We start from the raw sequence: 57,671 nt of genomic DNA, 5'->3' as shown, positions 1-57,671 counted from the left end.
AACTCATCAGCGTTTATCGGCTTTCATTTGCAGTTCCCAAATCCTTAGGATTATCGCAAACAGCGAATGGCTTCTAAAAGACCTCTAGACTTATTCAATGTTTCCTCATATTCTTTTTCCGGATCGGAATCAGCCACCAAACCCGCACCTGCTTGCACGCTTACCATATTATTCCGAACTACCATTGTCCGAATTGCGATCGCACTATTCAATTGCCCTTCAAAATCATAGTACCCGTAAACACCAGAGTAAACACCGCGACGGCTCGGTTCCAACTCATAAATAATTTCCATGGCTCGAATTTTGGGTGCGCCACTCACTGTTCCCGCAGGAAAGCACGCTTTCAGTAAATCCCATGCTGTTTTTCCCGCTCCAAGTTTACCCACAACATTACTCACAATATGCATTACATGAGAGTAACGTTCAACGACCATCAGTTCATCAACTCTCACAGTTCCACTTTGACAAACTCGCCCCAAATCATTTCGTCCCAAATCGACAAGCATGACGTGTTCTGCAATTTCCTTGGGGTCTTGGAGTAAGTCAAGAGCATTTGCGGCGTCTTCTTGGGGAGTTTTCCCTCGCGGACGCGTTCCTGCAATGGGACGTACTGTTGCGATCGCCTGTCCTTCTGCATCCAGTTCTGCTTTGACCATGACTTCCGGGCTAGAGCCGATAATTTGCCAATCCTGAAAGTTAAAATACGTCATGTAAGGCGAAGGATTGATTTGCCTGAGCGATCGGTATAGAGAAAAGGGATCTCCCGTATATTCCGTTGTCAATCGTTGGGAAATAACAACCTGAAAGATATCTCCTGCTTTGATGTACTCTTTTGCTTTCTCAACACTGGCACAAAAGCTCGATCGCGTAAAGTTACTCTTGTAGTCCTCTATTCCCTTTCCTTTCCGCGCTTTGTTTGTTTCTGGTGGCGTCCATTCTAGAATAGTTTTTTGTGGGGATAGAGGTAAAGAAAGCTTGCTTACCATGTGAGTTACGCGATCGCATGCTTTTTGATAAGCCTGTTCTAATGGCTTCCCCTTCTGAGTCTCTACATCGCGCAAGTCAACATATGCGATCGCCCAAATTTTCCGCTTGACTTGGTCAAAAATTAACAAGCTGTCCACTTGCATCCACAATCCATCTGGAATATTTCGTTCATCTTGTGGATGAATTGGGACTCGCGGTTCTATCCAATGAATCAATTCATAGCCCCAAAAACCGAATAAACCCCCAATCCCTGGAGGTAATTGAGGTAATTTCACTGGTTTATAAGGTTCCAAGCAAGCTTGCAAAGTTGTAAAGGGGTCACCTTCATAGACTTGCTGAGACCCATTGCGGTGTGTTTGAGTGACGAAATCTCCTCTAGCTTCTAAAACCCATAACGGATCGCAACCCACAAAGCTATACCGTCCCAGTTTTTCTCCACCTTCAACAGATTCTAGTAAAAAGCTAAAAGGTTGACCCGCGCAGACTTTGTACCAAGCAGACACGGGTGTATCGAGGTCCGCGACCCATTCTTGGTAGACTGGAACAAAATTGCCCTCTTTAGCTAATTCAGAAAACTCGGAGAATTCTGGGAAAATCATCACGATGGGTTGGTGGTGAGTGGTGAGTGGTTAGTGGTTAGTAACTGGTGGCTGTAGTTAACGATTGATTGTTACTAATAACGACCAACGACCAACTACTAACGACCAACCACTAACCACTAACAATTAACTATGAATTGGGAGCATCATAGGTAGCCGTACCGCTAAATTTAACTTGAGCGGGGCTTGGATTTTCACCGATTCTACGGTCGTTATAACGAACTTTTTCACGACCTTGGTTGACTTTTTCTGGAAAGACACCATCAGCTGGGTGAATGTACTGAATTTCTCCGTTGGGGAAGATCCGATAAACTTTGTAATCTGTGATTTTCAACTTCCGGAGTACTTGACCGCCCAGATAGACGCCATACTCTTTGCGAGCCAAGTATAGCAAGTTTTCTCCTTGGCGCATGATAGCAGTACCACCAGTGGGTAGTTCAAAGGGCTGTTGCTTGGGGCTAGTCCAAGTAATAGCATACTTTTCCTCTGTTTCTGCTTTTTTAAGCAAGCCGCCAGTGTGACCACCAAAAACGGGAGTTTGTCCAGAAAGTGTTTCCGCCATAGAGTTCTCTCTCAACGTTTTTAGGGCATACTATCACCGCAGCTAGCCTTATATTGCGATTACGTCATAGACTGTAACAGTTTTTGGTAATTGCTAATGGCTAATGGCTAATGGCTCTTCAATTATTTACTCTTGACTTTTGAAGGTTTTTGCTCTTGGCTGTTCTCAATAATGGGTATGGTAAAGTGAAACTGACTGCCTTTGTTTTTGCCGCCGGATTCAGCCCAAATTTCTCCTCCCCAACCATTGACAATTTGACGACAAATTGCTAATCCAAGCCCGGTTCCACCTGTGGTACGCCGCAGTGCTCCTTCTTCTTGGTAAAAGCGGTCAAATACGATTTCTAAGCGATTCGGTTCAATTCCCCGCCCGGTATCCGCTACTGTGACCTCAACCATTTTTTGATTGTTGCGCTCCGCCTTGACTGTGATGGTTCCGTCTACAGGTGTAAATTTACACGCATTGTCTATGAGTTTTGCTAAAACTTCTACTAGCCAATCACCGTCAGCTTTCACTAGGGGTAGGTTTTGTGCAATCTGAGTTTTGATTGTGGGGATATTTTCTTTGTCAAAGCGACTTTGTATGCGGCTTAGGGATAAATCCACGCACTCCTGTAAGGTGAGTGATTCGGGATGCCATTCTACTCTTCCGCTTTCTAAATTTGAAAGCGTTAGGAAATCTTGTATCAGTTTTCGCATTCTTTCTGAGTCAGAAAGCGCTGTGTTGAGCATTACCTGTCGCAACTCTAAGGGCATATCTGGTTCAGTAGCAAGGCTTTCCAAACACACTTGTATTGTAGAGAGGGGAGTCCGGAGTTCGTGACCGGTAATTGCGATCAAATTACTGCGCGTGCGATCGAGGGCTTCTAATTGCTGGTTCAGTTCTTCTAAGTTCGCGTATGCTTCTGCTTGGATGAGCGCAACTCCTACTTGTGTGGCGATCGCTTCTACTAAATCAAAATCCCCAGTTTGCCAATCGTGTATATTTTCTTTACAATAATGCAGCTCAACAATACCTAACAACCGCCCCTGGTAGAATACCGGTTCCATCAGCCAAGACAGAATTCCGTGCTTTTTAACAAGTTTTGTCAGTGCTTTGGAACTACTGATGTAAGAATCCGTTCGAGTATCCATAACACAAACACCATCGTTTTGCAATACAACTTCTCGAAACAGGAGGTTGTTTTCTAAAGGCCAAGGTTTTCCTAGAAGAGATGGGACTCCAGGGCTTAAAAACTCGTGTTCTATTTTGGCTTGGACATCTGTTGCTTGAGCGCGGTAAATTAAACAGCGGCAAGCTTCTAAATTCTGTCCGAGTTCTTGAGCTGCGACTTTGAGAATTTCTTGAGGATTGAGCGATCGCCTGATAGCCGTACCAATAGAATTTACCAAACGCTCTTTTCGTGCTTGGGCTGAAATGGAACGATAAGCTTTGTGTAATTTATACTGACTTGCTTGTAAATAAGTCACCAAGCGTTGAACAAAGGGGTCAGTATCGATGTTACAAGCATATTCATTACTGTATGCTGATGTGACTTCGCTGTTGTTCTCGGACAACCCAAACCTTTGACGTGCTTGTTCAATTTTGTCAGACAGTTCCGGTCTGTATTCCAAAATTCTATTCAGTAGCAAGCCAGCTGCTTTGAGACTCACACCTCGTTCTGCTGTCCAAATTCCTTCAAACCTCCGCGCTGTATCCATGTCCAGAGAAGGATTTGTCTCTCGCAGTTTGTTGTTTTTGGTTATAGATCCAACGCTTTCCCGACAAACCAAACAAGTCGCGTAGTTTTGAGCTATGACTACTAAATGCCACTCTTGACTCAACGCATCTTCTGGTTCAAAGGCAATTTTTTCATAGTACTCGGAACTATTGGTGAAGTCCGTTTCTGGTGCTGATAGTACGTATATTTGATTGCTCCGCTGAGCTAGCCTCTGATACCGATGAGCTTCTTGGCGGTAAAATCGCTCTCTCTGAAAGCTTGCGATCACTAAAGGCTGCTCTAAAGTCGCAGCCAAAACTTGATCTTCCATCGCATGGGAGAGCGCTGTTAACGAAGCTTTAAAATATATCTGGGGCCGCAGGTAGGGTAGAGCCTGTAGCAATTCACTCAGCATGGAAGTCGGAATGCTCATCAATGTCTTTTGGTAGCCACAATCTCAGATAAAATCCTTGTCACAGCTGCATTGTACAAATTACAACGTACTCTTTAGTTAATAAAATGGTTGCAATATGTAAAGAATTGTGAAACTCCTCTCCACTAAAAAATGAGGAGTTGGCAGTGAGGCATGGGAAGTGAGTCTTCGAGGTCTAAAGAACACACACACCACAGCCATGGTACGTTTTCGTTATCCATCGGCTAATGTTGGGAAGTTTTAATAATAGCTGACTTGCATAATCTAATATAGTTCACCAAGATCGACTTTAGGTAGTCGCAAGAGGTTAAACGACGGTAATGTGTTATTGAGATACAGTGTGTAGCGATCGCCCCACGCGTATTTCAAATATTAAAGTATGTAATTGAGCCAACAATTTTGTTGCTTAAAAATATCTTTATTCTTTTTTAAAACTTTCCAAAAAAATCTATTTAATCTGTTAGAAATAGGTTAGAGAAAAGTTCAAATCTACGCTTATATGGATAAAATTGTTATGTTTGAGTCTATTTTAACGCATATTCCCATTTATCTGTTGGGTCTGTTAGTGGTTACTAGTTAGTAGTTACTGGGCTTTAAGGCTCTTAACATAAGTTAACATAGTTATGTTTTATTGTGCCGACTGACTTTTGAAGAAAGCAGCCCCAAACGCTCGCTACTCGGGCGCAAGGGAATTAAAGGGGGATTTCTCGCCCCCTTTACTTTGGAACTGTAAAATCCCAAATGTGCAGAGTGTATAGATGGCTCAATCCTGAATGAAAACCTGAAAATTTTCCTTCTGCCATCTGCTATCTGCCTTTCTTAGATAAAAATTTGATGTCGTGAGTTAGATCCAGACCCTATAACCAGCGGTATGCGATTATTATTTTGGCTCAGTGGCTCAAATCATTTTGGATTGGCGTCTTTTTTCCTGTTGACGCTGATGCGATTGAGAAAAACAAGTAGACCTGTACACACGGATATTAGCTGATGACACCGGATACCCTCATGACCCCGGAGAAAATTGTTCTGGACGGAAAAACCTTTGTTCCTGCTGACCAAGTACCTATTTCAGAGTGGCCCTGCGTAATCAGTGAAAAACCGCAGCCAACATTGACGGTTAAAGACGATGATTTATTTTTTATAACAGACACTCTCGGAAATGTCTCTGGTTGCGGGTTAAATGACGGTCCGAGTTTGGGCTTGTTTTGCAGTGATACGCGATTCCTCAGTCGTTTGGAGTTGCAAATTGAAGGGCATTCACCCATACTCCTAAGCAGTACGGCTGACAAAGGATTTTCACTATCGGTTTTATGTACCAACCCCAGAATAGACGAACGCCTGAGGCCAGATACATTGGGTATTCGTCGGGAATTTGTACTGAATGGTGCTCTCTTTGAAGAATTGGAAGTCTCAAATTATAGCACAACTTCCATTTCTTTTGAACTTAGCATCAGTTTTGAAGCAGATTTTGCCGATCTATTTGAAGTCCGTGGCTATAGCCGGGACAATCGGGGTAAACTTTTGCGGCAGGTAGAGGAAGCGCCAGAGGAAACGTCCTCCCTTGAAGGAGTTCTGGCACAAACTCAAAATCCAACGCATAAGGAACAATCAATTTCACTTGCCTATCAAGGTCTTGATGGTTTGGTGATGGAATCCCGCATTCAATTTCAGTATCGGCAACCAGACTATTTTAAAGGATATACGGCTATTTGGAGATTGGAATTGGCTTCCCACGAAACCCAAAAGTTGGGTTATCGAGTGAATTTATTAACCAACAACCAATCGAGCTCTACAGTCAGTGCTGCTATCACCTTAGGACAAGCAAAAGCTTCTGAGTTGATGGAAGAGCAAAACTGGGTACACCAAATTACACAAATTCGCTCGGATAAAAGCTATTTTAATCGAATTATTGAGCGTGCCGAACAGGATATGTATTTATTGCGCCAATCTTTTGGTAAATACAAGACTGTTTCCGCAGGAGTTCCTTGGTTTTCGGCACTATTTGGCAGAGACTCCATCATTACGGCTTCTCAAACTTTGATGCTAAATCCTCAGATTGCCAAGGAAACTCTATACATACTGGCGAATTACCAAGGCAAAGTAGAGAACGATCGCCGAGACGAAGAACCGGGTAAGATGTTGCACGAGTTGCGGTTTGGGGAACTTGCACGCTGTCAGGAAATACCTCATACACCTTACTACGGTACGGTAGATGCCACTCCCTTGTGGCTGATGCTATATGCTGAGTATTATGCCTGGACTCATGATGGAGAGACTTTAGAACATCTCTGGTCTAATGCACTAGCGGCAATGGAATGGATTGACCGCAGTATGAAAAACACGGGTTACCTCAGCTACTACCGTAAATCTAAAAAGGGGCTTGCCAACCAAGGGTGGAAAGATTCTGGAGATTGTATTGTTAACCGCAAAGGAGAGTTGGCTAACGGACCAATTGCCCTGTGTGAAGTACAAGCTTACGTTTATGCTGCCAAATTACGCTTGGCAGAAATCGCTAGAATGAAGAAGCGCATTGATTTGTCAGATCGATGGACGGAAGAAGCCAGAAATTTGAAGCTTCGCTTCAACAGAGACTTTTGGATGGAAGACCAAGATTTTTGCGCCTTGGCTTTGGATGGCGATGGCGATCGCGTAGATAGCATTACATCCAATCCCGGTCACTGTCTGCATTTAGGAATATTTACCCCAGAAAAAGCTTACAGCGTTGCCGAACGATTGCGCGGACCGGATATGTTCAACGGTTGGGGTATTCGTACCCTAAGCAGTTTATCACCTGCTTACAATCCCATGGGATATCACATTGGTTCAGTTTGGCCTCACGATAATTCCCTCATTGCTATGGGTTTGCGTTCCCTCGGTTTGATCGACCAAGCCTTGGAACTTTTTGAGGGCTTATTCGACATGACTAATCAGCAGCCCTACGGTCGTCCTCCAGAATTATTCTGCGGCTACGAACGCAATGGCGATAATGCCCCCGTGCAGTATCCTGTTGCTTGTACGCCTCAGGCTTGGGCTACAGGCAGCATTTTCCAACTGCTGCAAATGATAGTTAACCTAGTGCCAGATGCTCCCAACAATTGCTTGCGAATTATCGACCCTGCCTTACCGGAGTCGATAAATCGTCTGTCCCTACATAATTTGCGCGTTGGTGGTACAATTCTCGATCTAGAATTTGAGCGTTCCGGAAGCACAACAGCTTGCCGCGTTGCTAAAAAACGCGGTAACCTTCGGGTAGTGATAGAAGCTTAAGGAATTATGAATGATAAATTATGAATTATGAAACTCTTAAAAATTCATAATTCTTTATGAATGATGAATTATGAAACTCTTAAAAATTTATAATTCATCATTCATACTTCATAATTCATAATTTATTCTTCTTTCTCGATTTTTTGTCCTGGAGAAGCTTCGTAAAGTGCATCGAGCTTTTGACGGGCGTCTTCAACGTTGATCGATCGCATAACTAACAATGGTTCTCTAATTAAGTTACCAGACGCATCCAGTAACTCTGGATGGGGTGTAAATGATTTGTGAGTGTTGCGATCGCCTAACGATACAGATTTTGGTGGATACACTCGCTCTCTATCAAAACTAAATAAAATCAAATTGCGAATTAAATTTGCAACTGCTATAAAAGCCAATAAAGTAAAGGCAAAAATGTAAAGTAGGTGCAACATTGTTTTTCCTCCAGAAGTAGCTAATTTTAATGAAAAGTTTTTAAATGCAGTTAGTGAATGCCAAAGGATACCAAATGCTTAACGCACTGTTGGTGCGCCTGTATTTATAAAATGAAAATTTTTAACTCAGAAAAAAGAATGGTAGCATAATATACACTTGCCCTTAGGAAATGTTAAAGAATCTTGACTTATATGCTGTCTCTCTGTTGTTCATTATCTCGCATTTGACGGAAGCGCATCGCTACATTCCAGCATTGCGATACTAATTGATGCCAAGGGACTAGCGTTGCCATATCAATTCCTACCTTGCTGTCTGTTGCTGTAAATAGCATCTTAGCCGTGTTTACTTCCGCTTGTGCTTGCTTGACTCTCATTAGTAAGTCTGATTGTTCGTTTGGACTCATAAATGAAAGCTGCTCTGTTTCTAAAAAGTTGCGCGATCTCGCAAACCAATACTGAAAATCTTCTAATAATGGTTGCAAAACCGTTTTCAGCAACTCTGATTCCGATAGATTAGAGTCTTGCATAAAGGAGAAGCATATTCTTAACTTTCATACTAATATTAACCCTATTTAAGATTCTTAACATTTTTTAAATCTCTTTCATAAGTCAGAAATTTTCCAGCATCTGTAACATTAGCTACATTTTATCCATTATATAAATTCCTAAATGCGGTTGTACAGATTCCGCAGAGGGATCTTAAAAAAACCATCAATACTCCAAGCGAGATTGCCAGCAATTGCCGCATATACGTATGTTCAATAATACACAGTATAGATTCTTTAAAGGTTTGAAAACTTTGAAAATATTATACTAATTCTCAGAAAACTTAGAGTAACGGGTTAGTTAGCTCCCCCGCTTTTTAAGGAACTTGGGGAGCTAACAGCCATATTTAGCGGGAGCATCCTAATGAGGGAAAAAACGCCGACGATTGGAAACGCAGCTGCACAAACAAAGCCAGCCTACGCAGGCTTCAATCAAGTTCTTGCCTTATGGTAAGTCCAGGGAAAGTAGGTGGTGAGACCATTGCTGTAGGCGGGTTTCCCGCCCCCAGGGAACTGGTAAACAAGGGAGGGCGTATAACCCTAGAATTTTATTCTGAGGGCAATGTGCATTCATTGGAATACTCACCATCTAACTGCCATTTCTCCCCGAAAATCAATCCAAAACGCTAAATATGGCAACAAGTAACCTTATAATTATTAGTTAACAATAAGTTAAGTTAAACTTATGTAAGCTCGCGCAAAACTCACTAGAACCACAAGCAGTAAACCGCTACTACACGGTAGGAGGGATGATATGAGTTGCGAAATTCCACACGAATGCATCTAGGAGCAATGCGAGCGTAAAATATTATGAAAATCTAAAATTAGTCGGGGTCATTACTGACAGTATTATGCTAAGTCTTTATTAGAAATAAATTAAGCAGTTGGGTTTGTAAAAATCAACCCACAGCTATTTAACTAGTTATATTCAGTTCGGAAGCTCACCAATCCAAGATAATGCACGGCATACTTATTAACTTGAGTAAGCTTAGTTGGGGCTGTGTTGATGTTGGGCAGCCCGGAACATTTACTTCACCATTATCAGAATTATGAGGGAAAAGCAACTGTATGGGGTTGGATTATATGCATGACTTAATAGTTGTTAAACAATGAATGGAAGAACTCAAAAATGGTTATATTGAAATACTAAGGTTCCCCCCTGACAACAAATAAAAGCTGACAAGATGAAAATAAAAGTGTATTATAATTAATAATATTTGTTATAAATTTAACTCATAAGTTAACAGTTCAATCGTTTCGCCAATTATTTTATAGCCGATGCCGCCAGAATCATCCAATCAACTAGAAACACCAGAAAAAATAGTATATTTGCCGCGTACTAGCGAGTCAGAGAGTCTAAAAAAAATTCGCCACACGGCTTCTCACGTTATGGCAATGGCTGTACAAAGGCTGTTTCCCAAGGCGCAAGTTACCATCGGTCCTTGGATTGAGAATGGCTTTTACTATGACTTTGACAATCCCGAACCCTTCTCAGAACAGGATTTAAAAGCCATTTACAAAGAAATGGTTAAGTTAATTAATAAAAAGTTACCAGTCATTCGGGAAGAAGTTAGCCGCGAAGAAGCCGAACGCCGTATTAAAGAAATTAACGAACCATATAAGTTAGAAATCTTAGCAGATATTAAAGAGGAACCAATTACAATCTACCATTTAGGAAATGAATGGTGGGATTTGTGTGCCGGACCTCACTTGGAAAGTACAAAGGAGCTTAACCCAAAAGCAATTGAATTGGAAAGCGTAGCCGGTGCTTATTGGCGTGGAGATGAAAATAAAGCACAGTTACAACGTATATACGCAACGGCTTGGGAAACACCAGAACAACTCGCCGAATACAAACGGCGTAAGGAAGAAGCTCTGCGACGAGATCACCGAAGACTGGGTAAAGAACTGGGCTTATTTATCTTTTCAGACTTGGTGGGACCGGGATTACCGTTATGGACTCCAAAAGGAACTCTGTTAAGGAGTCTTCTAGAAGATTTCCTCAAACAGGAACAGTTAAAACGCGGCTATTTGCCAGTCGTGACTCCTCACATTGCCAGAGTTGACTTATTTAAAACCTCCGGACACTGGCAGAAGTATAAAGAAGATATGTTTCCTTTGATGGCAGAGGATGAAGAAGCCGAACAACAAGAGCAAGGTTTCGTTCTCAAGCCAATGAATTGCCCGTTTCACATCCAAATCTATAAGAGCGATTTGCGTTCCTATAGAGAACTCCCCATGCGGTTAGCAGAGTTTGGGACAGTTTACCGTTACGAGCAATCTGGGGAATTGGGTGGTTTGACCAGGGTAAGGGGTTTCACGGTTGATGATTCTCACTTATTTGTCACACCAGAACAGTTAGATAGTGAGTTTCTCAATGTTGTGGATTTGATTTTATCTGTTTTCAACAAACTGCAACTCAAAAACTTTAAAGCGAGACTGAGTTTTCGCGATCCGGCTAGCGATAAGTATATTGGCTCGGATGATGTTTGGGAAAAAGCAGAAGGTGCTATTCAGCGTGCGGTCGAACAGCTAGGGATGGAGCATTTCTTGGGAATTGGAGAAGCAGCTTTTTACGGTCCCAAGCTTGACTTTATTTTTAGCGATGCGTTGGAGCGAGAGTGGCAGTTGGGAACGGTACAGGTAGATTACAATCTGCCAGAAAGGTTTGATTTGGAATATGTGGCAGAAGATGGAGTCCGCAAACGCCCAGTTATGATTCACCGTGCTCCTTTCGGTTCCTTAGAACGGTTGATTGGGATCTTAATTGAGGAGTATGCAGGCGATTTTCCTTTGTGGTTAGCCCCAGTACAAGCAAGATTGTTGCCAGTAGGAGAAGGACAGCTAGATTATGCAAAGGATGTGGCAGCCAAAATGAGAATGTTGGGTATTCGTGCAGAAGTGGATACCACTGGCGATCGCCTTGGCAAACTGATTCGCAATGCTGAGAAAGAAAAAATTCCCGTCATGGCAGTGGTGGGAGCCAAAGAGGTAGAAAGTAATACTCTCAGTATCCGTACTAGGGCTTCTGGAGAATTAGGTACTATGCCTGTCTCAGAGGTCTTAGACAAGATGAAGGATGCCATTGCGAAGTACGAAAACTTTTAACAGAATGTAGATTAAGGGTAGGTTCTTTGCCTACCCTTAAAAAATAATTCATATAAATTTACTAAAAAAAATGCTATGAGTACTACAAAGGAAAAAGTCCAATCTCTGCTGAGCAAACTACCAGACGATTGTTCTGTGGAGGATGTTCAGTATCACCTATACGTACTTGAAAAAGTACGTCAGGGTTTGTTGGCAGCTGACAGTAAGGACACTATCTCTCAAGAGGAAGCCGAGGCGCTTTTACGTAAATGGCTTATCGAGTAGTTTGGTCTCCCAAAGCGCTTGACGATGTAGACGCGATCGCGGCATACATATTTCGTGACTCCGCTTCCTATGCTGCCACAGTAGTTCAGAGAATACTTGATTCTTCTCGTAAGTTAAGCAAACTCCCGCTTTCTGGACCAATTGTTCCGGAATTTAATGACGGTAGCATTAGAGAACTGTTTGCTTACACCTATCGAATTATTTATCAGATTCAAGGTAACACTGTAACAATTGCGGCAGTTATTCATGGCAAAAGGCTCTTAGCACAAGCACATTTGGAAACGGATTAACAAAAAGTATGAAGTCATAAGGATAAAGGAGCGAAAAATTTCATTCTTTATCCTTTTTCTTCATCCATTTCTTGACATATCAATTTCAAACCTGACGACAGACGCGTCGGGTTTGCTCATTTTTACGTGTCTACCAATTTTTGTAATTGCGCCAGTACCGCTACTGCATGACCCTTAGCTTTGACTTTTGGCCAGGTATATGCAATGGTTTGGTTGGGTGCAATCAGAAAAGTTGAGCGTTCCACACCCATATACTCTTTACCCATAAATTTTTTCAATCGCCATGCACCATAAGCATCAGCAACTTGATGCTCTGGGTCACTTAATAATGTAATTGACAAATTATACTTGTTGATAAATTTACAGTGAGTTTTTTCGGAATCTACACTGACACCTAAAATTTTTGCATTCAATTTGCTAAAGTCTTGACTTAACTCGGTGAAGTCTTTAGCTTCTGTCGTACAACCGGGGGTGTCATCTTTTGGGTAGAAGTAAAGAACGATCCACTGACCGGACAAATCACCCAAACTCACTTGATGACCATCTTGGTCTGGTGCAGAAAAATCAGGCGCTTTTTGTCCTGCTTGAGGTATATCGTCTGCCATATTAAGTTAATAAGTATAATTTATTAGTAAGTAGCTTTCGAGGGCTTGTTGGTGCTGTCAAATGCTTTGACACCAACTCAGTATGGGGAGCGTTAGAGCAATAATATCATTTCTGGTGCAACACTTTGCTGATGAGTTGCTATTGATTTAAAGAGTCGAATGTTTTTTGTTAAATTTCTTCATTCATACCCTTACCACGTTCGACCCTGGCAATTTTGGATCGAGCTTTTCGTCACAAGTTTCTAGTACACGAAAGCAGAAGTACGATGGCAGAGGAGCCACTGCGGTGGACGGGTTTCACAGGCTACAGCAAGTGGCGTGGCAGAAGGCGCAAAAGCTTTAACTGTAAGCTTTTTCTCTGTCACTAATGGTTGCTTTATTTACGCCGAACTGTACTAGTATAATAAGTCATTCCGGTTAAGAATTCTCTTTGACTGGAAGTGTAATGACAAATTGAGTGCCTTCACCTAAAGTTGAGTTAACTTCGATCGTTCCACCATGTTTTTCTATCACAATTTGGCGAGCGATCGCTAACCCCAATCCAGTTCCTTTCCCCACACCTTTAGTGGTAAACAGATGGTCGAACATCTTCTGTTTTACCTCCTCTGTCATCCCTATACCATTATCTTGAATCTGAATTACAACGCGATCGTGAGTCAATTGTTCTTCATCATGAGTCATTGGCATAACATTAGAACTCCTTGTCAAATAGGTGCAAATTGCAATCGTAGGAATTTTACTGTTTGCAGGTAACCCATGACCATTGATAAATGACTCTTCTATTGCATCAATAGCATTTGCTAGAATATTCATGAAAACTTGATTGATCTGTCCGGGGAAACATTCAATTTCTGGGATATTGCCATAATCTGTAACAACTTCAATGGCGGGACGAGTATCATTTGCTTTCAGGCGATGTTTGAGAATCAAGATTGTACTATTAATACCGGAGTGAAGATGAAACGGAACCTTATAATCTCGATCCGCTCTGGAGAAAATTCGCAAACTGGTGCTAATATCGCGAATGCGTTGCACGCCCAATTTCATAGAGCCAATTAATTTGGGTAAATCCTCACGAATATACTCAAACTCAATCGCTGCTATCTTATTTTGAATCACCGTACTTGGATTGGGATATTCCTGCTGATACAGATCGATCAATCCAAAAGTATCTTCGATATAATCGAGTGCAGGTTGCAAATTTCCAGCAATGAAACCAACAGGATTATTGATTTCATGAGCCACACCTGCGACTAAACTGCCCAGTGCTGACATCTTTTCGTTTTGAACGATCTGGAGTTGCGCGTGTTGGAGTTCTTGTAAAGCGATTTCTAGCTCGAGAGATTTTTGTTGGCGCTCGGCTTCAACGCGTTTGCGATCGCTGATTTCCAAGATCAAGCCGTCCCAAACCAAACACCCATCAAGCTGTTGTTCCAATCGAGCTTCGCCACAAATCCACTTGACGGCTCCAGATGGCGTAATGATTCGTCCTTCCCAGTGCCAGGGTGTGAGAGTTTTAATAGACTCTAAAAGGGAGCGCTGGTAACTAAAGGTATCTTCTGGATGCACCAGTCCCATGAGACGCCGTAAATCGCTAAGGGCTTCCTCAGGTGTGATTTCGTACAAGTCATAACAGTCCGCGCTGATATAAGTCAGCGCCATATCACCATCAGGAGTCAGGCGGCTTTGATAAACCACACCAGGAACATTGTCTACAAGGTTGTGAAAGCGAGACTGACTGGCGTTTAACTGCTCGAGAGATTGTTCGAGCTGTTGGGCATACGTTAGAGTTTTCTGATACAGTCGAGCGTTTTCCAAAGAAATGGCGGCTTGAGCACAAATTAAGTTGAGCAGTTCAACACGAGCGAGGGTAAATGCTCCGGTTACCAAGTTGTTTTCCAGATACAAAATACCCAGCAACTTGCCTTGATGCAAAATGGGACTGCACAAGATGCTCTTAGGCTGTTGTTGCTGAATGTAGGAGTCTTGGATAAACTGAAGATCTACTGTCGCATCCACAACCACCACTGGTTGTAAACTGCGTTTGACAGCGTTGATAAGACTGACTGGTACATCCTGACTTTCTTCCAGAGGATGTGGGTTGAGCAGGATCGGGCAAAAATCAAATTTGGCGACAGCTTGAACTATCAAGCAACCTTCTTCCGAAAGGAGCAGCACGCATTTATCCGCTCCAGCATTTGTAATAACGACTTGCAACAGAGTTGAGAAGAGTTTATCTAATTCAATCTCCCTAGAAAGGGCTTGTCCGGCTTTGAGAATAGCAGCGAAATCGAGTGCATCCGCAATGGTGCTAGTGGAAGTCGTCGAACCGATACCACTCGAACTCACGACAGTTATGGTTGTATTCACCGACAAGGCAGAACGGGTTTGCTGAAGAATGGGCGCAAGTAGTTGGGGATAATGGGTTTCTAAATCTGCGATTTTAGCTTTAGCTCCCCAACGGGCGTAGCAATAATAAGCTTCTTGCAAATAGCAAGCGGCGACTTTTTCTTTGCCCCAGTCGAGGTAAAATTTAGCTGCTAGTTCGTTGGCAAGACCTTCTTCCTGAAGGTATTCATGCTCTTTTGCTCCAGTAATGGCGCGATCGTAGTATTCAATTGCCTCCACTCGCTGACCCAAAACCCGATAGCGCTCTGCTTCCACTAGCTCGTATTTATGTTGAAAATTCATTGGTGCATGAGCCGCCCATTCATGAAGTTTTTCCTGATTAGCAGTTATGCATTCCTCCATTTGCTGTTGTTCTGGGGCTGGGCGTTGCGGTAACAATGCCAGGTACGTTAAAGATTCATAGAAGTGAAATATAGGTGGGTGCATGGAACCAATGATGGCATCCAAATACCGTCTTGCCTGTTTTCCATGATTTACAGCTTGTTCAAAGTCAGAAAACAGATAGCACAAGACCATTTTATGAATCCAAAAAAAAGCAAATCCACTGCAATCGCCTCCTGCTTGATAAAATGACAATTGCTGCTCTTCGTCACAGGCTATACCCTTGAATATGACCGGGTTATCTGCACGTCCTGTGAGATTGAGCAGAATTTGTCGCAGCAACTGGCAATACATTTCACTTTGCTTGAGCGTTTGAGAGTATTTAGCAATTTCCAACTCCAGTTGGGTTAAGTTGTTCCCAGCAAAATAGGAGTAAAATCCGTAGGCGTAAATGGAGTAGCCAGCAAAAGTCAGATCTCCCACATCTAAACCGCTAGAATAAGCTATTTGTAAGGGGTGTAAGGTTTTCCGCAGATGCACCTTCCAATGCTGCGTGAACGCATTAACCAGGCATAATGTTTTCGCTTTAAGTTCTAAATTTTGCGTGCGCGATAGCAGAGTGAGGGCTAACTGACCAAATTCATAACCCAATTCAAAATTTTTAATTGCACCACACATTAATATGCCATAGCTGACATAACCAAAGGTTGAGGTTGGCTCATTACCATAAACAACTGATAGATAAACCTTTTTTAAGACTATAAGTGTATATAATAGTGGCTCGGACACGTAAGCTGCGGATGCTACTCTTGTTAAAATGCGAGCAACTGATAAAATATTTTTGTCAGTATTTTCTGGTAGATCTAGTAGTTCGGAAGGTAGCCGCTCGCCTATGGCATTGGAGACAGATTCAAAAGCAACTGCAACATTTTCTTCAGTTGCTGTAGGAATTTCTACTCCTAATTGGTGCAAGAGATCGCGTGCCACTGCGATCGCATCTGCATATTTTCCAAGAGCAATGAGAGCATCAATTTTTACCTCAATCACACTAACTCGATCTAAAGGAGTCTTTGCATAATTGAAAACATCATTGGCAAAAGTTTCCATTTGATCGAAATCGCCACTGAGATAAGCAGTTTCTACAGCAACTTGATGCAACGCCAGGGTTAACTCATATTGATTTTGCCAAGAATTTTCATCTAGCAAATCGATACCTGTACGAGCATACTTAAGTGCTGCTGTATAGGCGGTGGCAGCTTTTGCCTTGCAACTTGCCATCCAATTAAATCGTGCTAGGGTTTCTCGTTCTGTCAATTGGGTAATTAACTCAACTGCCATGTTAAGTTGACCCACAATTTCAAAAACCCGTTCCTCCCGCTTAGCAACTGGTATCTTGTTGAGAAGCAACTGTCCAATTTTTAGGTGAATGGGTTGTTTCTCATGGCTGGGAATCAAAGAATACGCTGCTTGTTGGACGCGATCGTGGAGAAATTTGTAGGAAAGTGTGAAGTGTTCTTTGCCAAAAGTCCTTTGTTCGTTGTTTTCTAATGACAACTCACCTACAACCCCTGAAAAATTTTGATAAAATTTATACACTTGATTTTGGGGAATCACCAAGCCTTCCTGTAGTGCCTTCCATAACACTGTTGCGACGTCGAGTTCCGTTTGTTCGGAAACAATTGCGAGAGTTGCTAAATCAAACTGATTGCCAATACAAGCTGCAAGTTTCAGAAGGTTTTGGGTAGTAGGTGGCAACTTCTGCAACTGCATTGCCATAAATTCTACTACGTCATCAGTCAGTGAGAGGGATCTCACTTTTGCAAGATCGCACTGCCAATATCCAAGTTGAGCATCGAACCCAATCCACCCATCTTCATACAATGCCTTGAGAAACTGCCTGCTGAAAAAAGGATTCCCTTTTGTCTTTTGATAAACCAACTTGCTTAAAGGTTGAGCAACAGATCCTCCACATAGCAAAGTATCGGCAACTAGCGCATTCAAACTCTGTAGATTCAAGGCAGCTAGCGTTATATTATTTACTGTAACGTTAGCTTTCTTAAGTTCTTCTAGGATTAACATTAATGGGTGAACTGGAGAAACTTCATTATTGCGATACGCGCCAATCAACAGCAGATAGCCGCCCTCATTCTGGCTCATCAACACCTGCATGAGATTTAACGAAGCTAAATCTGCCCATTGCAAATCGTCCAAAAATATGACCAAAGGATGTGTTTGTGTGGCGAACACCTGAATGAACTTTTGAAAAATCATATTGAAGCGGTTTTGTGCAGCGCTACCTGATAGTATTGGAACAGGAGGTTGTCGTCCGACAATCTGCTCTAACTCAGGAATCACCTCAATAACGATCTGAGCATTTTCTCCCAGTGCTGTTTTGATATTCCTTTGCCACTCCACCAGTCGGTCATCATCTTCACAGAGCAACTGTCTTATTAAATCCCGCAAAGCTTGCACAAAGGCGGATAGAGGAATATTGCGGTTGAATTGGTCGTATTTGCCTTTAATGAAGTAACCTTTTTGCCGAACAATTGGTTTATGCACTTCATTGACAACTGCTGTTTTGCCAATACCGGAAAAGCCAGCAACCAGCATCAGTTCCGATCTACCTTCACTGACGCGATTAAAAGCGCTCAGTAACTCTGCGATTTCAACGTCTCTACCGTAAAGACACTCTGGAATATTGAAGCGATCGCAGATGTCTCGTTCTCCCAAAGTAAACCCAGCGCAATTCCCCTTTTCTTGGCATCGTTCTCGACAGAGTTCTAGGTCATATTTTAGCCCCAAAGCACTCTGATAGCGATCCTCCGCATTTTTCGCCATTAACTTAGCGATGATTTCAGAAACAATAGGTGGAATATCACTATTAAAGTTATGAGCGACGGGTGGTTGCACTGCAATATGACAGTAAACCAACTCCATTGGTTCAGTTGTGGTAAAGGGGAGTTGTCCTGTTAAAAGTTCATAAAACGTCACACCTAAAGAATAAAAATCGCTGCGGTAGTCAATACCCCGATTCATCCGTCCGGTTTGCTCGGGGGAAATATAAGCAAGCGTCCCTTCTAGTACGTTAAGACTGATGAACGATTGCTTTTCTTTGGGCAGTAAGGATGCAATACTAAAGTCAATTAATTTAACTTGTTTGGTTTCGGGATTAATTAAAATATTGCTAGGTTTGATGTCTTTATGAATAATTCGTTGGTGATAAAGGGTATCTAAGGCATTGCACAAAGCGATCGCAATGTGTAAAAACTCCTTCAGAGAGGGTTGAGTTTTCCCATTTTCACTCCATTCGTGTAAGGAAATTCCACCAAAATCTTCCATCACCAAAGCATAGCCATTTTGATACACCTCCAGACTGTAGGTTTGGACAATAGAAGGTGAGTTGAGATTTTTGGCAATAGCGTACTGATTGCGAAACTGCAATAGTTCGTTAAAACTAGGATAGGGATTTTTCAGCAGTTTAATGACTACAGGTAAAAAATCGGTTTCTCGATAGCCTCTATAAACCAGGGTTCTTGAACCGTTGTAGATCTGTTCGCTCACTTGATAACCGGGAATGGTGATTTGGGGAGGGACCATACTGCTGAATTTTTGAGACTGCCATATTTAGTTTTCCCAAATGCGGCTGGTGGTTTAGCAACACGAATCAAAATTCATACAGCGATCGTATTTGAGTTTTGAATAAGGGGGACAAGGGGGACAAGGGAGACACGGAAGAAGTGTTTGTAACTTCTATAGGGACTGTTATATAGGAATTTCAATGAAAAACTCTGTCCCCTCCCCTTGTGTGGAAATACAGCTTAACTGACCCCCATGTTTTTCGACCACAATCGAATAGCTAATTGACAATCCCAAACCTGTAGCACTACCAACTGGCTTGGTCGTAAAAAATGGATTAAACATCTGACTTTGAACTGACTTGCTCATCCCGATACCGTTATCTGCAATGCGGATCTGTACCTTTTGTGGTTCGAGGAATTCCGTTTTAATAGAAATAACAGGTTCGCGATTTGTCTCGGATTCTTCTAAAGCATCAATGGCGTTATTAATGATATTCATGAAGACCTGATTCATTGCAGAAGCATAACAATTCACCAAAGGCAATTGACCGTACTCTTGAATCAGTTTAATTTCGGGATGCTTGCTATTATTTTTCAGGCGATGCTGCAAAATTAACAAAGTACTATCAATACCGGAGTGAATGTTGACTGGTTTGAGTTCTGCTTCATCCAAGCGAGAAAAGTTTCGCAATGAAAGCACAATCTGATGGATACGTTCCGCTCCTACCTTCATCGACTTCAGTAATTTTTGTAAATCATTCACTAAAAAATCGAGTTCTATATCTGCAATTTTCTCTTCTATCTCCGGCAAAGGATGTGGATAGTATTTCTGATATAAATTATTTAACTCAACCAAGGAGGAAACGTATGCACTCGCTGGTTCTAAGTTTCCATAAATAAAATTAATCGGATTATTAATTTCATGAGCAATTCCCGCTACTAACTGTCCCAAACCCGACATTTTTTCCGCTTGAATAAGTTGGGATTGAGTGGAGTAAAGTTTTTCTAATGTAGATTCAAGCTGAGCGTAAGAACGTGTAATTTCTTGCGTGCGTTCTTCTACTTTTTGCTCTAGGGTATGAGAATAGTCCTCTAATTGGCGATAAAGTTGGGCATTTTCTAGGGAGATAGCGGCTTGAGTCGTAAGGAGTTTGAGAACTTGCAGGCGATCGCGTGTAAATACCGCTGTAGTCAAGTGATTTTCTAAATAAAGAATACCAATTAATTTTCCTTGCTTGAGAATTGGAGTACACAAAAGGCTCTGAGGTTTTTCACGCTGAAAATAAGGGTCAGAGGTTAGAGGGATTGGAGGGATTGAATCATCATCGCTGACTAAAGTTTCACTAGTATGAAACACATAGTTAATCACACTCTTAGGAATCTCCGAACTAAATTCTACGGGGAGAGATGGCTGTAAACTGCAATGACTTTTTGTATGATTTTCTTGCGATCGAGCCGTAGCTTCTATAGTTAAACGACGCTCTTTAACTAGCATCAAAACACATTTATCAGCACCTGCATTGACCATCATAACTTGCATTAATGTGGAGAGTAATTGCTCCAGTTGAATTTCACTGGAGAGAGCTTGTGAGGCTTTGAAAACAGTTGTCAAGTCCAGATTATCTGAAAGAGTTGTCTTTTTGGAAAAGACAGTTTTAGAAGCCAAATTGATAATAGTGCTATCGCGATTCAGACTCATTTGTGGCTGTTGGAGTATAGTTGCGAGTAATTCAGGATAGCCTTTTTCTAAATCTTCGACTTTGGCAAGTGCGCCCCAGCGTGCGTAACAGTAGTAAGCATTTGTAAGGTAAAGTTGAGCAAATTGCTTTTTCCCCCAGTCTAAATAGAATTTAGCAGCTAGTTCATGACTCAACGCTTCGTCTTGGACGAAGCCGTTTTCTTGAGCAAGTTGGATGGTGCGATCGTACATTTCTAGAGCATCGACTTTGTTACCTAAAACCCGACACCGTTCGGCTTCAACCAAATACCATTTATGAAGATAATTCATGGGAGCGTTTTGCGCCGATTGATAGAGAGCAGCTTGATGGGTTTCTACCAAGGCCATCATTTCAGCTTGCTTGTGTTGTGACTGCTTGGGGAAGATTGCCAAGTACGTTAAAGCTGCATAAAAATGGAAAATGGGAATAAAAAGAAATCCCGATACTGCTATCAAATACTCCTCGGCTTGGGAGATATAATCTAAGGCACTGGTGTAATTGCCGAAAAAGCAGGCAAGCATCAGTTTACAAATATAGACTTCGGCAATGATAGTAAGTTCGCAATCCCGATGGTGCTTGGGCATCATGAGTATTTCATCGTAAGCAGTTCCAATTAAGCAATCCGGTTGGCTCACGGGTTCCTTCAAGTTATGTACTATCTGCTGCCTGATATCCAAAAAAGTCCGAATAGAATGTTGTTTCAACTTTGCCAAAACAGCTGTGTAAGTTGCAATTTCTGGTATCCAAGTGTCCAGTTCTACTCCACTAAAGAATTTGCCATCAAGGTAACGGACAATGTTGTAGCCAGCGTAGAGAAAATCACCAATTTCCATGCTCGCGGTATAGCCCTCTTTCAATGTCGGTATCATTGCTCCGATCGCTTCCCGATGATGCTGAATACAAAACCCAAACAAAGCCATAATCATGGGCTTGAATTTCTTTGCATTGAAGCGATCTAGTAAGGAAATCGCTAATTTACCAAAGCTATAGCCCATTTCTACATCTTCTAAACAGCCACATAACACGACAGCATGAGCCGCATATCCCATAGTTGATGCATGTGTATTCCCAAATTCGAGTGATAAACTGACCATCTTCGCACTCAATAATGGCAATAATCCCGGCATTCCTTGAATAATGGGTGAAAATAATATTGCGAGTAGTTGCATGGCTGCTTGATTTGCCGCATCACTCATCACGGGTAAATCAATCAGTTCCTCAATCCGTCTGTCTTGGAGTTGGCTGCTAAGGGTTTGTAGTGCTTTGTCGATAGTGGCTCGCTCGGCTTCGTCGGGCAGTTCAACACCCAATTGCCCTAGGACTTCTCGACCTATTGCAATAGCTTCCAACATTTTACTTCGAGCTACCTGAGCAACAATTTGAATCTCGTAAATTTTGATTTTGTCTAAAATTGTTTGGGCAGATAGCAACACCACTGCTGCTATCTGCTCCATGCTATCAAAATCAGCATTCAAATAAGCAACTTCGGCAGCCGCAACATAGAGGTTTAGCGTTAATTCATATTGATGCAACCAAGAGTTTGGCTGTAATAAATCAATTCCTATTTGCAAATAGCTTCTTGCTGCTGCATAGGCGGTAGAATTTCTTGCTTTAATTCCAGCTTTTAAGTTAAGTTGAGCTAATGCTTCTCTTTCCTGTGGTTGAGTTATTAACTCTTGCCCTTGGTTGAAATGCCCAACAAGATCGAAGATTTTTTCTTCTTGTTCTATTAATGATAAATTTTGCTGAAGTAACTGTCCAATTTTGAGATGAGTTGATTGTCTTCGATCGTCGGGAATTAGAGAATAGGCAGCTTGCTGTACGCGGTCGTGTAAAAATTTGTACGCAATTGTTCTTACTCCTTTGTTAAGTGTCTTTTGTTCGTTAGTTTCTAATAATCCGTGACTGTTGACTAATGACTCTTGTTGATAGAACTTATAGACTTCGCTAGTCGGTAAAATTAACCCTTCCTGCAGCGCTTTCCACAAATCTGTTGCTGTTTCAATTTCTGATTTTTCCGAAACAATTGCTAAAGTGGCTAAATCAAATTGATTGCCAATACATGCCGATAACTGTAAAATCTTTTGCGTTGATTGAGGTAGCTTTTGTATTTGCAAGGTCATAAATGCAACGACATCATCTGTCAGTGCTTGCACATTGACTTGTGTCAGGTCGCATTGCCACCCTCCCCTCTCATAGTCGAGAGACTCACGATTCACTGTTTCCTGCTCTAAATAGTGAGGAGTAAATTGAATGACTTTATCTTGATACAATGCTTTGAGAAATTGTGTGGCAAAAAACGGATTTCCTTTGGTTTTTTGAAAGACCAATACAGAGAGCGATTGTGCCAAATCTTCCGTACATTTTAGTGTATCAGCTACCAAACAATTGATTCTATCTTGACTCAATGGTTCTAACGTTATTGTATGGATATTTGCTTGTGTTTTTTCGATTTCTTTTAAAGCAACTAAGAATGGATGTCCGGGATTGACTTCGTTATCTCGGTACGCACCAATTATAAAAAGATAACCTGTATCAGCTATTAATAATTGCAATAACTTCAAAGAGGCCGAATCAGCCCATTGCAAGTCATCTAAAAATATCACTAAGGGATGCTCGGCTGCAGTAAAGACTTGGGTAAACTTTTGGAACAATAAATTAAATCTATTCTCAGCCGCAGTTCCTGATAGTTCTGCTACCGATGGTTGAATGCCAATAATTCTTTCTAATTCGGGAATCACTTCAGTAATAACCCGTCCATTTTCTCCAACAGCTTTTAATATCTTGGTTTTCCATTGCTGGATTTGAGCATTGCTTTCTGTTAACAATTGTTCCATTAAATCCCGAAACGCTTGTACAAAAGCGCTGAAGGGAATATTTCGCTGATATTGGTCGTATTTCCCTTTGATAAAATAACCGCGCTGTCTTACTATAGGTTTGTGAACTTCGTTAACAACCGCAGTTTTTCCAATACCAGAAAAGCCCGCTACCAGCATCATCTCTGCTCTCTTTGGTTCCTTCTCAAGGGGAGATTCACCAGGGCTTGCAACTCTTTCAAATGCTTGGAGTAGAGTTTCTACTTCCTTTTCTCGTCCGTAGAGTTTGTCGGGGATGATGAAGCGATCGCACGCATCCCATCTGGCAATTTCAAATTTCTGAATCTCACCCGTTTCTTTTAATTGCGCCAAACAATTTTCTAAATCAAATCTCAATCCTAATGCACTTTGATAGCGCTCTTCCGTATTTTTTGCCATCAATTTGCTGACAATCTCCCCAATGACAGATGGGATTTGAGGATGAATTTCATTAACTGGAGATGCTTTCTTGGCAATATGAGAATACACTAACTCCATTGCATCATTTGACTCAAAGGGTAATCTTCCTGTCAGCAGTTCGTAAAAAGTTACGCCCAAAGAATAAAAGTCAGTTCGGTAATCGATCCCCCGATTCATTCTTCCGGTTTGTTCTGGGGAAATATACGCTAGTGTCCCTTCTAAAACATTAGGGTCGATCGGCGTTTGCGTTTCTCTTGGAAGTAGCGATGCAATACTAAAGTCTATTAATTTGATTTGTTTGGTTTCCGGATGAATTAAAATATTGCTGGGTTTAATGTCTTTATGAATAATGCGCTCGTGATACAGTACATCTAAGATCTTGCTCGTGGCGATCGCGATCGCTAAAAACTCTTGAAGACATTGTAAGTTTTCCCCCATCCCCCGTTCCCTACTTCCCACTCCCCATTCCTTGAGTGAAATTCCGCCAAAATCTTCGACAATCAATGCATAGCCATTTTGGTACGGCTCCAAGCTATAAGTTTGAACGATTAGGGATGAATTGAAATTTTTGGCAATGGTATACTGATTGCGAAACTGCACCAGTTCGCTGAAGCTCGGATAAGGGTTTTTTAGCAGTTTAATGACTACAGGTAAGGAGTCAGTTTCTCGACAAGCACGATAAACCAGGGTTCTTGAACCGTTGTAGATCTGTTCGCTCACTTGGTAACCGGGAATAGTGATTTGGGGAGTGACCATACTGCTAAATCTTTGAGACTGCCATATTTAGTTTTCCCAGATCTATACAATTTTTTACCAACAAAGGAAGTTGATTGAGGAATTTTAAGTTTGTCAAGTTAGACACGTCTAAAGGCTGTATATCTCGAAGGGCTCTACATCCATTCTGTATTGCCATCACTAGGGCAATAATGATATCGTGTCTGATTTAAGGCTTATTGTTCCCATAAAAGCTACAACGGTATTTCAATCAAAAACTCTGTCCCCTTACCCAAAACAGAGTTACATCTCAATTTACCATGATGAACTTCTTCCACAATTTGACGGGCGATCGCCAATCCAAAACCAGTTCCTTTTCCAACAGCTTTCGTTGTAAATAAATGGTCAAAAATCCTTTCTTTGACTGCTTCTTTCATACCTATTCCATTATCAGCAATAATAATCTTGACAGCTTCATTTTCCAACGCTGTTTTGATTTTAATTTGGTTGGGTAAAGCTTGAATTTCTGCAAAACTGCGCCCGGTGTTTGACTCATCCAATGCATCAATAGCATTGGCCAAGATATTCATAAAGACTTGATTTAATTGTCCGGGAAAACACGAGATTTGAGGTAATTGACCGTAGTTAGTTATCACTTCAATGGTTGGACGTTGTTCGTTCGCTTTCAGGCGATGTTTGAGAAGTAAAATTGTACTATCAATACCCTCGTGGATCTGAAATGGCACTTGATGGTTTTTATCGGAACGGGAAAATGTGCGGAGACTGGTACTGATATTCCTCAGCCTGTCGCACGCCATTGTCATGGAATCAATCATTTTGGGCAAATCTTCCAAGGTATAATCTAAGTCAATTTCCCCAGCATGGTCAAGAATTTTTTGGCTTGGTAATGATAAGCATTCTTGATACAATTTCAAATGTTCGATGAGCTCGGCAATAGTGGGTTTAGCTTGATTGAGACTCGCAGCAATAAAACCGAGGGGATTATTCATTTCATGAGCGACACCAGCCACTAAGTTACCGAGTGCAGACATCTTTTCACTTTGGACGATTTGTATTTGTGCTTGTTGCAGGTTTTGTAAAGCAGCTTCGAGCTCCTCTGCCTTTTGTTGAAGTTGAACTTCGGCAACTTTTTGCTCGGTAATATCATCTGCTAGCGAAGCAACTCCAATTAACTCGCCATCTGCATTCACAAGCGGATTATTGTACCAAGCACAAATAATACTTTTGCCATCTTTGGTCACATTTTCGTTAATACTGTAATTGCCACCCTGCTGCGATAAAATCTCGATGCTAACTCGTTCCATTTGTGCTCGAATTCTTTCAGGAATGAGGAATTGGAATTGATGACCCAATGCCTCCTGTTTGGTGTAGCCGAAGATTCGTTCTGCCGCTGGGTTCCAGTCAGTCACCTGAATATTAGTATCCCACTCTATAACTGCGAGTGGCGTTTGCTCAACCAAGAGCTGGAGGCGTTGCTGAGATGCTCGCAGTTGTTCCTCCGCTTTTTGGCGTTGTATAGCTTGGAGATAGGCATCGCTAATATCCAACAACAATCCATCCCAGACGAGAGTCCCATCAAGAAGTTGTTGGATTCGAGCAGCACCGTGAATCCACTTAACCATTCCAGACGGTGTAACAATTCTGCCTTCCCAGTGCCAAGGAGTCAGAGTTTGAATTGAGTCTGTCATAGACTGCTCGTAAGTGGCGGCATCGTCTGGATGTACTCTGTCTAGGAGAATTTGTAAGTTAGCGATCGCTTGCTCGGCAGTGATTTCGTATAAGTCATAACAATCTGCACTAATATAGGGGAGAAATACAGACCCATCAGCAGTCATGCGTAATTGATAAACTACACCAGGAACATTGTTTACGAGGTTTTGGAAGCGAGAGTTAGTGGCACTTAACTCTTCGAGTGACTGCTCTAGTTGTTGGGAATACTCTAGCGAACGCTTGTAAAGTTGGGCATTTTCCAGAGCAATAGCTGCTTGAGCGCACAGCAGATTGAGCAGTTCGACGCGCTCTCTAGTAAAGGCTCCAGTAACGAGATTATTTTCTAGGTACAATACGCCAAGCAACTTACCTTGAAGCAAAATCGGACTGCACAGGATACTCTTGGGTTGGTGTTGCTGAATATAAGAGTCATGAATAAATTCCAGATGCTGTGTGGCATCAATAATTACCGCAGGTTGCAAGCTGCGTTTGACAGTATCGATCAAACCGAGCGGTACGTCTTGGCTGTCTTTGAGGGGCTGTGGCTTCTGCAGCAATAAAGAAAAATCGTCACCAGAAACGGCTTGAACCATTAAGTCTTCCTCCTGCGACAGGAGCAACACGCACTTATTGGCTCCGGAATTTTCAATAATGATACGTAACAACGCTGAGAGTAGTTTTTCTAGTTCAATTTCACTAGAAATAGTTTGAGAAGCTTTGAGAATGGTAGCTAAATCAAGTGAATTTGAGATACTGCTGCTAGAACTGCTTACAGAGACACGACTCAATGTGAAGAGAGTTTCTTTTACGGAGATAGGATAATCGCTTTGTTGAAGGATGGGGGCGAGGAGTTTGGGATAGCAGGTTTCTAGATCGGCTATTTTGGCTTTTGCTCCCCAATGGGCGTACCCATAGTAAGCTTCAATGACATATTCCTGGGCTATACGTTCTTTGTTCCATCTAAGATAAAATTTAGCCGCTAGTTCGTTGGCTAGTGCTGCTTCTTGGATGTAATTATTGGCTTTAGCTTCGGCGATCGCGCGATCGTATAAATCGCTAGCTTCCATACATCGACCGGAAATTTTTGCCATTTCAGCAGATAGCAATAGGTATCGATGCAAGAAGTTAGCTGGGCAATAATAAGCCCATTGTTTGGTAATTTGCTGATGCTCTTGCAACACTTTCCAATACTGCATTTTTTCTTCTGATGTCGCAGTCTCATAAAGGGCAGCCACGCTGAGTGGATAATAAAAATGGTATTGAATAATTGGGAAAAAACCAGCATTTGATACCAGTGTTTTCTGTGCTTCCTCTGCTGCTATAACAGCATCTGTATATTTACCATAAAGGTATGAAAGTTGTAGTTTGAGAAAGCAGTACCAATTAATTCCATGTTCAAAGTTTTTCTTTTGTCGCCAAATGTCTATGTATGGAATTTCCAAATCATGGCGTTCGCCTAATAAGTCAGTTTTTTGAGATGGATCTTGTAGTTTCAAGAGAAACTGTCGCTGTAACGTAAACGCATACAGCATATTTACATCGTTCACTTGCTGGACATAACTGAGATATTTTTCAGTTTCCACACAGACATCAGCTAAACGATCGCCTTTAATTAACATTGCCCAAATCAGAAATGAAACTGCCCAAACACCAAACACAACATCTCCGGATTCTTGACTGGTTTGGAATGATTGCTGAGACAGAGGTAAATTTGTATTTAAATGCTGATTGTAGGGATTAATTGTGTGTGCAAAAATATTATTTGTTTTATAAATAAATTTAGTACAATTAAAATGGCGATCCAGTTTTAAAGCTAATAGTCCGAACTCATAAGCTGTTTGATAATCTCCTTGATTTGCCAAAGCCATCCCATAGAGAGAGTAAGCAAAACCAGAACTTTCGGCATTACCATATTTCAATGATAAATCGATCGTCAGTAGAGAACTCAAAAGAGCAAGATGCTGATAACCTGCCATATATGCCACTGCCCAAAGATCAGCTAAAAGGCTCATACAAATTTTCTTAGCTGGATCTGTCATCTCAGGTAACTCGAATAAATCAGATGGAGTCACTCTTGCAAGTTGAGTTTTTAACTCTTCTAATTTAGTTTTGATTGCGGCTTGCTGCTCTTCAACAGTCGGTGGTAGTTGCAGTCCCATAATACTCAAACCTTTCAAGCCTGCTTCACAACCTGCTTGAATGTTCTCACCTTGAGTCATTTTTAAATACATTTGTATGGCATAAAGATCTGCTTGCTCAAATTGATTGCGAGCATGGGATAATGCTAAATCGAAGAAATATTCTGCTTGCTCTAAATGACCGATTAAATACTCGCACTCAGCCCGTTCTCGATAAAAGCCAAATGTTATATTATAATGTGTATGCCAGGTATTTTCTGGCAACAATTTCATGCCTAAGTCAAAGTATTTGAGAGCAGCTTTATAAGCCGTAGAAGCTTTAGCTTTTCTGCCAGCCATCAAATTGAGTTTTGCTAATTCAGCTTTTTCCGCTTGTTGGGCAATAATGCTAACTCCCTCATTGAGTTGATTGACAATATCAAAAATATGGATTTCAAGAAGCTCGGGTGACGTATTTTGTAGCAACAATTGTCCGATTTTGAGATGCACAGCTTTTTTCTGAGACTCTGGAATGAGTGAATAGGCAGCTTGTTGAATGCGATCGTGCAAAAACTTATAAGTAACTGAACTTTGCCCTTGGTTAAATGTCATTCGTTGTCGGGTATCTGCAAATGGGAAATGATATTTGACGAATGACGAATCTTGATAAAACTTATAAACCTTACTTTGTGGCAAAATTAAACCTGACTGCAAGGCATTCCACAAATCCCCTGCAGTCTCCACCTGAGATTGTTCGCTGACAATCGCCAATGTACCTAAATCAAACTGATTGCCAATACAGGCTGCTAACTTCAAAACTGTCTGAGTTTGAGGTGACAGCTTTTGAAGTTGCAATGCCATAAACTCAACAACATCATCGGTGAGGGCGAGCGATCGCACCTGAGAAACATCACACTGCCAACACCTCCCATCAATATCAAAGGTAATCAGTCGATCTTCATAGAGCGCTTTGAGAAATTGAGTCGTGAAAAAAGGATTTCCTCGAGCTTTTTGATAAACTAACTCACTCAACGGCAATGCACGCGCTAGCGGACAACTCAATGTGTCTGCAATTAAATGATTTACATCTGCGGACGTCAGGGGAGCCAGCGTGAGGGTGTTGACAGATGCCTTTGTCTTTTGGATTTCGTTCAAAGTCAGCATCAACGGATGAGTAGGAAAGACTTCATTATCCCGGTAAGCACCAATGATGAACAGATAGCCTGTTTCTGTTTCACTTATCAACAGTTTCATTAAATTCAGGGATGCTAAATCTGCCCACTGCAAATCATCCAAAAAGATGACTAGGGTATGTTCCACTGTCGCAAACACCTGAATAAACTTTTGGAACAGCAGATGGAAGCGATTTTGGGCGGCGGTTCCTGATAATTTCACCACCGCAGGCTGTTTGCCAATAATAGATTCGAGTTCGGGAATGACTTCAACGATCGCTTGTCCGTTGTCTCCCAACGCCTCTAAAATTTTAGTTTTCCATTGTTGCAGTTGAGCATCAGTTTCACTGAGCAATTGTCCGATTAAATTCCGGAATGCCTGTACAAAAGCACTAAAGGGAATATTCCGTTGAAATTGATCGTACTTGCCTTTAATAAAGTAGCCGTGCTGGCGGACGATGGGTTTGTGAACTTCGCTGACAACTGCTGTTTTGCCAATCCCAGAGAAGCCAGCAACAAGCATGAGTTCGCTACGCGGCAAATAATCTAACCCAACTCCTCCACTGACACGCTCAAAAGCTGCTAACAAATTAGCGACTTCCGTTTCCCGCCCGTAGAGCTTTTCGGGAATGAGGAAGCGATCGCTGATATCCCTTTGACCGAGTTGGAAGTTGGGAATTGCTCCTGTTTGGTTCAGTAGCATCAGGCATTGCTCTAAATCGTACTTGAGCCCGATGGCGCTTTGATAGCGATCTTCGGCATTCTTCGCCATCAATTTATTGACAATCTTCTCAAGGATTTGCTCGATCTTTATACTCCCGATCCGCATTTCTTCGGGATCTTGAGTTTCCCATAGCCCCCGATCGCTAGAGATTGTCTTACCTTGACCTACCCCCTGTCGCCTCTCCCCTATCAAAGGAGGTTGCTTGGCAATGTGACAGTATACCAATTCCATCGGCTCGTTCGACTCAAAAGGCAATTTCCCTGTCAGCAGCTCGAAGAAAGTCACGCCCAAAGAATAAAAGTCGCTGCGGTAGTCAATCCCTCGGTTCATACGCCCGCTTTGTTCTGGCGAGAGGTATGTTAAAGTTCCTTCTAAGGTATTGAGGCTTTGAATTTGCTGGATTTCTCTGGGTAGCAATGTTGAGATGGAAAAGTCAATCAGCTTAATTTGCTTTGTGTCAGGATGAATCAAGATGTTAGCAGGTTTAATATCTTTGTGAATGACTCGCTGTTGATGCAGCTGGTGTAAGGTGTGTGTGAGTTGAATCGCAATCAAGAGAAATCTATCTAATGGCAGTGGTTTTCCTTGCGTAAATTGTTGGAGGGAAATACCACCAAAGTCTTCCATGACCAAGGCATAGCTGTTGTAGTAAGGTTCTAGACTGTAGGGTCTGATGATGCTCGGTATTTCTAGGTTTTTGGCAATAATGTACTGATTGCGAAACAGCAAGAGTTCGCTAAAAGTGGGATAGGGATTTTTTAGCAGTTTTATCGCCACGACCATGGAATCAGATTCTCGATACCCGCGATAAACAAGGGTTCTAGAACCGTTGTAGATTTGTTCGCTCACTTCATATCCGGGAATCTTGATTTGGGGAGTGACCATACTGCGGAATTCTTAGACTGCAGCTTTAGTGTTCCCAGATATATAAGCTGTTTACCAACAAAACCGAAAATTTATACTAGAATTCCAATACAAATATTGCATGTAAAGACGCTCTAAGATGCGTCTTTACATTCTTGGTTTCTTACTTCAAGCTGACTTTTTCATTTTCGCCAACTTTGGCTTTCTCTCCTGTGGCGATCGCTTTCACCAAACCAATCGTGTGAGCAACAAAACCTGAGGGTGCATCCCAGTATTCAGCTTTTTCGACATTCACTTTTAGTAAAGCAATATCGGGTTCTTCTAATTCTTTAGGAAACCAAGCTTTTAATTGTGGTTTCCATAACTGCTGAATTTTGTTGCGATCGCGTACCAACCGAGCTGTACCTGACATGGAAACATAGGTTTGCGCTTTCGGGTCTGAAAAGCTGACATTAACCTGCTGGTGTTGTTCGATCTCTAGAATTTTGTGCGAACTGGCGTAAGTAAAAAACCAGAGATCGCCATCAAATTCCACTTCAGAGTTAGTTGACATGGGGCGACTGTGCAGCGTTCCATCTTCATCGATTGTAGTCAGCATTCCAATGTCCATATCCTTGACGAGTTCGCGCAGCTTCTTAATTGTTTGATTGCGGTCTTGTGAATCTGTCATTTTCCTACTCTCTACATCAGTAAACAGCAACCAGCGATGGGCGACCGGCGATCGGTAATAACTGGTTACTGCTAATAGTGTTAACGTCTCTACAAATTAAATGCTTGAGTCTTAAGATGGAGTTTTATCTTAGTTAATGACCGATCGACAGATCCAGAAATTAATTATGCATTGCTTATAACCCTTGTAAAGATCGTCTTGTCTGTTCCAATACTATAGAAACGGACTTTGAGCAAGCTACCAAGTTTTTATTAATGAATCGGGCGCAACTTGGATTATCAAGGATGGAGCAAGTCCGTTTGTTGTTCTTGCTGTATTCCTTGCTTTTTTAAACTTCTTTCGTTAAAGTCAATGAATATGTTAGTTAGAGTTGATGTAAGGATCATCTCTAACTAGGTATCTGCACTCTTCATGCTCCCCTGACTGGACAAGAAATAGGTTTGATTGAAGTTAATGAAAAAAGAGTAAAGCCAAGATAACTTTGCTCTTAATAACGTACATAGCGACCGGGAATCCATACCCGACCGTTGCGTCTTCTCTCCCAATGTCCGGGAATCCACCGTTGTCTTTGTCTTTCAACTCGCCGACTGATGACCACTGGGGCTGGGGCTCTATGAACGCGAGGATTTACAATAACCTCCAATGCAGATGCTTGTTGTGTTGGGATAGAAGCGATCGCGAATGGTAGAGCAAGCAACGTACCTGCAATAATAGGTTTCATCAATAAATCTCCTTTGTTGAATTCAATACGGTTCAGTTGATAAAATTTTTATCCAACTTAATATCAATGATAGAAATTGAAGCTTTTCATCAGTAGGGAAAAATGTAACTAATCCATGCGTTACATTAGTGGGAATTTTAGTATGACTAACGTCATCTCCGTATTGCTCCACAGTCAGGTATTACACGGTTAAATTGCATACTGAGTTCTTATGACAGTCATGAATCAACTATTTGTCATTCTTTAGCTGTTATTTTGGTATTGCATAAACACAACAGGAATTCTTATAAGCTTCTTTCCCAGCTGCGATATACCAAACTTACGTTTGAGGGAGGGCGGTAAATTCTCAAAAGCAACTTGGGTAAAGCCAAAGCGACTGTACAACTGAGCTAATTGCTGACCCAAGCATTCCAAATAAAGTGGTAAAGTTGCTTGATTAATCAAATGTTGTGTCAAAGCAGTTCCCAAACCTTGTCCTCTCCACCTAGGTAAAACGACTAAACTCCCAAGCTCTTGTACTCCAGAAAAGTTGCGGAGTTGTCCGCAAGCGACTATTTCCCCATTGTGTTCTATGACCCAAAATTGCTCCCATTTTATTTGAGTCGGATCGAGCGCTGCTCTTAGTACCAATAACCGGATAGACCAAATATCTTCAGATGTTGCTTTACGAAGAACATATTCTGCTGGTAAAGAAATCATAGTGCTTGATGGTTAGTGGTTGGTACAGGCGCAAGAGCGCGTCTATAAAATTTTTCGTGATAGGGAACAGGTCAGAAGCCTATCGTTGTTATTAGTTAGTGCTAATTCTAACTAATTACATCATCTAATTATTAAATAATGTAAATTTTGTCGGAAAATGTCATAAAAGGTCATAGCCTTGCCAATCTTACCTTAACCTTTGCGAAAAGCTTCTACTGCTAGATGAATCTAGGTATAGAGTTAAATCGGAAAAGAAAATTCCAAATACAGCAAATTAAAGATTGATAACTAAATTTGGAAGTCATCAAGATTAAATGTATCTAACAAGGAGATTAAAAACGTGAAATTTCATGAAGATTTATATTACAAGACTACTCCTCAAGTTAATGAAAAAATTGAAGAAATTTTTACTTGCAATGCAGGTTTCTCCTCAAATCCCAATTCCATCAATACTAAGAGCAAGAGACCTACTCTCGTTGCTAAATGGTATAGAGAGAATGGCACAATGGTTTGTCGCTGGGAAACTATCTAGAGATGGCAATTAGCTCGTAGTTACAATGCAGGGCGTTCGCCGTTCTTGCTTACTACAAGCCAGACGGAGCCACACGAACGAAAGTTAAAAATTTTAAAGTTTGTTACACAATTTTATTGTTTTTTACCAAAATTACACGGGAGACTTATCTCATGCGTCTGAATTATCGCGGTTCATCCTATACTTCTACTTCTCAAAATATTGAAACTGTAACTTCTAAGATTTCTGCTCATTTTCTCGGACAAACTTATCAAATTCGGCGTGCAGTTCAACCTTCTAGTTTTCAATCAAGTACAACTCTTCAGTTTCGTGGCTCTTTATATTTCAGAGCTTAATTCTAAAAACAGGCAATGGGAAATATAAATTGAAGAAATTTTAACACTATCCCATTGCTTACTTCCTCTTACCTACTTGCTACTTTTAAAATAGATGAAGAAATATCCTATATCTTGGTCACAATACAAACAACTAGAGTTAATATCCTCTGAAGAACCAGAAGTGGTCATTCGCAAACCAACTTTGAAAGAGAGGATACAGTCTATTTGGGAATATTTAGTGATATGTTTGCTCGAACCGCAGGAATTGCGTGTTTGGTCTACAAGAGATCGCTGGGGCAACATTTGGTGGAGTGCTTGCGATCCCATAACACATCAGTCTATCCACAATACATCAGAGGCGGAAATATTAGCTTGGATAGAGCACCTTCATAGCCGAAAGGAGAGATTTTAATAGGAGGTTTTGATGAACAAAAAATTCATTTTATTTACTTTGTCTTTACTGATTGCAATTGGATTGTTGACATATCCTACTAAGCTGTTTGGTCAAGTCATGGCAAACGAGCCAAGTAGCATTTCTACTCGAGAAACTCATTCTTCAGTACCTCTGCTCAAGAATATTGGCAACTACCATCATCCCATATCAACTCGCTCAAAACTTGCCCAACGCTATTTTGACCAGGGGCTTGTCCTTGCTTATGGATTCAATCACGCTTTAGCAGTACGTTCCTTTCAAGAAGCAACAAAGTTAGATCCTAATTGTGCGATATGTTATTGGGGACTTGCACTTGTACAAGGACCAAATATTAACGCACCGATGGCTGCAGAAGCCATTCCATCAGCCTCTCAAGCATTGCAAAAAGCAGTTGATTTGAGCAAAAATGCCAGTGAGAAGGAGCAGGCTTATATTAATGCCCTAACAAAGCGTTACTCTTCACAACCCATTGAAGACCGCAAGCCTTTGGATATTGCTTATACCAATGCAATGCGAGAGGTACAAAAACGCTATCCAGATGATTTGGATGCTGCAACTCTGTTTGCTGAAGCTTTAATGGACACAATGCCTTGGAATTATTGGACAAGGGATGGAAAACCCAACCCAGGAACCACCGAACTTCTTGCCACTTTGGAGTCTATTTTAAAACGCAATCCCAATCATCCTGGTGCTCTCCACTTACACATTCATGCTGTTGAAGCATCTTCCCATCCAGAAACTGGGGTCACGAGCGCAGATCGTCTTCGCAATTTAGTTCCAGCCGCTGGACATTTAGTACATATGCCAGGTCATATTTATATTCGTGTTGGACGCTACCATGATGCTGTCGTCGCCAACCAAAAAGCCATTGATGCTGACAAGCAATCTATGTCCTTAACTCCATGTCACACCAAAGGAATTTACGAACTGGGTTACGTACCCCATAACTATCACTTCCTTTTAGCAGGGGCTGTGATGGGAGGAGAAGGGACATTAGCAATTCAAACCGCCCGCGAGACATCGGCAATTGCAGATCGAAAAGTGATGCGTCAACCCGGATTTGGAACTTTACAGCATTATTATGCATTACCACTGTATACTTTAACAAAATTTGGGAAGTGGGATGAGATTCTCAAAGAGCCAGCACCAGACGCAGACCTGAAGTATCCCAATGGAGTTTGGCACTATGCAAGGGGAATGGCGTTAACTGCAAAAGGTGAACTGAAGCAAGCCACAGAAGAATTGGAAAAGTTAAGAGCTATTGCTGCTGACCCTGCATTAGAGAAGGTGACAGTTTGGGATATTAATTCCACTGTCAGTTTGATGAAAATTGCTTCTGAAGTTTTGGCTGGTGAACTCGCAGCAAAGCAAAAGGACTATACACAAGCGATCGCTCACTTGAAAACTGCTGTTTCATTAGAAGATAATCTCAGATACGATGAACCTGCAACTTGGTACTCTCCTGTTCGGCAATCATTGGGAGCCGTTTTGCTGGAAGCTAAACGCGTACAAGAAGCTGAAACTGTATACAGGGAAGATTTAGAACGTTATCCTGAAAATGGTTGGTCGCTTTTGGGGCTGACAAAAAGCTTAGACGCACAAGGCAAGACAAAAGAAGCTCGTTCCATGCAAAAGCGATTTGAGAGAGCTTGGAAGTACGCTGATATCAAGCTTGTTGCATCACGAGTTTGAGTTTTGATGGCAGTGGGTTCGCGCAGTCATACAGGATGGGCATCCAAGCCCATCCTAAAAAAGGGACAATTTATTTCTTGGAAATCGCGTACAAGACACGCTATAGTTGCTCAATCCTACTTTATAACTCAACAGAATAAAAATATCGAGCAACAATAAGTTGATACCAACCGAGCGCTATAGGAGATCGTAAAATATGAAATTTTGATGCATAAAACGTGGTTTGCCAACCGTTTAAATTAAGAATTATTATACTTTGAAAATTTCGACGTTTTTGTTAAAATTACATATGTTATACCAATTCTATGTGAAGTTGCACATTATTGCCCTCACATTGGAAATGTGGGGCTATACAAACAAAGCCTGCCTTCGCAGGCTAATTGTATGCATCTTCATAGAAAATTGGTATTAGTAAAAATCGTTGGTATTTACATTAAGTTCCTACAAAACTAAAAAGTTTATGACAGCAAACAATATTAGGCAACAAATTTTAGAGCGTATTAAAACATTACCCGGAGAACAGGTAAAAACTCTCCTGTTAACATGGCTAACTAGTTCATCCGGGAATTTAGAAGATTTTGAGCACTTACTGACAAATCAATCTACTCAAACAACAGAAGAATCAATTGAGTACGGTGAGATAGACACAGCATTAAATTTTCAACCTCTTACTGAAGCTCAAATGGTTCAGCAAAGCCAATCTGCTCTCGAAACCTACCGTCGCACAGGTTCAGGAGTGATGCACGATCGCGTGCGAGAATGGGCAAACAGTTTAGGAACTGATACTGAACTCCCATCTCCCACATAGTTTGGAGTGAAACTGCAATTAACGACTTAAATCGTCATTGCGATTTTATAAAACTTAATAATACTGATGCAGCAGCACGAGCAGTACAAACAATTGTCTCTTCAGGCGAAAGTTTGCAGTAAAATCCTCGTCGAGGCACAATTGTAGATGAAATAGCAGGATTGCGGAAACTTGTAGTTTCTTTTGGTAAGTACGGTTTTATAATTCACTACGTTATTCTTGAGGATGATATTGTAATTTTACGCGTCTATCACGGGCGAGAGAATCGACCTCGTTAGTATTAATTTTCTCAGAATATAAACATAACAATTTGACATACTCACCGACCTAAAGGTGCGGTGATTCTTGACACTTCATCGACTGATGCGACCGTTGTCGTCTGACTCTGTCTCTGTGTCCGTTTAAGGTCGTGCCGATGCCCCATGCCGACCATTTCTATATTTCTACAGGCATTCTCATCTCTGTCGTGTTCAGTACCGCAATTTAGACACAATACTGAACGCACAGAGAGATCAATTTTGCCCCAACGATACCCACAGCAAGAGCAAGTTTGACTAGTAGGTTCCCATCTGCTAATCACCCTGAATTCCCGGTTAAGCTTTTCAGATTTAGCCTCGCACAATACCCGGAATTCTCGCCATCCCTGCAAGCTGATTGCTCTTGCAAGTTTGCGGTTTTTAACCATTCCTGATACGTTTAAATCTTCCAAAACAATAGTTTGGTTCTCGCTAACTACTTTGGTTGATAACTTATGCAGGAAATCTTTGCGGGTATCAGCGATTTGATTGTGTCGTTTAGCAATCTTTAACCGAGTAACTTCACGGCGTTTAGACCATGATTGTTGTCTTGCTAGTTGGCGTTGTAGTTGGCGAATTTTACGGTCTTTCTTTAAGTAATTTGGGCTAGTTGCTACTTCGCCATTACTCATGACCGCAAAAGTTTTAAGACCTAAATCAATGCCAATGCTTTGGTTTTTAGCGTTGACTTGAATAGGAGCTATCTCTACAACGAAACTGAGGAAATAACGATTAGCACAATCTTTGATGACTGTTACGCTGCTTGGTGCAGATGGTGAGCAAGTTCGAGTCTTGGCGGTTTCCGTCGAGTCGAAACTTGCGAACCCGGAGGGTAGTTGTCTTGACCAAACTGGCTTAACATTGCCAATCTTTGCCAAGTACACTTCATCTCCTTTGATAGAAAATCCACCAATTCTAAACCGTGCTGATTGTCTCCCTGTTTTCTTTTTAAACTTGGGAGTACCTACTTTTTTGAGGCAGCGCGTTGCGGGGGTTCCAAGCGTTGTAGCGACTGCCGTACCTTTTCTTTTACCTTTGAGTGAATCAAAAAAGTTCTTGTAGGCAACACCTAAATCAGCAACAGACTGCTGTAATGGAATGTTAGAAACATTAGACAACCACGATCTTTCATCAGTCTTTTTAGCTTGCGTAATCACCAACTTTTGCAAGTCGTTGTTACTGGGCAACTTTTCAGACTGCTTACAGATAGCCAACGCATCATTCCAAACTACGCGCACACAGCCAAACAACTGAGCTAAACTCTGTTGCTGTTGGTCTGTTGGGTAGAAACGGAATTGATACCTGGCTTTCATAGACAGTGCTATAATTGGTCTACAAAATAATTATACATTGGTCTACAGAGAATGACAAGCCAGTTTCGCAGGGAAAGACACTCTGTTACAGACTTAAAAATTCACTTGGTCTGCGTTACTAAGTATCGTAGGTCTGTATTTACAAAAGAAAGCCTTGAATTAATTGATAAGACGTTTAGAGAAGTAGCTAAAAAGATGGACTTTCAAGTAATTGAATTTAGCGGCGAGGATAATCATGTTCACGCACTTATTGAATACCCTCCTAAATTATCTATCTCTCAAATAGTTAATGCTTTAAAAGGTGTTTCAAGTCGCCGCTATGGACAAGCTCGATACCCGAAACCTAATAAAGATGCCTTATGGAGTCCTAGTTATTTTGCTGTGTCTGTAGGGGGTGCGCCAATTGAAGTTCTAAAGCAGTACATCAGGAATCAAGAAAAGCCGTCCTAGAAGGACGGGGCTTGTATCCCATTCTTTTGGTCAAAGCTAACTTTTGCAAAAGGTCGATTGAGGACTACTTGTGTTCATTTAACATTTATCTAAATTAAGCTGTGTATCTTGCATTGCCACCAGCAGCAACGTCAAGAACTGCACCAGAAATATACTGAGCATCATCTTTTGTCAGGAAAGCGATCGCTGTGGCAACATCAGTGGGTTCAAGTGCTGGTATTGGCAAGGCATGATAAGCGAGTGCTACCTTATCTTGGTCTTGGGCTGTGTTGGCGGAAGTTGAGCGACGTTGTCCTTCACTCCGATAAAGCGGTGTGTTAACAGCACCTGGTGCAACGGCATTGACTGTAATATTATCTTGCCCCAGTTCCAGCGCTACAGATTTAACTAAACCAATAACGCCCCACTTTGTAGCCGAGTAGTTAGCCACTCCTGCAACACCCATGCGCCCGCCAATTGATGATACGGCAATAATTCTGCCACGCTTTTGCTTTTGCATATGTGGAATAACTGCCCACATGGAATTAGCAACGCCTGTTAAGTTAACATCAATAACATCGCTCCACTGTTGAGAAGTCATTTCATCAAAAGGACTCCAGATGGCAATGCCAGCATTAGCGACAAGAATATCAAGCCCACCGAGTTCTCTCAAAGTCGTTTCAGCAGCCTGCTTCATAGCTGCTAGATCCCGAACATCCGCCACAATTGGCAATGCTCTGCGACCTTCAGCTTGAACAAGCCGCACGGCTTTTTCTAATTCTGTACGATTTGCCAAACGATAGCTGTGAATATTCCTCACACCTTGTGGTTGCGCGATATCAAGCAATGCGATATCTGCACCTTGCCGTGCTAACTCAACGGCTGTTGCAAGACCAATTCCTCTTGCTGCACCTGTCACTAAAGCTACCTTACCTGAAAGTGGGAGGGAGGATGGTGCGGGTGATTTTGCGGTTCCTGGTTTTTGTGGTTGTGCTTCTGCTTTTTTAGGCGATAATCCCGCACCGACTCCCACTCCTGCAACCGCCAATGCTGCATTTTTAATTAAATTGCGACGGGTTTGATTAACTTTTTTGCTCTTCATGATTTTACCCTCAGATAAATTTACCGTTGAAATCCTTACCTGATACAAAATTTAAGATGAGAGCCACTTAGCAAAATTGTAAATTCTTGCTCTTGTTTTGGAATTAAGAAGCGAGAGGAATCAATGGGTGCGCTTGTAGTTTTGAGAAGTTTTTTGGTAAAACACCAACAATCTGCTTAAAAGCTTTGGTGAAATGTGCTTGGTCGTAGAAACCAACTTGTAGACCAATATCTGTTAAATTCGCATATGGAGAGATTGAAATTAATTGCTTAGCTCGCTCTACTCGATTTTGCAGCACGTACTGATGGGGAGAGCGTCTAAGCGATCGCTTAAACAAACGAGCAAAGTGATAGGGGCTGAGATTGACTTGGTCTGCTAAAGCAATAAGACTCAAATCCTCGCTTAGATGATCGTGGATATACTCAATAGCTTGTCTCAATTGCAATCCCGATAGCTTTCCTTTTGGTTCAAGAGGTTTTTTACTGCTAACCCCATGATGTGCCAATAAATGTAGTGCAAATGCCAATCCCAGAGATTCACCGTACAATCCTCCAGCATAATTTCTGGATTTCAACTCTGTTTTGAAACGCGACGCAAAGTGAGTTACAATCGGGTCATATTCGCAACGTCGTTCTTGAAAAGCGACATTTTCAGTTGCAACAGTATCTTGAAAAACTTGGCTGACAAATTCTGGTTCCAGAGATATTGCGACAAACTCAAATTTTTCTCTCCAACGGGGTGCATTCATATCTCCATGTGTTTGAAGGCAAAAGTCACCAGGTTTGAGAAGCTTCTGTCGCCAACGACTACTATCTTTCCATTCATAATGGATTGGTTTGCCAGTATGGACAATGAGACGGTGTCCTTCAATGTAGTGTTCGGGGAGTTCAAGCGGTGCGATTTGGTGAAGTTCTACCGTAATTCCGCGCCAGCCCGCATTCATACTTGAGAGTAACACAGTTCCATCAGGAGCAGCCGGGAAAATTTCTTGCGTCGTGCTGTCAATCAGTTGAATCTGGCTTTTAAGCATAGTTGCGCGAAATATAGTTGACGGACTTTCACCAAATTCAGATTACCACCAATGATAATCACACCAACCCTAGCTTTGTTTGTGCAGCTTCTAGCTGAATTTTTAGGATTTTATTTTGTTCCCTAAGTACTCCTGGTGAATCAATCTGACAATCATCAAAAGTCACAGAGTCCATATCTATGAACTGAGCGATCGCTAACTCAATCACTCACTCTGGGGAAAGTTGAGTTTGTTGGGAGTATTCCTCTATTGGCTGCCTAATACGCTCTAGCAACTAGCCCAGGTTATTTTTAAGTGCGTTTGCTTCAATTCTTTGCATAGTACTTGCTCTATGATGGAATTCTACTGTTATATCTCCACCACAGTGTAAGGACTATACACAAGTCTAATGTTTAACTAGTCACTGTTGTTAAACTTTGCAAACTGATTCAAAACAGTTAAGTTAGAGTTATAAGTCATAAAATAAACTTATATTTTTCAAGTAGTGTCATTTCTCAGAATTATCTTTAAACTGCTAATTAGTAGTTTACAGAGACACAACAATGCTTAACTTCATCAGAAACAATCCTTATCAGAACGACTGCATTAACTTCCAATTGAACAGCCTGGATCTCCTGCAACCGATTCGTCATTGGCTCGATCGCATCGAAATCACCAGCCCCAAAATAGCCCATTTTCTCTGCAGATCGATTCCAGTTCAATGTCCTTTTGAGCGCGATATCTATCTTTTTGGGCAAAAAGTAGCCCATATTCCGCCTCTTTGCAAGCTCAATCCCTTTTACGAGCAAGTTTCCAGTTTGAGGTTTCGCGCCCTTTGCTACCTTGCTGATGAGTGTGGGGAAGACGTGCGTTGTTACTGTTAAAGTCGCGAGTTTCCCAGTTAGAGAAAAAGCAAATAGAAAAGCTTAACCAAGAAAAACCCATGAACGCATACCAAGTCAATGACTTCGATAAAATTAGCCTCACTGCTTTCATGGTAAGTTTAGCCAGACAGTTTACAGATATTCCCCATGCTCAAGATCTGGCACAATTGGTAGAAGCGCAAAGATTCATAGAGATATCTTTACCGCAAAAGCAAGACAAGAGCGTTTTGCTGACAGCACGCGTGGAAGCTCGCTACAAAGCAATTAACCAAGTCATGGCTCAATATCAAATAACACAAATTCTTGAGCTAGCATCTGGTTTGCTACCGCGTGGTCTTAACTTATCTTGTGACCCTAACATCACTTTTATTGAAACCGATCTGCCTGCAATGATTTGTTGCAAGCAGCAACTGGTTCAGCAACTTATTGGGGAACGTCCCAATTTGCACTTTGTAGAATTAGATGCTACTAGCAGTCGCAGCGATTTTTTAAAAAGTACCTTTCATTTTAAAGCAGAACAGCCAGTCATGATTTTGTGTGAGGGGTTGCTGACCCATCTTACACTGTCAGAAAAGCAAAAAGTCTGTAGCAATGTCCGAGAAGTGCTTCACGCTTATGGTGGAGTTTGGATTACCCCTGATTTCATTGATACAGTGAGCCTTTCGCGATCGCTAGAAAATGACCCAGAATTACAAAAGCTCATACAAACGGGAACCGACTTTACAGGTAGATCTTTAGTCGATCGTAATTTTACAACTCCCGAGCAAGCGCGACAATTCGCTTCCGAACAAGGTTTTCGCGTGGTGGAGTATAGTCTGTTAAATGTAATAAACGAGTTAAGCTCTTTAAGATTTTTAGGCGTTGATGCAGAAGTGGTTAAGAAAATGCTCGCCACTCAGTCTGTCTTTGCACTGACTCTTGATACTGCTTATTAAAGTAATTACTGATTTCTGAGATCTTTAAATGGGGGAAGTGCTCGATTGGGAGTTGTTCGCAATCCTCCATTGGTGCTGTTTGGACTGAGATACACTCCACCTGGTTTCATCTTATCTTTTCTAAGAATGACACGAGTTCCATTGCGGTAATAGAAAGTTTTTGTGCCATTACCATTATCAATTGTATTGGAAGGGTAAAGAGTACCGTTATTTGGTGTAGTAATTCTACCATTGGGCGCAATGCGCGTTCCAAAAGGATACCTTAAATAGTTACCTGTACCTTGCGAACCATAGGAATTAAGATCCCTTTGCGCCCACGCTAGTTGAGGTGTTAAAGAACCCAAGACTGCTACACCTGTTATAAGAAATTTGAAAACTTTTGTGCGATCGCCCAGTCTGCGAGCAGTAAGAAATAAATTATACTGCGATACAACATTGTGGCTGAGATGTTTGAATGCACTGTTCCCAGGAATCATGGAATTTCTCCTGTATATTCTGCTATCTACTATTATGTTTTTTATGATTGATAATGCTTTCTATCTATTTACCGATATAAAGTAAATGTTGGGTTTCGTTCCTCAACCCGACCTACGTGTTTTCGTATTTTTAGGCTTAACTGACAAGTCTTGAATCTTAAATTACAAAATACGATATATTGCAAAGGATATAAATAAATATTTTTCTTGAAAGAAATATGATTTTAGAAGTTGCAATTCTCCAGATAAAACCCGGAAAATCACCAGAATTTGAGAAAGCTTTCAAGCTAGCTTCATCAATTATTTCTTCAATGAATGGCTATGTGAGTCACGAGCTACAACGATGTTTGGAGGCAGATAATAAGTATATTTTACTAGTGCAATGGGAAAAATTAGAAGACCATACAGTTGGTTTTCGTCAATCCTCAGAGTACGAACAATGGCGTCAATTGTTGCATCATTTTTACGAGCCATTTCCAACAGTAGAACATTATGAAATGGTAGTCAGTAACAACCTCCAATCGCAGTTAATTAATGAATGATTTACAAGCATAAAAGCAGAAAGTAGGAGTTAGAAGGAATGCGTTATTGTAAATTCTCCCTAACCCCTGCATTTTTTTGTAATTAAAACAGTCGAAAAATGAACGGATAACGGAACGGTTCGTCAGGATTGCTAAAACAATGTAACAATGCCCAAATTGTCAGTCCCCAGTGTAGTAAAAAGCCAAACGCAACAACTGGAAAGAACAAAATTCCACCAAGCCCAAAGGTAAGCCAAGATAAAATACCTAAGGGGACTCCAATGACAGTCGCCCAAAACCAAACATTAAAGTGAAAATTAATAGATTCTTTGGCGTTACTTTTAACAACTGGGTCATCCGAAATTAAGTTAATTACTATTGGAATACCAATCGAAAACAGCGCTGTGCTGAAGAATATTGCACCGTGAGACAGAGATGACAGCAATTTGCGCTTATCAGAATCGTATGTAACTTGCATCCTGGAAGCTCCTCAATTCTCTTTTATAGTTTTAATTTTAAATGGGATTGAGGAGCTTTCGTATACAGATTACCGTACTCCAATAAATCGTTTATCCAGTATTCATCTCTCCAACTTCTTCAAGGGTGTGTCACACTACTTTTTTAGCCCCCTAAATTTTAAAGCCCCCGCTTCACCCCTGAAAAAGGGGACTTTAAAAGCATCCTAGCCCCATTTGTCACAAGTTAAGGCTGCAAGGCAGTTGTCAAGGGGCTTTTAGAAGAAGCTTGGAAGAAAAATTGGTCAGTGCCTCGCTGTTTTTCAGGAAAGGATGCAATGATTAACTTAATCTGTTAGGAAATTTTTTATGACCAGCAGACTCTATATTTTTGTTACTAAATTCATACCTGTGCGCTTCGCTGAGGCTATGTAACTTGGTTTCTAACGTCTCATCCGGCAAACTTGCTATTGGATGCTGTTTTAACTCGACTGTTTTCACTTTCATTAATTTGGAAAACTGTCAGCCTGTGCTTTTTGTAAGGTTATTTCAGGTTTTGGAGGTTTGAGAGCAATCGCGAGATAAGCGATCGCTCTATATTAGTGGCTCAGTTCGAGTGCCATTCTGCTACATCCCTTCAAGTCGGCGCATCGTCAAGATGCGATAGTCACCCATGCGGTGATCGCCAATATCATCGGAATCAAGGTTGAAAAGGCTCGCATAGTAACCCTGAAGCCGTCGCCACCAAGACATGGGGTTCCACAAGGCTATGATTGCATTATTATAGAAATTCCCAAACGCATCAAAGTATACCAGATTTCCGCCATGCTGGTACCCCATGCTAGGGATGCGAGGAACAATGTCATTATTGTTGACTACCCGGAAGTAACGGGCTCTGGCTTCGGCATCAAAGGCTTTCATAAAAATCCGATCGCCAATGCGAGGTTGACCAAAGGTATAAATCCCAGCAACCTCATAGGTCGTTAACTCTCGATCTTTATCTTGACAGAAGGTGGCACAGGCGAGGGCAGCCAATGCACCACCTAAACTATGTCCGGTGAACCAAATCGGTTGATTGTTTGTCCGCAGTTGCTTGACGCGATCGACAACCTGAGACAATACAGATTCCATCGCTTCATAAAAGCCCTTATGTACTGCACCAGCACCAATCTTCCAAGCGGTTTTAAGCAATTCCAGGTCGGTTCTCCAATCCTTCAAATTCTCAGTACCCCGAAAGGCGATGATTATTTTTTCTGCATCACCCACGACCAGACATTGGGTATCAGAGCCAGGGAGGTCGATGAAATGTTCAGTGCCGTTGATGGTGAAACCCAGTTGTTCCATCTTGGCTTTACTAACTTCGGGACTACCATAAGCCGCTTCTGCACAGTAAGCCATATAAGCCATGTTGGCAGCACTATAGCCTTTGACCTTCGGCTCAAATAACCGTCGCAGCAGCGCTGCTTCAGAGCTAATGCCGACATTATCTTGCGTGCCTTCGGCTTTAAGCGTCCACCATTCATTCGCATTGGGCACTGTTGTTATGTATCCCTTATACCAGGAGTCACGGGATAATCGCTGGTTTTTGTAGTGGAGGTTGGTCAGATATACCTGATCGCCATAGCGAATCTTGTTGTCTGAGTTGCGATCTTTCTTGGTGATCCGCCAATTTTGTTTGGTTTCATAGAAAGTAACTTCCCAGAATTTCTTGGTTTGCTTGCAGTCGCTCCAATAGTAGCAATCGTGACTGTCTTGAAAGGCTCCTAGAAGATTGCAATCGCCCAACTCCGATTCAGTCGATTTCAGTTTGATGATGCTGCCATCCGTGAGTTCGCCCTCTGACTGACCCACAATCTCAAACTTCACTTTGTCAGTCCCATCGAGCCGAGGCCAATTATAGCGATGGGCTTTGCCGCGATCGCATGCGGTGATGTACCGCCCGCTCATATGTTCTAAGTAAACGGTGTCGCCAAATTTGATGACATCAGATGTGGCAACTTGGGTTTGAGTTTGACTGCTCATTGTAAATTCTCTCCTCCGTTATCAAAATCTCCTGAATACTCACGCTAATTGCTTCATCAATACAGATTGCTGTGGGAGCGGTACAGGCTTTCTAGGTTGGTACTTTTCGGCAAACCAAACTTTTATGCAACAGGAGCAACAGCAGGCACATCTGATTCTTGTTCAGTGTTACTCAGATTATTAGGATTAACTTTGCCAGTGGTGAGGAAGCGGAAAGTCTCTTGGTAAAGGCTTTGCCAAAAGCGATTACTCATATTTTGGCTGACTTCTGTGGGGTCTACCATTGGGTGTGGCACTAGATCAGTAGTAGGATATGTATACAAGTAATGCCCTTTTTGCTCACCACCAATCTTTTTAAACAAGTCTTTGTTTGTATCGATATCCGCAGCATCCTCATTTGGAAAATAGGTAATCTGCCAATCGCCACATTTGGTGAGGACTAGCACTTAAGCCGTGGAACAGCAGTACCGTCCCACGAATTGGTTGTCCTGCATCATGAAAACGATAGTAGGGGACAGCACCAGCTCGATGATTTGGGCTGGTCTTAATGCTGTGAATATATGCATCAATGGCTTCCTGAGTCTTCCTGATTTGGTCGGCGTTAAGAACTACGGTTGTACTTAGAGTTGTGGTCATATTCATAAGAAAAGAAAACGTTTTTAGGACGGTTGTTGCACGACTTTTATAAAACTTAAAAACTAAGTTTTTACAAATATTTTTAAGAATAGTATGAAAATGTGTGGCTACAAGTCAGTTTTTGTTAAAAATATTAACATTTGCCCGTTGGTGCTGACTTATTTAAAGCAGCTTTGGCAATATCACCTGAAGGGGCGACAAAATAGCCTGAAAAGCTTATGAGTTCAAGTGTGCAGCAAGTTGTGGTAAAAAAAGATAGGTCTACCTTTGTCAACAAGACCTATCTAATGACAATGATACCTTTATTTTACCAAACACACTTAAAAAGTCAATTTAGCCCAACTGAATACTTACTGCTAACAATTTTAATTAATGTTTTACAGTCAATTAAAAAAGTTAGTTTAGAAGCATTAGCAACAAATCTCCCAATCCCTATTTTATTTGAAAGCAGACGAAAAAAATTACAAAGATTTTTATCCTTACTATTCTTAACAATTGAAAAAATTTGGTTTCCGATTGTTACTACATGGTTGTCAACATATTTTCAATCTGACAAAATGATTTACAGCAGTTTCCGATGTTATGAGGTACAGTTAGTATTAATAAAATCAAAAGATAATACTGTCATGAAAGCATATTCAGTAGATATTCGAGAAAAAATAGTGGCAGCGCATATTGAGGAAAAAATCTCGATTCGTCAAGTAGCACTCAGATTTGCAGTGAGCAAAAGTTTAGTACAAAAGCTAGTAAAGCAACAAAAAAGTCATGGTAATTTACAACCATTAAAACCGGGTAAGCCACGATTTAGTCATCTGACAAATGCGGAATTAGAGTTAAGAGAACTAGTGTCAGAGAATCCGGATGCAACAATAGTGGAATTCTGTGAATTATTTGCGGCAAAGACAGGTAATTGGGTGAGTCAGACGGCAATGTGTCGTTCTTTACAAAAATTAGGATTAAATCGCAAAAAAAAACATTGCGGAGTAGCCAAGCAGCAACTCCAAGAGTTCAAAAACTCAGAGTAGAATATTGGGAAAAAGTCAAGGAGATAGAGCCAGAAAACTTGGTATTTTTAGATGAAACAGGGGTAATACTGGGTTTAGCAAGAACGCATGCACGTTCACAAAAGGGAACAAGAGTATATGAAATGAAGCCATTTTACCGGGGAGCAAAAGTTACGGTGATTGGAGCAATAAGTCTTAAAAAAGTTGTGGCATTAATGACAATAAATAACTCATTTGAGTATTTTAGCTGATTGACAAAATGCACTTTTTCTTAACCTGTCACGGATGTCCTAGCCCTTCCGATTAAAGGGCTAGGGGGAATCTAACACATTGAAAACACACCCTAACCCTCTCCCCAATCAACGCTTTTTGTAATTTCGGATTTCTTTATGAATTTTTTTCCATCGTTCTTTCTCCAATAAATTCAACCTTTGGTCTTGCTTGCGAGCAAGATAATTCAGTTCTTTTTGCAATTTTTGATAGTTTAGAAACCTGCGATAGTCGAGCGTTCCTCCATCCAATGCTTGTTGCACTGCACAACCTGGTTCGCGCTCGTGCTGGCAATTTCGGAAACGACACTGTTGTACCAACATTTCAATATCTGCAAATGTTTCCTGCAACCCCTCGTCCCCCGACCAAATTTGGAGTTCCCGCATACCTGGTGTATCGACAATCAAAGCACCTGTTGGCAGTAAAATTAACTCTCGATGGGTAGTTGTGTGCTTCCCGCGATCGTCTCCTTTTCTTACCGCTCGAACAGTTTGAACTTCTGTTCCTATCAATTGATTGCTGATAGTGGATTTACCAACACCAGACGATCCCAGTAAAGCCACGGTTTGTCCGGATTGGAGGTAGGGTTTTAAGGCATCCAAGCCTTGAGAAGTGCCAGCACTTAAAACTATAATAGGTACACCAAAGGCAATTGCTTCCACTTCAGCCACGCATTGTTCTACGCGCTCGCATAAGTCTGCTTTATTAAGCAAAATAACAGGCGTCGCTCCACTATCCCAAGCTGTCATCAGATAGCGCTCGATTCTTCTGGGGTTAAAGTCTCCATCCAATCCCGAGACTAAAAACACTGTATCAATGTTAGTAGCAACGATTTGTTCTTCCGTTTTAGCGCCTACAGCCTTACGAGAAAATTTGCTTTTTCTGGGTAAAATTGCCTGGATAGTTGCTCGCTTTTCAGAATCCCTCACCCGAATAACAACCCAATCTCCCACAGCAGGAAAATCTTTTGCTTCAGTCGCTTGGTATCTCAGTTTACCCGTGACCTCTGCTGACAGTTCTCCGCGATCGCTATAAAGAACATAAGTATTTTTGTGTTCAATAGCTACCCTAGCGACAGTCAATCCTTCTTTGCGTAATGGTTCAAAGCTAGAAGCAAAAAAATCACTCCAGCCCAAACAGTTCAAATTCATTTGTATTTCCTCGGTGCATGCAATTTTTTTGCACAAGGTTCACAGAGGAATTGCACGCTTCATTCCTGCGCGATCGAGGAAAGAACGATACTCTCTGTACCTTGTGTGGAATATGTTGAAAAAGCCAAAGTGTCATTAACGGCTACAAAGACAGTCATCGTTTGTCCTCTCTATATATTGTGATTAATGTTATCAACAATTTTACTACTGTAAATTCCGGACATGCTAAATCCTGTTAATAATAAAAAACTAGTGAAGATACTTACTAACAGCGATCGTCTGTGATAGCTTGTTTAAATAATTGCTCTGTATCCTGGTACGTAGAATTACCTGTTGGGTTTCTAGAAAAAGTTCCTTTTTTAGAGAGCAGTAAGGATTTAGGCTAAACCAGTGCTATCTCTGTTTACTAAGTTTAATAAAGTACAAAAAATACAAAGAACAGCGTAGATATGAAAAAAGAACTTTTGACAGCAGGATTGGTCTTCGTTTCTTTAAGTGTGCCGCTAAAAGCTTCTGCAGCCTTTAGCCAATTTAACGTATTTGGTGATAGCCTGTCTGACACTGGTAATATATTTAACATTACTCAGCAACTGCCTTCAGGTGCGATTCCTCCAAGCCCGCCGTACTTTCAAGGACGTTTTTCCAACGATAAAGTTTGGGTGGACTACCTCGGACAAGCTCTAGGATTAACACCCACTTTATCCACCAATCTCAGTACTACGATTCCAACCCAAGGTATCAACTTTGCTTTTGGGGGGTCTACCTCGGGTCAAGGCAATGCTTTTGTTCCTGGCGCACCAGGAGTGCTGGCGCAAGTCACCGGGTTTCTAGCAAATAACCAAACGGTAGATGCGAATGGGCTCTATGCTGTGTGGGGAGGAGGAAACGATTACTTATTCGGTCAAAATCCTGACGTTGTTCAAATAGTAAAGAATATATCAAATTCAGTAGAGTTACTTGCCCAAGCAGGTGCCCAAAATATTTTGGTATTTAATTTACCCGATCTAGGCAAAACTCCAATTGTATTGGGATCTGCAAATTCCCCCATTTTAACCGCTGCAACCAACGCTCATAATGCGGTATTAGCAACATCTATAGCTCAATTAAGCAATAATATTCCTGGAGTTAATATCATCCCTGTTGATATTAATTCGTTATTTAATCAGGCGATCGCTAATCCAGGAGAATTTGGTTTTAAAGATGTGACTACCTCTTGCGTAATATATAAAATTACAATAAATCAAGTCTTGAAAACCTGTGATAATCCCAACGATTTTCTTTTCTTTGATGAAGTTCATCCTACTACAAACGCTCACAAGTTAGTTGCAGAAGCAGCGCTAGCCGCAATTAGAGCTAAGTCCGTACCCGAATCTTCGACAACCTTTGGTTTGTTAACGTTTGGGGCTTTGGGTGCAGCAGCAATGTTCAAGTATCGACGGAAACAGCTAGCCGTGACGGAAAAGAACTAATCGTGGCAATGTAAAGCAACAGCCAGATAATTTGAGTAACGGAATTTTATTTCTTGAACTTTCTGTTCCCAATTTATCTGGTCTGGATTCATTGCTGTTTCTCCCTTCAAATTTTTGACAAAGCTTTCTAAGCCTGCATAAAAACCTAACTCATACCATTGACCCTCTGGAGTGATAATTGCGTAAGGTACTACTGAAGGAATTTCGCTTACGCGACACGGGTAAAAGATAGGTTCTGATGACTCAGCGCTTTCTTGCTCGATAAATTTGTACCAATCCCATTTGCCTTGAGGATTGTGGGTATATATTTTATATTCACCCTTTTCGTCTACACCATCTATAACTTCATCAAACCATTCTAATGTCATTTTAGCTAAATTTTCTAAATCATCATTCTTTACTCCCCAATCTGAAGCCATTTTTTCTATCTCATCTTGGGGAAGATTTTTCAAGTATTCTACTTCTTGTTGTAGTTCGTTTTGACTGAGATATTCTTTGTAAGGTTCTACTTCTAAATAGGAGTAGTAAGGATACATAAGTTCCTTAACTTTTGCTTCAACATCGTTTGTATCTGAGGGAATTATGACTAAAGTATTAAAGTGAGTCATATTATTTTTAATAATTTTGTAGAAATTATAAGAGAATCTTTTAAAAGATAGATGCAAGATACAAACGTAATTCTACTGCTGTCGCCAATCTACCTTACGTCCCACCAAGTAAAAGGTGAAGAGCGAAAAGCCAATCAAAACAACTATATCTATGATTAATTTTTGAGTTATACCTGTTGGAAGAAGAGTTTGTCTCAAAGCATCAGCAGCGTAAGTTGCAGGACTTAAATGCCCTAAAAGAATTGCTATTTCTGGTAAACGACTGGCTGGAATTAATACCGGACCAATAAATAACATAACCATTGTGAACAGCAAACTTAAAGAGCCGCTTTCTTCCGGAGTGCGGACATATGTTCCTATAATTGCACCAACACCTGATAAAGGTAAAACGCACAGGGGAATCACAAGCAGAATGAGCGGGTTGAACCTCAGAGGAAGTTGGAGGTAAAAAACACCAAATCCAAGACTTACTAATAACGATGGTAGCGATAGCAGGAAGAAGGACACAACAGTTGCTAAAATTAGAGCTTCGCGGCGAATGGGTAACGTTGCGTAATAGTCTAAAGTTCCCGCAAATCTCATGTAGGTAAATCGAGACGATACGTTGCCCAAATTACCAAACATGAGGGACATAACGAGATTACCTATCAAAATATACACCTGTGCTTCCTCTCCCGTACCTCGGGCAAAGCTACCAAGAGCAACAATTCCCAGTATGGGAGTGATTGTGCTATTAAGGATTATTGTCTGCCAAGACCAACGCCAGTTAGTTAGTTCCATCAGAAATAAGTCCAAAATTTGTACAAATATCGAAGGGTTATGCTTGGGTGGCATAGTGCAGGTATAAATCTTCTAGAGTTGCTGAGTAAAGTCGAAAGTCGTCTATCTTATCTAAATTAAGGCTATTAAGAGTTGACGTGACTTGAGCCCATTCCAATAACACCTGCCAATGACCGGGTTCTAGTGGAATGTAAGTTAAACTAGGTGGTAACTCTGGCGGAGAGTCTGGTGAAAAAAATAATTCCAAACGCAATATTCGATCTACTTGTTGCTTGAGTTCGCTGGGGCGTCCTACTGCTACCAATTCTCCTGCACGCATAATCCCAACTCTTTGAATTGCTTTTTCTGCTTCGATCGCATCATGAGTAATCAAAATAATCGTCGTACCTTGTTCCTGATTAATTTGACGTAGATTATCCCAAACAAGTTTGCGACGTTGGGGATCGAGATCGTTCGTTGGTTCATCGAGAATAAGTACGGGTGGCAAACCTGCCATTGCGACTGCTAAACGCAACAGTCGCCTTTGCCCGCCAGACAGACGCGAACTTGGTTTGTGGCGTAGTTCGCGAATTTGCCACAAATCCAATAAGTAATTACACTCTTTTTGTGCGTCAGCGCGACTCAATCCTCGAAGGTGAGAAGTAAAGTATAAAGCTTCTCCTACAGTTAAATTATTGAGTGCGCCGCTTTCTTGAGGCATATACCCTACGTTCATTTGGACTAAATAGGGAGCCTCAACAATATTTTTCCCAAGAAGAGAAATCGAGCCAGAATCGCTTGCCAGTAAATTGACCATCTGGCGCACTAGAGTACTTTTACCAGCGCCATTATCACCTAAAATCCCAAAAATTTCAGCTTCAGAAATTTGGAGGGAGATGTTCTTGTTAGCAGGTTGGGTTTGACCGGGATAAGTTTTAACTACATTTTTAATGTCGTATATAATCATGTTGACTCTAAGACTTCTCTATCTTGAGACCAACTGCATTCTATTGCTTTTTGATTATCTTGTGGGACTATCAACGTTCTCAACATCGGCTGGCATACATATACCGAGCGCAGAAGTAGATTGAGAATAGATTGTCTTTACTTGGGGGTTACCCCATATAACAGTAGTCCCAAGAGCAACAAGCGCTCCCAATGAGATACCCGCAAGACATCTCACCTCAGAACGAAGACGCCTAATCTCGTCTTGACTTGTATTATCTATTCTTGATAAAGAGTCTAACTGGGCTTCTGGAAGTATGGGAGTAGGAACAGGTTGTGGTTGTACAACAGTGAAAGTCGCTTGTAAGTAGAGCCAGTCAGCAATCAATTGAGGACAATTCTTTTGAAACCAACGCAGTGCAAAGATTTTAAAGACTGGTTTGGACATTCTCGCAATTGATTTTGCCACAGCATTGAGAGAGCGATTCTGAAGCTTTTTGTTAATTAAGTTTACTGAAGCGACATCGTATAGAGCATCCAAAATAAGCTTTACGGTGGCTTCCTCATTTTTAGCTAAATGATTGAGTAGCAGAAGAACATCATGCATTCGCTCTTGTTGCATTTGTTCCTCTGCCAATTGTTGCGGAATTTTTACTAACTTTGAGCTAGACACTGTATTAAACGAACCAACGGGTGGGGTTAAGGATGGATAACCCAAAGCATAACACTTGGTTTTAAAAGTTGCCTTCCATCGGAAGTAAATACATCATTATTTACTATATATACCCGTAGATTTACAGGGAATTGAACTACAGCATAACTGTTATGAATCAATTGAAATTATATAGCTACTTCAGAAGCCGCGATCGCTCTTTGATACGAATAGAGGAACCAACCAAACAAAACTGTGTAGGTAAAATCAATGAGACCACTCGCGAATCGCTTGGTCAGTCAACAGTAACGCCATAGATTCGACCCAATTGATAACAGTTTTACTCAAAAATACGTACTTCCATGTCAATGAATTCTGCATCATTGTCTTTTGTTATCCTTGCTTGCCTTTCTTTTTGAATTTTGGCACACCAGCAGTTTTTTTAAAACATCGTTTCCATGCCTCACCCAAAGCCATTAGTGCTTGCTGTGGCGTGCTTTTAGAGCATTCGTATTTTTGAGTTCATGGGTCTATCTTACCTAATACTGACCCAAAAAAGTCGTATTAACCCTACTAAAAACGACCACTTATTAAAACCCTACTCAAAAACAACTGGCGATGCATAGAGGTGAGTAGGAATTAAGTTACAGTTCATTACCCTTCAACCCAAACACTACAACTCAATAGTTACTTCTACCTAAGGGATGACATATTAGGGTGTTGCAGTTTCAAAGACTAACAACTAAAAATCCCCAATCTCTCATCCCCATAATTAATATTTAGTAAACGTAAATTCCGCCCGTTTGCTGGAAGTTAATTGTTGTATCTCCCGCACCCGAACCTGCTTGTCGAATTGCTACAGTTACAACATTGCCATTAACTGTAACGTCATAGTTTAATCTCACCAGTGGTTCCATAGCATTAATTAGAAGGAAATCAGGAAGAATAACACCTTTACGTACAGTGTTGCTTCCGGGAGGTAATTTCCCAGTAAAACCTAGGTCTGTTAAACCATATTCCAACATTAATCCCGTTTTATTGACTAATTGAAGTTCGACAGGGGCTTTGGGGCTAGCAACTCGTGCCACAGGTTGCCAGTCACCTGGGGTGTATGTGCTGGCGGGTGGTGTTTGTGCTTTAAGAGCAGAAGTAGTCATTAAACCCACTATTAAAAAGCATACAGCAGTTGAAAAAATCCTCAGTTTCATTGGTATTACCTAATAAGAATTGAATCGAGAAAAATGCAGACCTACTTCACTGAAATCATATTGGTGTCTGGAACACAATTGACTAACATATTCAACGAAACGGCACCAACTATTTTAGGCACTGTATCTACCAAAACTGTTATAGTATTTTCCCTAGTTTTTCCAATAGGCTACCGCCTCCCGTGCTGAGCGCTCGCGAGAGATAGAGCTTTGTACCCTTCTGGTATAACAAAATTAGCTTTATTCGTTCTTCAACTTAATCAACGTCTAAGATAAAATAGTCAAAGTTTAGGAGATCCGCATAATTTTACAGTTAGAAGCATCCCAATTTGGAAAAAACACGTTTGCGATTGAAATCGCCGCTATACAAGCTAAGTCCACCTACGTGAACTTAATAAGAAGTCCGCTTAGGCGGTGCGTCCAGGGAAAGCAGGCGAGTTTCCTGCACCGTGGGAACTGGGGTATAGCCCTGCGGGCATAGCCTGCGGCATCGCGTATAGCCCTTACGGGCATAGCTTAGCATCGCGAAGCGTGTCGCGATAGCGACGAGAGCGTGTGCCTTGCACATAGCGTCTCCGCTCCTAAGATACCCGAAGGGACTTTGTTTGTATAGCCTCAGACTTCTATTCTGAAGGCAATTGGTACTCTTTGGCATGCTCATCTTACAGTCAGGCAATAAAGCAGCATATGGGTATAGAAGGAAACTTTAAACAAATATCTTCACCTCTCTTAAACTTAGTGACTAAAGATCTGTATTTGCTCGATCTGTATCTTCATGCTAAAAAAGCTTTAGAAACAGATGCATTGCTAACTCTGCCTAAATATTTGGAATCCAAAAAGATTTACGTTCATGAAAACTGGGATGTTCTTCTAGATGAGGAGGAATGGAGAATTGGTAGACTAGATATTGATGTATATTGGCATGCGATTCACTATTTGCTGACTGAAGACATATCCTTGTGGGAAGAGAGTAAATTTCCCTTTATTGTTGCCATAAAGGAAGAAAAAAACCGTCTATTAATCAATGCAGTTATGGGCAAAACGCCTATTGATGGAACCAAAGGCGATTTTAAGGATTATGGCCCTGTAAAATACCTAAATTCTGACGAAACTCATACAATTTCTAAAGCCTTGCTTAAAATTTCACTATCAGATTTTAGAGAAAGATATAAAGAAGCTTGTATATTCAACCCTAACGCATACGCAGTTATTTGGGAAAATGATGAATGGGAATATTTTTGGGAAGTATTGAAGTTAATAACAGAATACTACAGAATAGCGGCAGATAAAGGAAGAGGAATGCTACTCTATCTTGGTTGTTTCTACGCGAGCGATTTTCTGTGGGAAAGCTAATCCTATACCTAAGAATAATCGCTAATTGTCAATATAACATTCTGAATTTTGATAATCAATTGAATCTTTTGCATAGTTGACGGATGCAATCGCCCTCGCGAGAAAAATTTTTCGATTTACTGAATATTGCTGCTCATTAATTCTTTATTAGCTAAACGACCGTCTTCCATATAGACAGTGCGATCGGCTATATCAAGAATACGATTGTCGTGAGTAACTAACAAAATGGTGCAATTCTTTTCCTTAGCAAGATGTTGCATGAGTTCTACAACATCGCGACCGGATTTTTTATCGAGAGCGGCTGTTGGTTCGTCAGCTAGAACAATTTTAGGTTCTGCGACTAGGGCGCGTGCAATCGCAACTCTTTGTTTTTGCCCTCCGGAAAGATCATCGGGATAGTAATTGATTCGCTGACCCAATCCCACCTGTTCTAGCATTGCGATCGCACGAGCAACCATTTGTTCGGAAGTTATGCCCTGATGCAGTTCCAAACCCATTTTAACATTCTGCAATGCCGTAAGACTGCCGTGGAGATTGTGTGCCTGAAAAATATAACCGTTATTGCGCCTTGCTAATGTCAATTCTCTCGCACTTGCACCGCATAATTCTCGATCTAAAACACGCATGCTACCAACCTGAGCGGAACGCAGTCCTCCAACAAGAGTCAGAAGAGTTGTTTTTCCAGATCCAGAAGGACCTGTCATAATAACAATTTCACCAGGGTTAATTTCTAAGTTGATATCAAATAAGACTTGTTTGCGAAGTTGACCGCGACCAAAATAATGGTTGAGATTTTTGATAGAGATGACAGGGTTCATATTAGTTATTAGTTGTTAGTAGCCATTAGCCATTAGCCATTAGCCCTTCGGGTTCGCCAGTCCCCTACGGCGGG

44 protein-coding genes and 1 pseudogene are annotated in these 57,671 nt (G+C 41.3%); 18 read left to right on the top strand and 27 right to left on the bottom strand.

What is annotated here, in order from left to right; genetic code table 11:
• Positions 1 to 50: 50 nt before the first annotated feature.
• The 3 genes from trpE to AB0756_RS37395 all read right to left on the bottom strand — a co-directional run bounded on the left by trpE (position 51) and on the right by AB0756_RS37395 (position 4,280).
• Positions 51 to 1,586, bottom strand: a complete 1,536-nt coding sequence (gene trpE / locus AB0756_RS37405) for an anthranilate synthase component I (RefSeq protein WP_038072634.1) — start codon at positions 1,584 to 1,586, stop codon at positions 51 to 53.
• 130 nt (positions 1,587 to 1,716) lie between these two features.
• Positions 1,717 to 2,148: a photosystem I reaction center subunit II PsaD gene (locus AB0756_RS37400; RefSeq protein WP_038072633.1), complete on the bottom strand. Its 432-nt coding sequence runs from the start codon at positions 2,146 to 2,148 to the stop codon at positions 1,717 to 1,719.
• Between the two features lie 122 nt (positions 2,149 to 2,270).
• Positions 2,271 to 4,280 carry a DICT sensory domain-containing protein gene (locus tag AB0756_RS37395; protein WP_038072630.1) on the bottom strand — a complete coding sequence of 670 codons (2,010 nt, stop codon included), beginning with the start codon at positions 4,278 to 4,280 and terminating at the stop codon, positions 2,271 to 2,273.
• A 987-nt stretch (positions 4,281 to 5,267) separates the two neighbouring features.
• Between AB0756_RS37395 and AB0756_RS37390 the strand changes: the two genes are divergently transcribed.
• The gene (locus tag AB0756_RS37390; protein WP_038072628.1) at positions 5,268 to 7,547 is read left to right on the top strand and encodes an amylo-alpha-1,6-glucosidase; all 2,280 of its coding nucleotides are present in this window, start codon (positions 5,268 to 5,270) and stop codon (positions 7,545 to 7,547) included.
• A 122-nt stretch (positions 7,548 to 7,669) separates the two neighbouring features.
• On the opposite strand, the gene AB0756_RS37385 is transcribed toward AB0756_RS37390, so the two are convergent.
• Both AB0756_RS37385 and AB0756_RS37380 read right to left on the bottom strand, forming a co-directional pair.
• Positions 7,670 to 7,975, bottom strand: coding sequence for a DUF2973 domain-containing protein (locus AB0756_RS37385; protein ID WP_038072626.1), 306 nt, complete (start codon positions 7,973 to 7,975; stop codon positions 7,670 to 7,672).
• 188 nt (positions 7,976 to 8,163) lie between these two features.
• The gene (locus tag AB0756_RS37380) at positions 8,164 to 8,502 is read right to left on the bottom strand and encodes a DUF2605 domain-containing protein (RefSeq protein ID WP_017744638.1); all 339 of its coding nucleotides are present in this window, start codon (positions 8,500 to 8,502) and stop codon (positions 8,164 to 8,166) included.
• A gap of 1,296 nt (positions 8,503 to 9,798) precedes the next feature.
• Here AB0756_RS37380 and thrS point away from each other — a divergent pair.
• The 3 genes from thrS (at position 9,799) to AB0756_RS37365 (ending at position 12,182) form a co-directional block, all read left to right on the top strand.
• Positions 9,799 to 11,628: a threonine--tRNA ligase gene (gene thrS, locus AB0756_RS37375; protein WP_038072624.1), complete on the top strand. Its 1,830-nt coding sequence runs from the start codon at positions 9,799 to 9,801 to the stop codon at positions 11,626 to 11,628.
• 75 nt (positions 11,629 to 11,703) lie between these two features.
• Positions 11,704 to 11,892, top strand: coding sequence for a hypothetical protein (locus AB0756_RS37370; RefSeq protein WP_017744636.1), 189 nt, complete (start codon positions 11,704 to 11,706; stop codon positions 11,890 to 11,892).
• Positions 11,877 to 12,182 carry a type II toxin-antitoxin system RelE/ParE family toxin gene (locus AB0756_RS37365; protein ID WP_038072621.1) on the top strand — a complete coding sequence of 102 codons (306 nt, stop codon included), beginning with the start codon at positions 11,877 to 11,879 and terminating at the stop codon, positions 12,180 to 12,182. The genes AB0756_RS37370 and AB0756_RS37365 overlap by 16 nt, the downstream gene beginning before the upstream one ends.
• 122 nt (positions 12,183 to 12,304) lie before the next feature.
• Here AB0756_RS37365 and bcp read toward each other — a convergent pair whose 3' ends face one another.
• The 7 genes from bcp to AB0756_RS37330 form a co-directional block, all read right to left on the bottom strand.
• The gene (bcp, locus tag AB0756_RS37360) at positions 12,305 to 12,787 is read right to left on the bottom strand and encodes a thioredoxin-dependent thiol peroxidase (RefSeq protein WP_038118505.1); all 483 of its coding nucleotides are present in this window, start codon (positions 12,785 to 12,787) and stop codon (positions 12,305 to 12,307) included.
• Between the two features lie 417 nt (positions 12,788 to 13,204).
• Positions 13,205 to 19,114, bottom strand: coding sequence for a trifunctional serine/threonine-protein kinase/ATP-binding protein/sensor histidine kinase (locus AB0756_RS37355; RefSeq protein WP_050045756.1), 5,910 nt, complete (start codon positions 19,112 to 19,114; stop codon positions 13,205 to 13,207).
• A gap of 165 nt (positions 19,115 to 19,279) precedes the next feature.
• Complete coding sequence (locus AB0756_RS37350; protein ID WP_038076211.1) at positions 19,280 to 24,844, bottom strand: trifunctional serine/threonine-protein kinase/ATP-binding protein/sensor histidine kinase; 5,565 nt, start codon at positions 24,842 to 24,844, stop codon at positions 19,280 to 19,282.
• Between the two features lie 212 nt (positions 24,845 to 25,056).
• On the bottom strand, positions 25,057 to 31,431 hold the full coding sequence (locus AB0756_RS37345; RefSeq protein ID WP_050045755.1) for an ATP-binding sensor histidine kinase: 6,375 nt from the start codon (positions 31,429 to 31,431) through the stop codon (positions 25,057 to 25,059).
• Positions 31,432 to 31,573: 142 nt separating this feature from the next.
• The gene (locus tag AB0756_RS37340) at positions 31,574 to 32,080 is read right to left on the bottom strand and encodes a pyridoxamine 5'-phosphate oxidase family protein (protein WP_038100321.1); all 507 of its coding nucleotides are present in this window, start codon (positions 32,078 to 32,080) and stop codon (positions 31,574 to 31,576) included.
• Positions 32,081 to 32,567: 487 nt separating this feature from the next.
• Positions 32,568 to 32,801 carry a YXWGXW repeat-containing protein gene (locus AB0756_RS37335; RefSeq protein ID WP_063779494.1) on the bottom strand — a complete coding sequence of 78 codons (234 nt, stop codon included), beginning with the start codon at positions 32,799 to 32,801 and terminating at the stop codon, positions 32,568 to 32,570.
• A gap of 243 nt (positions 32,802 to 33,044) precedes the next feature.
• A complete protein-coding gene (locus AB0756_RS37330) occupies positions 33,045 to 33,500 on the bottom strand; it encodes a GNAT family N-acetyltransferase (protein ID WP_038100312.1) in 456 nt (151 codons plus the stop codon).
• A 340-nt stretch (positions 33,501 to 33,840) separates the two neighbouring features.
• Here AB0756_RS37330 and AB0756_RS37325 point away from each other — a divergent pair, with 340 nt between their 5' ends.
• From AB0756_RS37325 to AB0756_RS37305, 5 genes are all read left to right on the top strand, one after another.
• Entirely contained in the window at positions 33,841 to 34,032 is a 192-nt protein-coding gene (locus tag AB0756_RS37325) for a hypothetical protein (protein WP_137986276.1), read from the top strand.
• 152 nt (positions 34,033 to 34,184) lie between these two features.
• Positions 34,185 to 34,367 carry a DUF4278 domain-containing protein gene (locus tag AB0756_RS37320; RefSeq protein ID WP_050045753.1) on the top strand — a complete coding sequence of 61 codons (183 nt, stop codon included), beginning with the start codon at positions 34,185 to 34,187 and terminating at the stop codon, positions 34,365 to 34,367.
• 94 nt (positions 34,368 to 34,461) lie between these two features.
• Positions 34,462 to 34,761, top strand: a complete 300-nt coding sequence (locus AB0756_RS37315) for a hypothetical protein (RefSeq protein ID WP_050045752.1) — start codon at positions 34,462 to 34,464, stop codon at positions 34,759 to 34,761.
• 12 nt (positions 34,762 to 34,773) lie between these two features.
• Positions 34,774 to 36,474: a tetratricopeptide repeat protein gene (locus AB0756_RS37310; protein ID WP_038100318.1), complete on the top strand. Its 1,701-nt coding sequence runs from the start codon at positions 34,774 to 34,776 to the stop codon at positions 36,472 to 36,474.
• Positions 36,475 to 36,934: 460 nt separating this feature from the next.
• Positions 36,935 to 37,282, top strand: coding sequence for a hypothetical protein (locus AB0756_RS37305; RefSeq protein WP_038100320.1), 348 nt, complete (start codon positions 36,935 to 36,937; stop codon positions 37,280 to 37,282).
• A 319-nt stretch (positions 37,283 to 37,601) separates the two neighbouring features.
• Here the strand turns inward: AB0756_RS37305 and AB0756_RS37300 are convergent, their stop codons facing one another.
• Positions 37,602 to 38,891 carry an RNA-guided endonuclease InsQ/TnpB family protein gene (locus tag AB0756_RS37300; RefSeq protein WP_038079522.1) on the bottom strand — a complete coding sequence of 430 codons (1,290 nt, stop codon included), beginning with the start codon at positions 38,889 to 38,891 and terminating at the stop codon, positions 37,602 to 37,604.
• Between the two features lie 51 nt (positions 38,892 to 38,942).
• Here AB0756_RS37300 and tnpA point away from each other — a divergent pair, with 51 nt between their 5' ends.
• Positions 38,943 to 39,341 carry an IS200/IS605 family transposase gene (gene tnpA / locus AB0756_RS37295; protein ID WP_038079531.1) on the top strand — a complete coding sequence of 133 codons (399 nt, stop codon included), beginning with the start codon at positions 38,943 to 38,945 and terminating at the stop codon, positions 39,339 to 39,341.
• A 94-nt stretch (positions 39,342 to 39,435) separates the two neighbouring features.
• Here the strand turns inward: tnpA and AB0756_RS37290 are convergent, their stop codons facing one another.
• Both AB0756_RS37290 and AB0756_RS37285 read right to left on the bottom strand, forming a co-directional pair.
• The gene (locus AB0756_RS37290) at positions 39,436 to 40,422 is read right to left on the bottom strand and encodes a mycofactocin-coupled SDR family oxidoreductase (protein WP_050045751.1); all 987 of its coding nucleotides are present in this window, start codon (positions 40,420 to 40,422) and stop codon (positions 39,436 to 39,438) included.
• A gap of 103 nt (positions 40,423 to 40,525) precedes the next feature.
• The gene (locus AB0756_RS37285; protein ID WP_038073057.1) at positions 40,526 to 41,452 is read right to left on the bottom strand and encodes a helix-turn-helix domain-containing protein; all 927 of its coding nucleotides are present in this window, start codon (positions 41,450 to 41,452) and stop codon (positions 40,526 to 40,528) included.
• Between the two features lie 542 nt (positions 41,453 to 41,994).
• Here AB0756_RS37285 and AB0756_RS37280 point away from each other — a divergent pair.
• Both AB0756_RS37280 and AB0756_RS37275 read left to right on the top strand, forming a co-directional pair.
• Complete coding sequence (locus tag AB0756_RS37280) at positions 41,995 to 42,315, top strand: Mo-dependent nitrogenase C-terminal domain-containing protein (protein WP_072040744.1); 321 nt, start codon at positions 41,995 to 41,997, stop codon at positions 42,313 to 42,315.
• A gap of 59 nt (positions 42,316 to 42,374) precedes the next feature.
• Positions 42,375 to 43,250 carry a class I SAM-dependent methyltransferase gene (locus AB0756_RS37275; RefSeq protein WP_038073053.1) on the top strand — a complete coding sequence of 292 codons (876 nt, stop codon included), beginning with the start codon at positions 42,375 to 42,377 and terminating at the stop codon, positions 43,248 to 43,250.
• 5 nt (positions 43,251 to 43,255) lie between these two features.
• On the opposite strand, the gene AB0756_RS37270 is transcribed toward AB0756_RS37275, so the two are convergent.
• A complete protein-coding gene (locus tag AB0756_RS37270; protein WP_038073051.1) occupies positions 43,256 to 43,726 on the bottom strand; it encodes a hypothetical protein in 471 nt (156 codons plus the stop codon).
• Between the two features lie 218 nt (positions 43,727 to 43,944).
• Here AB0756_RS37270 and AB0756_RS37265 point away from each other — a divergent pair, with 218 nt between their 5' ends.
• Complete coding sequence (locus tag AB0756_RS37265; RefSeq protein WP_038073049.1) at positions 43,945 to 44,268, top strand: antibiotic biosynthesis monooxygenase family protein; 324 nt, start codon at positions 43,945 to 43,947, stop codon at positions 44,266 to 44,268.
• Between the two features lie 82 nt (positions 44,269 to 44,350).
• Here AB0756_RS37265 and AB0756_RS37260 read toward each other — a convergent pair whose 3' ends face one another.
• The 4 genes from AB0756_RS37260 to AB0756_RS37245 all read right to left on the bottom strand — a co-directional run bounded on the left by AB0756_RS37260 (position 44,351) and on the right by AB0756_RS37245 (position 47,366).
• Complete coding sequence (locus AB0756_RS37260; RefSeq protein WP_038073047.1) at positions 44,351 to 44,725, bottom strand: DUF4870 domain-containing protein; 375 nt, start codon at positions 44,723 to 44,725, stop codon at positions 44,351 to 44,353.
• 604 nt (positions 44,726 to 45,329) lie between these two features.
• Complete coding sequence (locus tag AB0756_RS37255; protein WP_050045749.1) at positions 45,330 to 46,724, bottom strand: lipase family protein; 1,395 nt, start codon at positions 46,722 to 46,724, stop codon at positions 45,330 to 45,332.
• 122 nt (positions 46,725 to 46,846) lie between these two features.
• Positions 46,847 to 47,008, bottom strand: coding sequence for a hypothetical protein (locus AB0756_RS37250; RefSeq protein ID WP_202048614.1), 162 nt, complete (start codon positions 47,006 to 47,008; stop codon positions 46,847 to 46,849).
• Positions 47,009 to 47,117: 109 nt separating this feature from the next.
• On the bottom strand, positions 47,118 to 47,366 hold the full coding sequence (locus AB0756_RS37245) for an alpha/beta fold hydrolase (protein ID WP_202048613.1): 249 nt from the start codon (positions 47,364 to 47,366) through the stop codon (positions 47,118 to 47,120).
• Between the two features lie 287 nt (positions 47,367 to 47,653).
• Here AB0756_RS37245 and AB0756_RS37240 point away from each other — a divergent pair.
• Together AB0756_RS37240 and AB0756_RS37235 are read left to right on the top strand one after the other, a co-directional pair.
• A pseudogene (locus AB0756_RS37240) lies at positions 47,654 to 47,926 on the top strand (IS4 family transposase); the annotation flags it as partial.
• A complete protein-coding gene (locus tag AB0756_RS37235) occupies positions 47,918 to 48,385 on the top strand; it encodes a helix-turn-helix domain-containing protein (RefSeq protein ID WP_336604405.1) in 468 nt (155 codons plus the stop codon). The pseudogene AB0756_RS37240 and the gene AB0756_RS37235, both read left to right, overlap by 9 nt.
• A 338-nt stretch (positions 48,386 to 48,723) precedes the next feature.
• Here AB0756_RS37235 and rsgA read toward each other — a convergent pair whose 3' ends face one another.
• A complete protein-coding gene (gene rsgA, locus AB0756_RS37230; protein ID WP_038073044.1) occupies positions 48,724 to 49,785 on the bottom strand; it encodes a ribosome small subunit-dependent GTPase A in 1,062 nt (353 codons plus the stop codon).
• A gap of 449 nt (positions 49,786 to 50,234) precedes the next feature.
• On the opposite strand from rsgA, the gene AB0756_RS37225 reads away from it, so the two are divergent.
• Positions 50,235 to 51,254, top strand: coding sequence for an SGNH/GDSL hydrolase family protein (locus AB0756_RS37225; RefSeq protein WP_038073042.1), 1,020 nt, complete (start codon positions 50,235 to 50,237; stop codon positions 51,252 to 51,254).
• On the opposite strand, the gene AB0756_RS37220 is transcribed toward AB0756_RS37225, so the two are convergent.
• From AB0756_RS37220 to AB0756_RS37205, 4 genes are all read right to left on the bottom strand, one after another.
• Positions 51,251 to 51,862 carry a hypothetical protein gene (locus tag AB0756_RS37220; protein ID WP_038073039.1) on the bottom strand — a complete coding sequence of 204 codons (612 nt, stop codon included), beginning with the start codon at positions 51,860 to 51,862 and terminating at the stop codon, positions 51,251 to 51,253. The genes AB0756_RS37225 and AB0756_RS37220 overlap by 4 nt on opposite strands.
• A gap of 72 nt (positions 51,863 to 51,934) precedes the next feature.
• Entirely contained in the window at positions 51,935 to 52,642 is a 708-nt protein-coding gene (locus AB0756_RS37215; RefSeq protein WP_237265877.1) for an ABC transporter permease, read from the bottom strand.
• Between the two features lie 37 nt (positions 52,643 to 52,679).
• A complete protein-coding gene (locus AB0756_RS37210; RefSeq protein WP_038073035.1) occupies positions 52,680 to 53,588 on the bottom strand; it encodes an ABC transporter ATP-binding protein in 909 nt (302 codons plus the stop codon).
• Positions 53,589 to 53,642: 54 nt separating this feature from the next.
• Positions 53,643 to 54,239, bottom strand: a complete 597-nt coding sequence (locus tag AB0756_RS37205; protein ID WP_237265876.1) for a hypothetical protein — start codon at positions 54,237 to 54,239, stop codon at positions 53,643 to 53,645.
• Positions 54,240 to 54,391: 152 nt separating this feature from the next.
• Between AB0756_RS37205 and AB0756_RS37200 the strand changes: the two genes are divergently transcribed.
• The gene (locus AB0756_RS37200) at positions 54,392 to 54,535 is read left to right on the top strand and encodes a hypothetical protein (RefSeq protein WP_153021459.1); all 144 of its coding nucleotides are present in this window, start codon (positions 54,392 to 54,394) and stop codon (positions 54,533 to 54,535) included.
• A 462-nt stretch (positions 54,536 to 54,997) separates the two neighbouring features.
• Here the strand turns inward: AB0756_RS37200 and AB0756_RS37195 are convergent, their stop codons facing one another.
• Complete coding sequence (locus tag AB0756_RS37195; RefSeq protein WP_038073032.1) at positions 54,998 to 55,426, bottom strand: hypothetical protein; 429 nt, start codon at positions 55,424 to 55,426, stop codon at positions 54,998 to 55,000.
• Between the two features lie 687 nt (positions 55,427 to 56,113).
• On the opposite strand from AB0756_RS37195, the gene AB0756_RS37190 reads away from it, so the two are divergent.
• A complete protein-coding gene (locus AB0756_RS37190; protein ID WP_038073030.1) occupies positions 56,114 to 56,779 on the top strand; it encodes a DUF1877 family protein in 666 nt (221 codons plus the stop codon).
• A 116-nt stretch (positions 56,780 to 56,895) separates the two neighbouring features.
• On the opposite strand, the gene AB0756_RS37185 is transcribed toward AB0756_RS37190, so the two are convergent.
• Positions 56,896 to 57,597 (bottom strand): DevA family ABC transporter ATP-binding protein, encoded by a 702-nt coding sequence (locus AB0756_RS37185; RefSeq protein WP_038073028.1) that lies wholly within the window; start codon positions 57,595 to 57,597, stop codon positions 56,896 to 56,898.
• Positions 57,598 to 57,671 lie beyond the last annotated feature (74 nt).

Origin of the sequence: Tolypothrix campylonemoides VB511288_2 (genome assembly GCF_045999855.1) — a bacterium.
Lineage (GTDB): Bacteria > Cyanobacteriota > Cyanobacteriia > Cyanobacteriales > Nostocaceae > Scytonema > Scytonema bouteillei_A.
This window is presented reverse-complemented; position numbering and strand designations above follow the sequence as displayed.

What these genes read in the sequence shown, in the direction of transcription:
- AB0756_RS37345 (WP_050045755.1), bottom strand. Translation starts at nt 31,431, where the DNA reads ATGGTCACTCCCCAAATCAAGATTCCCGGATATGAAGTGAGCGAACAA.
- AB0756_RS37235 (WP_336604405.1), top strand. Translation starts at nt 47,918, where the DNA reads ATGATTTACAGCAGTTTCCGATGTTATGAGGTACAGTTAGTATTAATA.
- AB0756_RS37330 (WP_038100312.1), bottom strand. Translation starts at nt 33,500, where the DNA reads ATGATTTCTTTACCAGCAGAATATGTTCTTCGTAAAGCAACATCTGAA.
- AB0756_RS37260 (WP_038073047.1), bottom strand. Translation starts at nt 44,725, where the DNA reads ATGCAAGTTACATACGATTCTGATAAGCGCAAATTGCTGTCATCTCTG.
- AB0756_RS37290 (WP_050045751.1), bottom strand. Translation starts at nt 40,422, where the DNA reads ATGAAGAGCAAAAAAGTTAATCAAACCCGTCGCAATTTAATTAAAAAT.
- AB0756_RS37185 (WP_038073028.1), bottom strand. Translation starts at nt 57,597, where the DNA reads ATGAACCCTGTCATCTCTATCAAAAATCTCAACCATTATTTTGGTCGC.
- AB0756_RS37355 (WP_050045756.1), bottom strand. Translation starts at nt 19,114, where the DNA reads ATGGTCCCTCCCCAAATCACCATTCCCGGTTATCAAGTGAGCGAACAG.
- AB0756_RS37255 (WP_050045749.1), bottom strand. Translation starts at nt 46,724, where the DNA reads ATGAGCAGTCAAACTCAAACCCAAGTTGCCACATCTGATGTCATCAAA.
- AB0756_RS37365 (WP_038072621.1), top strand. Translation starts at nt 11,877, where the DNA reads ATGGCTTATCGAGTAGTTTGGTCTCCCAAAGCGCTTGACGATGTAGAC.
- AB0756_RS37340 (WP_038100321.1), bottom strand. Translation starts at nt 32,080, where the DNA reads ATGACAGATTCACAAGACCGCAATCAAACAATTAAGAAGCTGCGCGAA.
- AB0756_RS37350 (WP_038076211.1), bottom strand. Translation starts at nt 24,844, where the DNA reads ATGGTCACTCCCCAAATCACTATTCCCGGTTACCAAGTGAGCGAACAG.
- AB0756_RS37380 (WP_017744638.1), bottom strand. Translation starts at nt 8,502, where the DNA reads ATGCAAGACTCTAATCTATCGGAATCAGAGTTGCTGAAAACGGTTTTG.
- AB0756_RS37215 (WP_237265877.1), bottom strand. Translation starts at nt 52,642, where the DNA reads ATGGAACTAACTAACTGGCGTTGGTCTTGGCAGACAATAATCCTTAAT.
- AB0756_RS37285 (WP_038073057.1), bottom strand. Translation starts at nt 41,452, where the DNA reads ATGCTTAAAAGCCAGATTCAACTGATTGACAGCACGACGCAAGAAATT.
- AB0756_RS37310 (WP_038100318.1), top strand. Translation starts at nt 34,774, where the DNA reads ATGAACAAAAAATTCATTTTATTTACTTTGTCTTTACTGATTGCAATT.
- trpE (WP_038072634.1), bottom strand. Translation starts at nt 1,586, where the DNA reads ATGATTTTCCCAGAATTCTCCGAGTTTTCTGAATTAGCTAAAGAGGGC.
- tnpA (WP_038079531.1), top strand. Translation starts at nt 38,943, where the DNA reads ATGACAAGCCAGTTTCGCAGGGAAAGACACTCTGTTACAGACTTAAAA.
- AB0756_RS37220 (WP_038073039.1), bottom strand. Translation starts at nt 51,862, where the DNA reads ATGACTCACTTTAATACTTTAGTCATAATTCCCTCAGATACAAACGAT.
- AB0756_RS37305 (WP_038100320.1), top strand. Translation starts at nt 36,935, where the DNA reads ATGACAGCAAACAATATTAGGCAACAAATTTTAGAGCGTATTAAAACA.
- AB0756_RS37245 (WP_202048613.1), bottom strand. Translation starts at nt 47,366, where the DNA reads ATGAATATGACCACAACTCTAAGTACAACCGTAGTTCTTAACGCCGAC.
- AB0756_RS37275 (WP_038073053.1), top strand. Translation starts at nt 42,375, where the DNA reads ATGAACGCATACCAAGTCAATGACTTCGATAAAATTAGCCTCACTGCT.
- AB0756_RS37315 (WP_050045752.1), top strand. Translation starts at nt 34,462, where the DNA reads ATGAAGAAATATCCTATATCTTGGTCACAATACAAACAACTAGAGTTA.
- AB0756_RS37395 (WP_038072630.1), bottom strand. Translation starts at nt 4,280, where the DNA reads ATGAGCATTCCGACTTCCATGCTGAGTGAATTGCTACAGGCTCTACCC.
- AB0756_RS37270 (WP_038073051.1), bottom strand. Translation starts at nt 43,726, where the DNA reads ATGATTCCTGGGAACAGTGCATTCAAACATCTCAGCCACAATGTTGTA.
- AB0756_RS37370 (WP_017744636.1), top strand. Translation starts at nt 11,704, where the DNA reads ATGAGTACTACAAAGGAAAAAGTCCAATCTCTGCTGAGCAAACTACCA.
- bcp (WP_038118505.1), bottom strand. Translation starts at nt 12,787, where the DNA reads ATGGCAGACGATATACCTCAAGCAGGACAAAAAGCGCCTGATTTTTCT.
- AB0756_RS37335 (WP_063779494.1), bottom strand. Translation starts at nt 32,801, where the DNA reads ATGAAACCTATTATTGCAGGTACGTTGCTTGCTCTACCATTCGCGATC.
- thrS (WP_038072624.1), top strand. Translation starts at nt 9,799, where the DNA reads ATGCCGCCAGAATCATCCAATCAACTAGAAACACCAGAAAAAATAGTA.
- AB0756_RS37265 (WP_038073049.1), top strand. Translation starts at nt 43,945, where the DNA reads ATGATTTTAGAAGTTGCAATTCTCCAGATAAAACCCGGAAAATCACCA.
- AB0756_RS37400 (WP_038072633.1), bottom strand. Translation starts at nt 2,148, where the DNA reads ATGGCGGAAACACTTTCTGGACAAACTCCCGTTTTTGGTGGTCACACT.
- AB0756_RS37300 (WP_038079522.1), bottom strand. Translation starts at nt 38,891, where the DNA reads ATGAAAGCCAGGTATCAATTCCGTTTCTACCCAACAGACCAACAGCAA.
- AB0756_RS37390 (WP_038072628.1), top strand. Translation starts at nt 5,268, where the DNA reads ATGACACCGGATACCCTCATGACCCCGGAGAAAATTGTTCTGGACGGA.
- AB0756_RS37225 (WP_038073042.1), top strand. Translation starts at nt 50,235, where the DNA reads ATGAAAAAAGAACTTTTGACAGCAGGATTGGTCTTCGTTTCTTTAAGT.
- AB0756_RS37195 (WP_038073032.1), bottom strand. Translation starts at nt 55,426, where the DNA reads ATGAAACTGAGGATTTTTTCAACTGCTGTATGCTTTTTAATAGTGGGT.
- AB0756_RS37190 (WP_038073030.1), top strand. Translation starts at nt 56,114, where the DNA reads ATGGGTATAGAAGGAAACTTTAAACAAATATCTTCACCTCTCTTAAAC.
- AB0756_RS37320 (WP_050045753.1), top strand. Translation starts at nt 34,185, where the DNA reads ATGCGTCTGAATTATCGCGGTTCATCCTATACTTCTACTTCTCAAAAT.
- AB0756_RS37250 (WP_202048614.1), bottom strand. Translation starts at nt 47,008, where the DNA reads ATGGTAGACCCCACAGAAGTCAGCCAAAATATGAGTAATCGCTTTTGG.
- AB0756_RS37210 (WP_038073035.1), bottom strand. Translation starts at nt 53,588, where the DNA reads ATGATTATATACGACATTAAAAATGTAGTTAAAACTTATCCCGGTCAA.
- AB0756_RS37200 (WP_153021459.1), top strand. Translation starts at nt 54,392, where the DNA reads ATGAATCAATTGAAATTATATAGCTACTTCAGAAGCCGCGATCGCTCT.
- AB0756_RS37280 (WP_072040744.1), top strand. Translation starts at nt 41,995, where the DNA reads ATGCTTAACTTCATCAGAAACAATCCTTATCAGAACGACTGCATTAAC.
- AB0756_RS37385 (WP_038072626.1), bottom strand. Translation starts at nt 7,975, where the DNA reads ATGTTGCACCTACTTTACATTTTTGCCTTTACTTTATTGGCTTTTATA.
- rsgA (WP_038073044.1), bottom strand. Translation starts at nt 49,785, where the DNA reads ATGAATTTGAACTGTTTGGGCTGGAGTGATTTTTTTGCTTCTAGCTTT.